Genomic DNA, 55,610 nt, shown 5'->3' on the forward strand with positions numbered 1-55,610 from the left:
ACAACCGAATCCCGACTTCCGGACGCCACAAATCGGGGGCCGTTTGAGAAGGGAATGGTATGGCCCCCTTGCTGAACGTTTGCCAGCAGACTGGTTTGGGCATCGAAGTAGAACGTAACGGTCGGCGTTACCACCTTTAAGAATCGGCCTTCTTTTCTTACATGAGGCATTTGTCCGCCCGTATGAAAAACGCGGGCCACCACCTTAGCAGCAGGTGTCCATTTCCAGGACCAGGTGTTCAGCAGGCGACTGTTGGCATCAAACGCCCGGAGCAGCAGTCCATCAGCCTGACGCCAATGAGCCGGCAGGGGAATGTGCACCCTGCCTTTTTCGTGCGGCGGGAGGTCGGGCCCGCTGAAACTCCCGGAGGCCAGCACAAGGTGCCCGGCACTCTGGTCAGGCGGATCGAAAAAGCGCAGCAATTCCCACTCGAATCGGCATCGATTGAGATTCGTAAAATCAAAACGATTTTCAACCGGGAGATCGCCGGTAAAATCGCTCGGCAAGGGGTTTGCCGTTTCGATGAAAACGGGACTCCAGATTTCCCGGATCGTGTAAAAACTGGCCTCTTTTTCGTGGAACGGTCCCAAAATCCCGTCCGGCGCGTGGTTACCGTCCGTATCAATGAAACAATTCTTGTCCGTGCGCACCACCCCTTCGTCCGCAAACACCCAGAGGAACATCCCCCCAAAATGGGGATGGGGATACAAAAGTTTCCAGTAATCGTCCAGTCCGGCCCCAAGTCCTCCATCGTACAAACCGTGCAGAATTTCCGTCGGCAGCACCAGCGTGGAATCCTTCAGTTCCTTCTGTAACCGGGCATAGCTCGGGTAATGATGGGCATCCACCCGGTTAAACAGCGCCCCCGGGTGTAAAACCGTCCGATGCTGCAAGTCGTACCGGGCAAACTCACCATCCAGATTGGGATTCCACCCGCCTTCATTTCCATTGTCCCAGAAAAGAATGCTGGGATGATTGACATCCCGTTTGAGCATTTCTGCCAGCAGTTTTTTCCCGACCGCTGTTGCGTACGGGGGCCGCTGCCACCCACCCAATTCGTCCAGAACGTACAGGCCCAGTTCGTCACACTGATCCAAAAAATAGCTGTCCGGGGGGTAATGAGACATGCGTACGGCATTCATGTTCATCTGTTTGATTGTCAAAATGTCCTTGCGGCACCGATTGCGATTCAAGGCCCGCCCAGTGGTCGGCCAAAAACTGTGGCGGCTGCATCCCTTCAACACGATGCGCTTCCCGTTGAGAAAGAGTCCTTTCCCCGGGCGCACGGTGAAAGTGCGAAATCCAAACCGCTTCCGGACGGTGTGAAGCACTGTTTTTCCGCGCTGCAAGCGAAACTCCACCCAGTAAAGATGAGGTGTTTCAGCGGTCCAGTTTTTTTGCCCGGTGACCTGTGTTTCCAACAGAACGGACGTCTTCCCTGTCCCGAGGAACGTCGCAAAGGATTTTCCCAGAGGGGACCCGTCCATACGGAAGATCAGTGCCGTGACGCGGTCGTGTGGTGCGGCTCCGTTCAGCGTTACCCGGGCGCGAAACAGTCCATCGGCGCGGGCGTCAATGGCCGTCCAGTCAATGAAGGCTTGCGGTACAGCCTCCAGATACACCGGTCGGTAGATGCCTCCAAACACCCAGTAATCAGCGCGGCGCTCCGCCAGTTCAACCGTGGAATCGGCAGACACCTTGCTAACCAAAACCTGCAGAAAGTTTTTCCGATCAAAGTGAACCCAAGGGGTAATTTCGTAGCGGAATCGGTAAAATCCCCCCCGGTGAACGGGCCCGGCCAATTGTCCGTTGATACGCACCTCGGTGTCCGTCATAACTCCTTCAAACACAATGAAAATTCGCTTTTGCTTCCATTGCGCCGACACCGTAAAATAGGTTCGGTAAAATCCTTTCTCACGGGATTTTGGGTGATCGTGACCGTAGTTGTAGGCGCCAAAGCCCTGCAGCTCCCAGTTGGACGGAACCGGAATGGTGGTCCATTCGTTTGCCTGGCGGCCTCCCGTCACTTTGAATTGCCAAAGGACGGTATCGTCACTCCCGCGACCGGAAAGATAGTGAATTTCCGTTTCCGGATTGGAGGCAGCCAAGAGGGATCCGACAAAACAAACGATGATGAAGATAAGACCCAAAACTGATGTACTTTTTCTTTCCATGGAAACCTCTTTCCCGTATTTTTTTCCACAAATTCACAGATTTTTTGTCGATCTAAATCGATCCTCCAAACCAAAAAATTACAAGCGGAACAACGAAACAAAACCACTCCATCGGTAGCAGTCTGTAAGGAGATTGCTTCACTCGCTTCGCTCGTTCGCAATGACAGTCTTTGTAACCTTTTTAGGCTCTACTGAAATTTTTGTAGGTGGTATATTAATAAAATATCTGACCACTCCGATTTTCCCTTTTCCTGTCTTCGCGAGTACGCCGTAGGCGTACGCGGCGATCTCCTTAGAGATTACACGCCTGAGGCACATTTCTAACGTCACCCGCCTGAGATGCACGGCGAAGCAATCCCATTAGCAACAATCTACTTGGAGATTGTTCCATCATTCACTCCTCACCTCTTGCAATTGCGAGGCCTTGTTTTTATCTCGTGCACTTGTAATTTTACTCAATTCGGATTTTTCAGATAATAGAAATGCCCATCTTCAGCGCCCACCAACAGATCCGGCACACCATTTTTGTCCCAATCCACGATGGTGGGACAGGTAGAATGCCCGGCCAGGCGCTGATCGGAAAGCGTTCCGCGATTTTCAAACACAAATTCGCCCGGTTTCTCGGCCACATTTTTGTAGAAATCCACATTGCGGCTGTTGATTAGTAAATCCAGACGCCCGTCCCGGTCCCAATCCACAAGCGTGAATTTACGGCGCCCGCTGTGCCCGGCCTTTCGTGCATTCAAGCGCAGGAGTTTCTTTTTGTCTCCTTCTTTCAGGTAAAAAATCCGCTTTCCCGGCAATAAGACCAAATTTCCGTTCTTCCGGGTTCGTTCGAAAAAGCTTAAGTAGCCTTCGGTGTCCAGCATGACCAGATCAACCAGACCATCGTGGTTTAAATCGACGGCAAACGGGGTGGTACGCCACTGCGTTACCAAATGGTGATCTTTGGGATTCCACCAATTCCAGGCCGGTTTGGGCGGTTTTCCCGTCCAATCACCCACGATGGGACGCGCTGCTTCCAACTTGGGTTTCTGTCGGGTTCCCCGATTCCGGTACCAGACCACTTTTCCCCAGATGGAATTAACCACAATGTCGGGCAGGCCATCTCCGTCCCAATCCGCCACTACGGGAACCGTGTACCCCCATTTGGCCTCTGCCGGTCCCTGAATGGAACCATTTTTTCCCGCTCGAATCCGAATGACGCTCCCATTCGCCCGGAGGTAACGCGGTGCCGCCCATCGGGGTGGATCGCCACCGTCCAGATTTTCAATAAACCCCAGGTAACCCGCTGTATTGCCGCAGATGAGGTCCTCGTCACCGTCACCGTCCCAATCAACGCTGAAGGGGGTGGCCAGTGCACCAAATTTTAAAAAGCGGGCTTTCTGCCGAAAAAACCGGGGCGGCAAGAATTGAGGCTGTCCATCCACCACCTTTCCTGTATTTTCAATGAGCGCCACGCGCCCGTCCTCCTGCCCGACCACCAGGTCTACATCCCCGTCTTTGTCCCAATCGACCGCCACGGGGACAATCATTTCCAGGTCCATGTGAATCGGCTTCCCCTGAAAGGTCAGCAGTTGTCCTTTTGCGTAACGGGGATGCCGACGGTCACCCACGTTCTCAAAATAGGTAAACTGGTCTAAAAATTCTCCACAAATCAGGTCCAGATCGCCGTCGCCATCGAAATCGGCCAGATTGGGAGACGGCATGCCGTACACATCGACGGGTTTTCCGCCGGCAAAAATCTGCTGTGGATCGCCGTATCTGGGTTTTGCGTCCGTGCCTTTGTTCTCAATCCAGAACACAAAACCGTGCAGCGGGCCGTTGCGCCACCGTCCCTGCGCATCGAAGGCGTTATCCCAGCCGTAATCCCCCCAGAAGCCCTCGCCCACGATTAAATCCAGATCGCCATCGCCGTCGTAGTCGGCATATTTCCAGTCTTTCTCCCGTACCCTTCCATCCAACAATTTTGATTTGGGGTAAATTTTTTTTCGCTTTGAGAAAAGCGTTTTCCTGTAATCAACGAGCTCCTCCCCGGGCAGGAGAAGTCGAACCATCCCTTTGACAAAGGACGGTCGAATGTTGCTCAAGCCGTCAGCCAATCGTTTCTCCGATTCAAAAACCGGGAATTTTTTATTCCCCTGTTTATTTTCGAAGAAATAAATACCGTTGTACGGTTTATCCCGGCAGGAGACCAGCAGGTCCATGTCCCCGTCACCGTCGTAATCCATGGGAAGGGGCTGTGCCCAGAGCCCGGCTCCGAGATCCACTACCAGTCCGGGATGGTTGTAGGGAAGACGCTGAAAGGTTTGTTTTTTGGGGTGAGACGCACAGGCCGCAATTAGGGACAAAAATAGCAACACGGGAACTAGACGAATTTTTACCACGAACCCATCCTCCTGTCTTTTTTAAGTGAAACGCTAACGTTTGCGCCTGTTAATTTTTGCCATCCGATTATGGATTTTTCCCCCGGTTGTCTCGATACGTCCCCCAGTCTTCGGCTCCGCTCAGGCAGCAACCGGCCACCCGACGACTGGTTTTCGCTTCGCAACGTAGCTAAGAAGCCTCACCCACCTGCCAGGTGCCTGAGCCTGTCGAAGGCACCGGGACGAGAGCCAAAACAACGCCTCTTCAAATGCGAGCGACTGTCCCCTCGCTAAATCTCCTCCCTCTCCGCTCCGTCGGCCGTGAGGAAAATGCCCGGCGTACCTTCCACGGGACATTTCGTGACGCAAATGCCGCAGCCAATGCACAAATCCTCTTTAACGTACGGGAATTTGACCCGCTTGAGCGTTCCCTCTGCCGTGACAAAATTGCCTTCCCGAAATACAATCGCTTTCTCCGGTGTGGGACAATGTTCCTGGCACACCATGCAGTTGTCACCCGAATTCCAGGGGATACACCGATCGTGGTCAAAGAAGGCTGTTCCGATCCGGGTTTTCTGTTTGGTTGCCAGATCCAGTAGTTGAATCGCATGGGTCGGACACACCTCGCCGCAGAGATTGCAGGTAAACTCACAGTACCCTTCTCGTGGGTTGCCAATGGGCGACCAGATTCCCTCCAGCCCCATTTCCAGCCAGGCCGGCTGCAGCAATCCGCCTGTGGTGGAACAAATGCGAACGCACGCCTGGCACCGAATGCACTGTTCCAGAAAAACGTCTTCCGGCAAGGCCCCCGGCGGACGGACGTGATCTCCCCGGACGTCCCGGTTCACCAGATCAATCTTAAAAAGTCCCGCCGCCAGAACCCCGCTTCCCAGCGACTGCAAGAACCGCCGTCGCGAAAAATCGATTTTGGACGGCTTGGGATCTTTGAGATTAAACCGGTACGTGACGGCCTGAGTGGGACAGGTGGAAACACACTCCAGGGAATCAATGCATTCCACCTTGGAAAAATCCACAAAATTGTCCTCGATGGCATTCATTCGGCAGTCCGCCGGACAAATTTTACACGAGACGCAACCTTCTTCATCCACCGTTCGTTCCAGAATGCGAAATTTGGAAAAGAGTCCCAAGAGCGCCCCGAGCGGACACACATTTCGGCACCAGAAGCGTTTGGAGATCAAATTTAAAAGGAGAATCCCTAAAAAGAAAAGAAAAATGGGAATGCCTTGAGCAACAAAATGAAGGTTTACCGGCAAGAGCCAACTTTCCAAAAATTCATGAATGCTCATCAGGGCCGGTTGAAGGAAGGCAATCGGCCAAAGCCAGCCGAAAACCGATTCCGTTAAAACCGCCAGCATGGGATAAAGGGTTGTGGCAAAGGTGCGATTGGTTAACGCCAGGGGATCAAAAAACCAGGCAAACTGGACGGAAAAGAGGGCCATAACCACAAGCAACGCCAGAATCCCAAATTTAAGCCAGCGAAACGTCGTGGCATCGCGCCGGAGTTTTCGTTTCCGTTTGATAAAAAGATCGGCAAAATCAATTAAAGCTCCCAGCGGGCAAATCCAGCCGCAGAAGAAACGACCCAGAAAAATCGTTAAAAAAAGCAAAACCCCGGCCGGAATCATTCCGGCGTAGAGTCGATGGGAAGAGAGAAATGTAAGCAGCGCCGTAAGAGGACTCCACTGAAGAAAAAATTCAGAAGGCACGACCGGTTTATACGGAAAAACGGCCTGAAAAAAAAGAAACAGGAAAAAGAGAAAGAAGAGAATCTGAAAAAGAATTCGAATCCTATATAGAAATTTCATTTAGGGCGCCCGTTCCGATTTGCTCTAAACCCGGTGGATAGTGATTTTTTTAAGATCCATCTCGCCCAACCCTCTCTTGTGAGCATCCACCAGAAAACCAAGTTTAGTCGGATCGAGCCCGAAGAGGGATGCACCAAAGGCATCCACGGCGACCATATCTGTCCCGCCAACAACGGTATGAATCCATTTGACGTCATTTAAATTCCCGCCCTGAGGGCCGTTCCGGAGCAGCAATCGGGTTGCGTCCAGAATGGTAAGCTGCGGATGAAGAACAGAGGCAATATCCACAATCTTTTGGTCAAAATGGCGGTGAATTTTCCCGCGGTCATTTCCCAAATAGCCCATGAGATTCTTTATCCCAAGCGTAACCTGTGAAAGGCTATGGTGTTTGGCTGTGGGAACGTTGATCAGCACATCAGCATCCAGAACATCCTTGTAGATTTTCCAGGAGTGCAGGCGTTCCCCATTCGGAATTTTCACCGAAACATAGTTGCGCTTGTAGGGGAAATAAACCTCTGCTCCCGCCTTTTTGGCCGCCTCGGCTACCCCGCTGTGTTCGTAGCTCCGCTTGGCCTCGTTACAGGTCCGGTCAAAAACGCGCACCTTTTTGGCACCCGCTTTGAAACAAAGTTTAACCACCTCAGCCACCACCTCAGGATTTGTATTGGCTCCCTGAGCCGGTGTTCGATCCCAGCTCATATTGGGTTTGACCACCACCACATCACCCTTGTGAACAAACCGGCTCATTCCGCCCAGTCCGGTCACGACCCGGTCAACCAAATCGGCCGCTGTCCCATTGCGGGCTACGAACAAATCCGGTGTCGGCTGGTAGGGCCGTTCAGACAAACGATAACGGGATCGAGACGGCAAAACAGGCGGAATAAAAACAAGCAGTCCCAATTGGCTGCTAAGTGACAGAAAATCTCTGCGCGATACTTTCTTCATTGGATCATCCCTAAAGTTGAAAGAAAAGTTGAAAGGATTTTTTTATTGAATAATTTACGCAAAAAAGGATCAAAATAGCAAGATGTTTTTTGGGCCTTAAGCGGGAGTTTGACACGACGTTTTATCGGGCATGCAGATGAAAGATTCTCTGGAGTCCATCTCCCAACAGATTAATACTGACCACAAGGGAGACAATGGCCAGACCGGGGAAAAATGACATCCACCAGCCGTCCAGGAGAAAATCTTTGCCCTCAGCAATCATGTTTCCCCAACTGGGTGTTGGGGGCTGTACCCCCAGCCCGATAAAACTCAAAGTACTTTCAACCAGGACAATAATACCCACTTTCATGGTGGCCGCCACCAGAACGGGGGTCAGGCTATTAAATAAAACATGCCGAAAAAATATCTTCCATCTGGGGATATTCAGCAAAAAAGCAGCCTCAACAAAAGGCGCTTTTTTAATCGAAAGCACCTCTGCCCGAACCAGGCGGGAGATTCCCATCCAGCTGGTTCCGCTCAGCAATAAAATGAGCAAAACCAAATTATTCCCCCAAAAGGACGCCACAAAAATGTACAGAAAAATAATTGGGATGGACAGCATAAAATCAACGATGCGCATAAGAACAAAATCGATTTGGTGTCCGAAGAATCCTGCCACCCCTCCATAGAATGTTCCCCAAACGGTAGCCAGGAATACGACAATCAGTGCAATGGTTACAGAAATTCGACTCCCGTACAACACCCGGGTCAAGATATCGCGCCCAAACTGGTCGGTGCCCATGGGATGCTGCCAGGAAGGTGCCTGAAGCTGCACCTGCGGGCGCATGTCGATTTCATTCGGGCGATAGGGCGTTAAAACAGGGGCAAACACGGTCACCAGTAGAAAGATACCAACCAGTGTACCTCCAATTCGAACTTCCCAATTCTTGAGGAGCCGTTTCATCGATCATAATTTCCTGTGTATCGTATTCTGGGATCAACCAGTGGATACAGCACATCGGAGAATAAATTACCCAGAATCACGAGAATGGCAACCAACGTCGTATTAGCGAGAATAACCGGATAGTCCCGGGTGAGAACCGCGTGAAACGTGAGCCAGCCCATACCCGGCCATGAAAAAAGGTATTCCACCACCAGAGAACCGCCCAGTAAAAATGGAAATCCAAGACCAATAAGTGTAACAACAGGAAGAAGGGTGTTTTTCAAAGCGTACTTAAAGAAAATCTTTCGGGATGGAATGCCCAACAGGCGGCTCTGCGAAATGAAATCCTTTTGTAAGATTCCAAGCATATTTCCGCGGACAAAACGGGTGGTGTATGCGGCAGACCCCAAGGCAAGAACAAGCACGGGCAACACCAAATGGTGGAGCAAATCAAGCAAATAGGAGAGAAACGGGGCATGATGCATTCCCACAGTTGCTGTTTGACCGGTAGGGAATAAATGCCATTTTATGGAGAACAGAAGAATGGCCATTAAACCGAGCCAGAATTCTGGAATACCGAAAAGCGTCAGAGACACAAGATTAATGAAATGCCCTAACCTTTGGTGATAGTTGATCGCCGCCAGAACACCAAAGAATATCCCCAACATCAGCTCCAGTAAAAAGGCCGATACGGTCAATACCAGTGTTGCCGGAATAGCATCTTTTAAAACATCTGTCACGGGTCGCTGCTGGGAAAAAGAATAACCAAAATCTCCCGTCAGAAAATTTTTTAGCCAGTGAACATATTGGATGGGGAGGGAGTCATCCGCGCCAATATTCTTTTGAATGGTTGCGATGGTTTCAGGAGACAGGCGAGGGTCCGTTAAATAATCCACGGGCGAACCCGGCACCAGATGGATGATCAAGAACGTAAATGTCAGAACAGCCAGAAGAAGAACAATAGAATGAGCGATTCGCTTCAATATAATAGAAATTAACATGTTACCTGAATGTTTTCTTTAAACATGCATCTATTACGCATTAATTGTGTGAGAGTTCAAATCGCAATAAATAAAATTCTTTTGCCGTTTCTGCATTTGGCAAAATGTAAACTGCGAATCCCGGCGGCAATTTTCAGGATTGCTTGTTTGAATGCGCCAAAGAGAATAAAAAAGCCCACTGACAATGTTCAGTGGGCTACAGATTTATTTCAGGGGATTAGCTGCGTTTTTTGAGCTTGCGTTTAATCTCATCAATCTGATAATTTGCAAACTTTCTCCATCGAACATCGTGAGCGGCAATTTTGTATTCCTTTATCGCCTCATTGTATCGACCCAGATTTTCCAGGGCCCGGGCAGCCTCTACGTGTGCCGGAGCAAATGATCGTCTTAAAGCAATTGACTTTTTGGCCGCGTGCAGTCCTTTTTTGTATTCCTTTAAATCGTTGTAGGCTTTTGCCAGCCGGTAAAAGGCCCGATAGTCTCGTTGATTAAAGCTGACCGCATTTTCATAGGCCTGGATGGCTTCTTTCGTTTTTCCCAGGTTTGTATAAGAAACACCCAGAGCAACATAAGCCTTTGCATATTTTGGATTTGCGTTAATGGCCTTCTGAAAAGATTCAATTGCTTTTTTGTAGTCCTTCTTTTTACTGTAAATCACCCCCATCTCATAGTAGGCTTTGTAATTATTCGGATTATTCGTAACGGCCGTTTCATAGGTTTCCAACGCCTTGTCATATTTTCGTTCATCCCGATAGAGCGTTCCCAAAGCAAAATAATAATTGGCATTGTTGGGATTAAAGTGCAAGGCTTTTTCGTAATATTTTTCGGCTTCGGCGTATTTTCTCATTTTTTTATAGGCCAGCCCCATTCCAAAATAGGCATTTGCGAACGTGCTATCAATCGATAATGCCTTTTGATATCCGTTAATTGCTTGTTGGTATTGCCCTAATTTGAGATACTTATTGGCCGTGTTAAATGCATTCGCTTTGGCTTTTTCGCGTCTCATTAATTCCTTTGAAGACGCGATAATTTTTTTCGATTCGGCAATAAGACTATCATATTGTTTTTTATACTTATTATATTCATCCAATTTCTTGGCTTTGGATGCCTCATCCATTTTTTGCCGAACAACACTTATTTTCTTTTGAAGTTCCTGAAGCTGTTTTGCCTGATTTTCCTGTGCAAAAACGGCCTGTGTTCCAAGTTGAGAAAGAACAAAAATTCCCAGCAGGATGATGATGACTACTTGAATTCTACCCTTCATGTGATCCGCCTCCTTAATGAACTTTTTTTTTCAAATCTTAAAAAAAGTAGTGCCGAAGAGGGGACTCGAACCCCTACGCCCATTCTGGGCACTACCCCCTCAAAGTAGCGTGTCTACCAGTTCCACCACTTCGGCACAAAATCTTTATTCCCTGCAAACAATCCAAACTTACTTTTGGGGATTTTTCTTGGCCGTGCTCGAACCAACGGCATTTGGATTTGTTGTTTGGCCCTGATTTGGCTGCGCGGGTGTTGCAGCAGGTTTCTTCTCCCCCTCGATTGGAGGCAGTAAATCGGCCGCAGACTGTTTGACCTTACCCTCTTTTTCCATTTCCTTCCGCACCAGACTCTTGCGAGTCGGTTGTTGCTTAATAATGAGGCCTTGTGTGATATTGCTTAAGAAAAACAGGGTTGCCAAAACAACGGTTGCTTTTGACAAGAAGGTTGCGGCACCGCGCCCTCCAAAAACGGTACCCATTCCAGCGCCCGCTCCACCAAAGGCACCCGACAAACCGCCCCCTTTGCTGGACTGAAGCAAAATAACGACCATCAGCAAAATAGACAAAATCACGTGAAATGCAATAATAACAGCGATCACTCGTTATCCTTCCATTTTTTGGTTTTATTACGTCTTTCTATGAAAAAAGTTCCCCGGCACGCACGATGGCTTCAAATGAATCTGCCTTTAAGCTGGCTCCTCCAACCAGGGCTCCGTCAATATCAGGCTGCCCCAGAAGCGATTCCGCATTATCGGGCTTGACGCTTCCTCCGTATTGAATCCGAACCTGTTCGGCTGTTTCGGAACCAAACTTTTTTGCAACAATCGAACGGATCAGCCGGTGAACGTCAACCGCCTGTTCCGGAGAAGCCGTCCGTCCGGTACCAATTGCCCAGATGGGTTCATAGGCAATAATCATTTTTTTTACATCGGCTGCCAGCAATTCAAATAAGCCCTCAATGACCTGCGAGGTAATAATCGATTCCGTTTCACCCTTTTCCCGCTGTTCCAGGGTTTCCCCCACACACATGATCGGTGTTAATTTGGATACAATGGCCTTTTTAACCTTTTTATTGACGATTTCACTTGTCTCGCCGAAGTATTTGCGCCGTTCGGAGTGTCCGATAATGACATAGCGCGTTCCCGTGGACAGGAGCATTGGGGCCGATACCTCTCCTGTATAGGCTCCCTTTTCCTCAAAATACATATTTTGAGCACCAAGGCCGATCCGTGTTCCCTTCAGCATATCGGCAACAGGCGCCAAAAATGGAAAGGGAGGGCAAACCACCACGTCTGATTTTTGAATATCGGAGAGACTGGATTTGAGTGCGCTGACCAGCGCAAGCCCCTCCTGCAGCGTAAGGTTCATCTTCCAGTTACCGGCCACTATCTTTTTTCGCATATTCAATTTATTCCTTATCCGTTAATGCTTCAAGTCCGGGCAGTTTGTACCCGCTTAAAAGCTCCAATGATGCTCCGCCGCCTGTAGAAATGTGCGTGATTTTCTCTTCCAATCCGGCTTTGCTTACGGCTGCAACCGAGTCTCCGCCCCCCACAATGGTAACGGCTCCTCTCTCGGTGGCCTTTGCCAGTGCTTCCGCAACGGCATCCGTTCCCTTCGCAAAGGCGTCAATTTCAAAGATGCCCATCGGCCCGTTCCAGACCACGGTTTTGGCAGAGACAATTTTCTCTTCAAATTGGGCGATTGTTTCCGGGCCGATGTCAACCCCTGCCATATCGGAGGGAATGTTGTCAACCGGCACGATCTTCGTCTGCGCAGCAGGATCAATCTTGTCGGCAACAACAACATCTACCGGCAACAAAAAATTGAGTTTTCTTGAGCGGACGTCAGAGAGAATTTCCTTCGCCAATTCCAGTTTGTCGGCTTCCAGGATGGATTTTCCGATCTCCAATCCCTGGGCCTTGTAAAAAGTAAAGGCCATTCCGCCCCCGATCAGCAGGGCGTCAACCTTATTGAGCAAATTTTGGATTACATCGATTTTGCCGGAAATTTTTGCCCCGCCGATAATTGCCACAAAGGGCCGTACCGGCGCTTCAATGGCTTTGGCCAGATATTCAATTTCCTTTTCCATCAAAAATCCCGCTACACAGGGAGAAATAAAATGGGTCACCCCTTCGGTTGAAGCGTGTGCCCGATGCGCCGTTCCAAACGCATCATTGACGTACACATCACCCAGAGCCGCCAATTTTTTGGCGAATTCGGGATCATTTTTCTCCTCTTCCGCGTGAAAACGGAGGTTTTCCAAAAGAATGATTTCTCCCGGTTTAAGGGAAGCAACGGCTCGTTCAACCGTTTCCCCGATACAATCGTTTACAAACCGAACCGGTTTATTTAACAAATGACTCAGATGATCGGCAACCGGTTGAAGGCTCATCGAAGGAATCACCTTTCCCTTGGGCCGCCCCAAATGTGACATCAGAATGAGTTTTGCCCCGCGTTCCAGAGCATACCGAATTGTTGGCAGGGCCTTTTGAATTCGGGTATCATTTGTAATGTGCCCCTGGTCATCCAGAGGCACATTAAAATCAACCCGCATCAGAACCCGTTTATCTTTTAAATCCACATCACGAATGGACATTTTATTCATGATTTTCTCCCATCGGATTAAGATTTATTTTCCGATCAGACGAATGAGATCAACCACCCGGTTCGAAAATCCCCACTCATTATCGTACCAGGCCAAAACCTTCAGCATATTTCCTTCGATAACCATGGTTGACAGGGCATCGACCGTGGATGACACACTGGTGTGGTTGTAATCGTGAGAAACCAGAGGGGTTTCTTCATACGCCAGGATACCCTTTAATTCATTTTCGGCTGCTTCTTTGAGGGCAGCATTTACTTCTTCCGCCGTCACGGTCTTTTTCACCTCGTAAACGGCATCAACCAGGGCCACATTTGGAACCGGAACGCGGATGGAGATGGCATTGAGTTTTCCCTTTAATTCAGGAAGAACCTCCCCCACGGCTTTTGCTGCACCGGTTGTGGTGGGAATCATAGAAACGGCCGCCGCGCGCGCCCGCCGCAAATCTTTATGCGGCAAATCCAGAATCCGCTGGTCATTTGTGTAGGCATGAATGGTGGTCATTAAACCCTTCACAATGCCGAATTTTTCCATGATGACCTTTGTCACGGGGGCGTAGCAGTTGGTTGTGCAAGATGCATTGGAAATGATGTGATGTTTATCCGGATCATATTTCTGGTGATTGACGCCCATCACAATGGTGATGTCGGGTCCCGTTGCAGGGGCAGAAATGATGACTTTTCTGGCACCGGCATCCAGATGCAACGCGGCCTGATCTCTTTTGCGAAACAGCCCCGTGGATTCGATTACAACGTCCACACCCAATTCCTTCCAGGGCAATTTGGCCGGATCTCTTTCCGCAAAAGAAAGCACCTTTTTCCCGTCCACAACAATTGCATCATCCGTTGCTTCAACGTCTTTTTCGTAGATACCGTGGTTGGTATCATATTTCAATAAGTGCGCCAGTGTTGCCGAATTGGTAATATCGTTTACGGCGACAAATTCAATGTTTGGATCATCAAAACCCGCACGAAAAACCAACCGTCCGATTCGTCCAAACCCATTAATTCCAACTTTTATTGCCATTTCAAATCCTCCTCATTGCATGTGATTCCTCAACTGCTTAAATCCGCTGCCAAATCCAATAACCGCTGATTAATTTTCTTTTTCTTCAAAACAACATCATTAAGGGATACAAAGGTGTACTGGCCGTTTTGCAGAGCGGCCATTTTGCCTGATTGTCCGTCAAGCAGGGCATCGATGGCATTTTGCCCGAACTTACTGGCCAGCAAGCGGTCGAAAACGGTTGTTACCCCTCCCCGCTGAATATGTCCCAGAACCGAAATTCGGGTTTCATATCCGATTTTATTCTTCAATTTTCGTTCGATGGTATATGCACTGGAAGCCCCTTCAGCCACAATCACAATGCTGTTCGTTTTGCCCGCTTTGTATCGGTCAAACAGATGCCCGGCAATGGCATCCAGATCAAACGGAATTTCGGGAATGATGGCCGCTTCTGCCCCGCTGGCAATGGCAGAAACCAGAGCCAAATAGCCGGAGTCCCTTCCCATCACCTCAATGATAAAGGCGCGATCGTGAGAGGATGCGGTATCCCGAATAATATCGATAAGGGAAACAATCGTGTTCAAAGCCGTATCGGTTCCAACGCTGGTGTCCGTTCCATAAAGATCATTATCGATGCTTCCGGGAATGCCAATTACGGGGATACCCTTAGTGTGAAGCGCAAGGGCCCCCGCCATGGAGCCGTTTCCACCGATGACAACCAATCCCTCAATTCCGGCTTCTTGAAGATTTTCAATCGCCTGTTCCTGTCCCCGATCATATTTGAATTCTTCGCAGCGCGCCGTTTGCAGAATGGTGCCGGCTCTTTGGATAATTCCACTGACTGAGCGCGAATCCATCGGTTCAAACAGCTTATCCAAAAGACCGATAAACCCCTGGCGGATTCCGACAACCTCTATTTTTTTTGACAGAGCGGTCCGAACAACTGACCGGATGGCCGCATTCATACCTGAACAATCACCGCCGCTGGTGAGGACACCAATTCGCTTCATGGAAATAAAGCCTTTCTAAAGAAAATAGATTTAAACCTAATTATAATGAATTTTATCCTAAATGTCAAGATATATTTGGAACAAAACCAAAATTTCATCCCTTTTCGGGCATTTGCTAACAGGTAAATATTTCACGGGTTAAGCAGATTTCTTACTCCCCCGATTCCAGATATTTCTCAAGAATTTGATTAATAATTTTCGTGGATGATTTTCCATGCACCAGAGGAATTGGCACCACTTTGCCGCCATATCCCAGAACAATATCATATCCCACAATCTGCTCCACGGAATAGTCTGCGCCTTTCGCAAGAACGTCCGGCTTTAACCGGCCAATGAGCTCGTAGGGTGTGTCCTCTTCAAAAATAATCACGTAATCCACGGGGGACAAATTAGCTAACATAAAGGCCCGATCTTCTTCCGGGATAATGGGCCGTTTGGGGCCCTTATTTCGCCGGGCCGACGCATCCGAATTAATTCCCACAACCAGCACATCTCCCAGGGTCTTCGCCTTGTTCAACAATTCAAGGTGTCCCCGGTGAACCAGATCAAAAATGCCGTTGGTAAAAACCAGGGTTTTACCGCTCTCCCGCAAACGTTCACGCAGAGACAAAAGTTCATCCAACAAAACGATTTTACCCATGTTCGGGCCCCCTAACCAAATACGTCTCAAGGAGCCGTTCGCGATCGATGGGAACAATTCCCACTTCTTCGCACACCAGACCTGCGGCACGGTTGGCCAATGAAGCCGCCTCCGGAAAGCTGGCGCCCGATACCAGGGCCATTGTCAATGTACTGATGACCGTATCCCCTGCTCCGGAAACATCCCGCACCTTACGGGCGCGCGTCGGCACATAGGACACGCGATCAGAAGCCTCAAAAACAGCCATCCCTTCTTCTCCAAGGGTAATCATCAGACAATCCGGATTTAGTTTTTCGAACAGGAGATGCCCGGCTTTTTCAATCTGCTGCCGCGTATTCAAGCGCATTCCCAAAGCTTCTTCGGCTTCTTTCCGATTGGGTTTAAAAACGGCCACATCTCGATAGGTAAAAAAGTTGTCGAATTTGGGATCAACCATAACCGGCTTTTGAAATTGTTTGGCCGTCTGAATCGCAAACAAGATGAGCTCTTCAACAATCAGTCCTTTGTTGTAATCTTCAATAATGATCGCATCGACACGGGGGATGAGTTTGAGCAGGGTTTGTTTGAGATGCTCCAAGACCTGGCCAGTAATGGGCTTGCGGCTTTCCCGGTCCGTCCGGACCACGTGTTGACCATGAGCAATGACCCGGGTTTTCACCGTAGTCGGACGTTCAGGATCCCGGACAATACCCTCAACCGGTAATTTGTTCTCGGACAGAATGGAAAGAATTTCTTCCCCCGACCGGTCTTCTCCGATAACGCCAACCAGATAGGGGACTCCCCCCAGCGATTTAATATTGTTCCCCACATTTGCAGCACCCCCCAGACGGGCAAATTCCCGTTCGATTTCCACCACGGGAACCGGCGCTTCCGGAGAAATTCTGCGAACCACACCCCAGAGATACCGATCGAGCATGACATCGCCAAGGACAAGGATTTTCTTCTCACGAAAACGATCAAACAAGCGAACGATTTTTTCCTTCGAAATGGGAACCATTTTTCCTCACATATAAAATGTGCCACGCCCTTTTCAGTACGTGGCACGATAAATCAGATTCGATTTTCCCCGGCTAATTTTATGACAGGGCCGTTTCAAGCACCTGTCCCACACGAAGCACCATAGCCTCATCAAAGGCCTTTCCCAAAATTTGAACGCCAATGGGTAACCCCTTTTCATCTTTTCCACAGGGGAGAGAAAGTCCCGGAATCCCCGCCAGATTGGCTGAAATGGTGTAAATATCCGACAAATACATTTGCAGCGGATCATCCATTTTTTCGCCCAGTTTAAAAGCGGTTGTCGGTGAGGTAGGCGTGAGAATCACATCGTATTTTTCAAAAGCCTTTTCAAAGTCTTGTTTAATCAACGTCCGAACCTTCTGCGCTCTCCGGTAATAGGCCTCGTAGTAACCCGCGGAAAGCACGTAGGTTCCCAGCATAATGCGCCGTTTCACCTCATCACCAAATCCCTCGCTTCGCGATTGGGTATACATTTCTTCCAGATTGGCGATATCCCGGCTCCGGTAACCGTACCGGGCCCCATCGTAACGGGCCAGGTTGGACGAGGCTTCTGCCGTTGCCAGAATGTAGTAGGTGGCCACCGCATATTCTGTGTGGGGCAGTGACATTTCCTCAACCACGGCCCCCTCTTTTTCCAGGATGCGTAAACTCTCCTCCACCGTCGTCCGAACCGCCGGATCCAGCCCCTCACCAAAATACTCCCGGGGGTAGCCAATTTTCAATCCGCCCGCACCTTTTTCAAGACCTTTTGTATAATCAGGAACCGGCCGATTCACGGAGGTGGAATCGCTGGAATCGTAGCCCGAAATCACATTCAATAAAAGGGCAGAATCCCGTACGCTTTTTGAAATCGGGCCAATTTGGTCCAGAGAAGACGCAAATGCGACCAGTCCAAACCGGGACACGCGCCCGTAGGTGGGCTTAAGACCCACCACACCGCACAATGCCGCCGGCTGCCGGATGGAGCCACCGGTATCCGAACCCAGTGCCGCCATAGCCAGATTAGCCGCTACGGCTGTGGCGGACCCTCCGGAAGAACCGCCGGGAATTCTTTCGGGATCGTGAGGATTCCGCACGGGGCCGAAATAGGATGTTTCGTTGGAGGATCCCATGGCAAATTCGTCCATGTTCGTTTTACCGATGAGAATGGCATCTTCATCAAGTAATTTCTGAACCACCGTTGCGCTGTAAGGCGAAACAAAATTCTCCAGAATGTGCGAACCGCAGGTTGTGGCCTGACCCTTTACATTCAAATTGTCCTTAATGGCCATCACCATTCCGGCCAGTTTGCCGGCGGTTCCATTCTCGATTCTTTTCTGAACGGACTTCGCCCGCGAAACGGCCTCTTCAGACCACACGGAAATAAACGCGTTTAAATCCTTTTTTGAGGCTATATTATCCAAAAAGGCTTTTGTTGCTTCAACCAGTGAAATATCGCCGGACACTATTTTCTTTCGGAGATCAGAATAATCAGACTCTACAATCACACCATCCTCACTTCAAATTTATTAGAATGCCTGAAAAAACGGCTGCTATTTTTTGTCTTCCGGAACCTCTTTATGCGGGACATCTTCATCCTCGCCGCGGACCGCTTTTTTGAATTCGCGAAGTCCTTGTCCCAGACCCTTTGCAAGCCCCGGTATTTTAGAACCGCCAAAAATAAGCAGTACAATTAAAAAAATAATCAGCCATTCTGTGGGTCCAATTGTACCCATGTTACACCTCCCAATTTACCCTGCAAGTTTCGAGGGGCCGCTTTCCTCTCCTGAAACAGAGGAATGCTCCTCGTGATGGTTGCTCTTTTTTTCGAGCCGTTCTTGTGTTTCTGTTTCTGCCTTCGTTTCACCCCGGACATTCTCCGGATACTCATTTTCAATGATGTGTTTCGCAGAATCCGCTTCCTCTTCAAGCTCACGTTTCAGATCAGAAAGGACGTCGCCTTCCGGCCCGATAAGTTCATTTTTTACTTCGTCAGCCGCTCGCCTGAATTCCCGTATTCCCTTGCCCAATCCTCTGGCCAATTCAGGCAGCCGATCAGCACCGAAAATCAACAAAACCACCAGAAAGATCACAAGTAACTCGGCCGGCCCGATGGATCCAAACATATCCTCACCTTCTTTCGGTTGTTTTATCCATTAATACCAGCGCACAATGTACGCGGCAATGGCCACTCCAATAATTCCAATCACATTCAGTTTAAAAGAAAAACCGAGTGTTATGGTAAACAGCGATGCATTTAATGTGGCCGGAGCAATTCCGCCAACGGCTGATCGGAGAAAAAACTCCCGAACCACACCCGGCGGTAAGATCAAGCCAATTACTTCCCCTAAAGCCGAACCAATCAGGGCCCCCAAAAAGAGAATAAGAAATAAATACCCAATAGATTTCCTTCGAGTTGAAGCAACTGGCACTCTCGTCTCCTTTTTGCTTTTTTTAGACGTGATACTCCTGCTTTTTTAACACAAATGTTTGACTTAATGATCCCCACATTTGAAATTCAGGATCAAAGGTCCTTTGGAACAAACGCGCGTACAAAACAGGGGGATATCTCTTTTGTGCTTTTTTCCAAAGACCAGATAGAAAAATATACTACGGTTATTGAACCATCGATCGAATCATTGACTGGAATATTTTCTTTCCGTCTTCTGACCCCAACAACGCCTCGGAGGCCCGTTCGGGATGAGGCATTAACCCCATAACATTTCCCCGTTTATTTATGATTCCGGCAATATTGTTGAGGGACCCGTTGGGATTGGCCGCCAGACTCACATCGCCCTCCGGGGACGCATATCGCAACACCACCTGCTGATTCGTCTCCAGCGTCTTCAAACCGTCAGGATCAATATAATAATTCCCTTCATTGTGGGCAATGGGAATTTTCAACACCTCGCCTGTCTGACAAGTCGATGTAAAATATGTATTTGCATTTTCTACACGGACATTGACAAATTTGCAAATAAAATGCAGCGATTGATTTTTGAGCATCGCTCCCGGGAGAAGTCCAATTTCCAGCAGGATCTGGAAGCCGTTGCAAATTCCCAGGAGTCTGCCCCCTTTTTCCGCGTAGTCAGCCAATTCTTCCATGATCGGGGAGAACCGCGCAATGGCACCGGTGCGCAGATAATCGCCATAAGAAAACCCCCCCGGAAGTATAACCGCATCGCAGCGATCTATATCGTGTTGTTTGTGCCACAGAAATGTGGCTTCCTGCCCCATAATGCGAGTGAGCACATCATAAACATCGTAATCGCAGTTGGATCCGGGAAAAACAACTATTCCAAATTTCATTTTGCGTGGCATGTGGAAATCTGTTCCTTATCCCCTGTCAAATTATTTCCAATTCAAAGTGATAATCCTCAATCACGGGATTGGCCAGAATTTTTTTGCATATTTCTTCCGTTTGAGAAGCGGCCTCGTCTTCGGAAACCGAATCATCGAATGTGAGAACCGTATATTTCCCCACGCGCACATTTTGAATATGGCTAAATCCCATATTCTCAAGAATGTGCAAAACCGCTTTCCCCTGAGGGTCCAAAATATCCTTTTTCAAATACACGTAAACCTTGGCTCGGATCATTTTCCACCTTCACCTAATAATCAGTCATATCCAGAATCTCTTCAGAATGCTTCAGCGACCGCACAATGGACCGTCCCACACCAAAAAGGATAAAGAAAATGGAGATAGGGAAAATAGCCTCGCTCGGGAAAAACATCGCCAGCACAGAAAACAGAATAAAAAAGAACAGTTTGACATCATTCTTGCGGCCCTTTCTCAGGGTGAATTTTGGAAGCGTGTCGTACTCAACATTGCTCACCATGAGAACCCCCAAAAAAATAACCATCGGGGCCAGTAGTTTTGTAAAATGGAGTTCGCCCCAAAAATGATAGTTGAAAACAATAAAAGATGCATTCGCGACGGCCTGTGACGGAATAGGCAAACCAACATACTCCTTTTTCTCAAAAGAATCCAGATTGGCATTAAAACGTGCCAGCCGAATGGCTCCGAAAAATAGGGGAATAAAACTGACCAGAACCCCAATGTTATTGATCCGATTAAAATAGACCGAATACAATAGAATTGAAGGGGCAGCTCCAAATGAGACCACATCCGAAAGAGAATCCAGCTCAATTCCAAATTGGCTGTAACTCTTGGTCAGGCGCGCCACCGTCCCGTCCAGGGCATCCATAATGGCCGCCAGAACAATTAACCAGGAAGCTGTTACAAAATTTCCTTCCATGGAATACACAATTGACAGAAACCCGAGATAAATATTTGCAATTGTGATCGTACCTGGAATAAATGCTCGGTTAATTTTCAGATTTAATTTTCCCAATGATTGTTTCGCCTCCTTTAACCTTCTGATTTAATGTGACATTTACATCCACGTTTTCAGGTAAGAATATATCGGCACGAGACCCAAATTTTATCATGCCAAAGCGTTCTCCCTTTTGAACGTGAAACCCCTCGCGTATGTGACATACGACGCGCCGTGCAATAATACCCGCAATTTGTTTGAACAAAATTTTCGCTCGATCATTCTCGATTCCAATAACAGTCTGCTCATTGTCTGTCGATGCTTTTTCACGATAGGCTGGCAAGAATTTTCCCGGATAATACGTAAAATAGCCGACCGTGCCGCTCATGGGAATCCGGTTAACATGCACATTGAAAACAGACATAAAAATACTCACCTGGGTGGCCGGGCCTTTTAGATAAACAGTTTCATTCACCTTTTTTATGATAATCACCTTTCCGTCCGCCGGCGACACAATGGCATCCGGATCTGCTGGAATCGCTCGTTCCGGATCGCGAAAAAAATACAGAGAGAAGAGAACAAAAATCCAGACAACAACCACGAATCCCTTCATCACCAGGGACCGGTTGAGAAATAATCCAGCGGTGAAAAGAATGGCGATAAATAAAATAGCCAGAAGCGTTCCAATTCCGTCCCGTGCAAATGACATCGGTTATATCCCCGAATGCAGAATACGATTGAGCATTTCCTGGTACGCTTCTTCGACCCTTCCCAGGTCCTGCCGAAAACGATCCTTATCCAGTTTTTCACCCGTTTCCAGATCCCAAAAACGACAGGTATCCGGCGAGATTTCATCGCCCAAAAGAATCCGATCTTTGAAGCGACCGAACTCGAGTTTGAAATCAATAAGGCGAATCTTGCGCCGAATAAAAAATGATTTCAAAATGGCATTGATTTTGGTGGCGTAGCGGGAAATCGTTTCCATCTCATCAGGGGTGGCCAGCCCAAACGCAACGGCGTGGTGTTCATTGATCATCGGATCGTTTAACTCATCGTCTTTCAGGTAAAACTCAAGCACCGGATAATCCAGCTCTTTACCTTCTTCCAGGCCGTACCGCTTGACCAGGCTGCCCGTTGCAATGTTTCGCATCACGACTTCGACCGGAATAATATCCAGCTTTTTCACCAGCATTTCCCGGTCCGAAAGAACCTTTTCAAAATGAGTGGGAACATGGTAGCTTTCGAGAAATTCGAAAATAAAGGCCGATATTTTGTTGTTGACCACACCCTTGTCCTTAATGGTTCCTTTTTTCTTTCCATTAAACGCTGTGGCATCATCCTTAAATTCTTGAATCACCATATCGGGATTATCCGTGGCGTAGAGTTTTTTCGCTTTTCCTTCGTACAATAATTCGCCCTTTTTCAATTTTGTCCTCCCTCATTGTCCTGAATCAGGCCGATTCTCTTAAAAATGTACCCTACATTTCTCAGGTTGTTTTTCAAATCAAATATCGTCTCAATCTCAGCTGTCGAAAGATATCGCCGGATTTCAGGATCATTTAAGACAACTTCCCTGAATTCCCTGTTTTCCGCCCAGGCCTCTCGCGCACGCTGCTGAACCATCCGGTAGGCGTCTTCACGGGACAATCCCTTCTCGGCCAGTTCCAGCAAAAGCGGCTGCGAAAAAATGATGCCACGCGTTAAATTCAGATTTTTCAACATTTGATCCGGATAGACCTGCAGTTTTTCAATGACATAAACCATTTTATCCAGCATATAGTCTAAACCAATTGTACTGTCCGGCAAAATGATTCGTTCCACCGATGAGTGGCTGATATCTCTTTCGTGCCAGAGTGTAATATTTTCGAAACCGGCAAGGGCGTTTCCGCGCAGGACTCGCGCCATCCCCGCAATTCGCTCACACGTGATCGGATTTCGCTTGTGAGGCATGGCAGATGAGCCTTTTTGACCCTTTGAAAAATACTCTTCCACCTCCAGAACCTCGGTCTTCTGCAGGGCCCGAATCTCCGTGGCAAATTTTTCGAGCGAAGAAGCAATGATGGCCAGGGTAGATAAAAATTGGGCATAGCGGTCTCTTTGGATAATCTGGTTTGAAACCGGGGCGGGTTCCAGCCCAAGTTTCTGGCAGACCAGCTCTTCCACCCGCGGATCAAGGTGGGCATACGTCCCCACAGCTCCCGAAATTTTTCCCACCGAAACCGACCGAACCGCTTCTTTCAGGCGATGAATATTTCGATTGGTTTCTTCGTACCAAAGCGCCAGTTTGAGCCCAAACGTGATCGGCTCGGCATGCACCCCGTGGGTTCGTCCGATACAGGGTGTATCTTTGAATTCAACGGCTCTTCGAGCCAAAACCGTCCGCAATTTTTGTAAATCGTCTAAAAGCAAGTTGCCCGCTTCTTTTAAAAGAAGCCCGTTGGCCGTATCCAGAACATCGGAAGAGGTCATCCCCAGGTGAATAAATCGGGAATCCGGCCCCACGTGCTCGGCCACGTTGGTCAAAAATGCGATCACATCGTGGTTAACCTCACGTTCAATCTCCTGAATCCGATCCACCTCAAATGCTGCACGTGTACGAATGGTCTGTACGGCTTCTTTGGGAATCCGCCCTAACTCCGCCTGCGCCTCACAAACAGCAATTTCAACATCCAGCCATTTCCGGAATTTATTCTCTTCCGTCCAGATCCGCCCCATTTCGGGGCGTGTGTAACGTAAAATCATAGAGTTAAGTTCTTCAAAAGATTTTTATGATCCACCGTAAATTATCATTAAAAATAACCATTTTTTAGACCATTATCAACTTATTTTTGCATCCCGGGATTTTTATCCCTGGATGGGCGCCAGTTTCAACCGGACACTTTTTTTCTGCCCCTTGCGAAAAAGGGTCAGCGTTAAAACATCACCCGGCTTGGCATCCATATTGGCCAGAATGGTCCAAATATCTTCTGTTCCCTGGATTTCCTTTCCATTAATTGCCAGAATAATATCGCCTACCCGTATTCCTGCTTTTGCAGCCGGACTGTTGGGCTTTACACTGGTCACGATAACACCCTTTGTGGACGAGAGACCAAAATATTTTGCAATTAAGTAATTGATATTGTCCACTTCCAGGCCCGTCCAGAACTGCCGGTTGACTTTGCCGTATTTTTTGAGATCCTTAATCACACGCTTAACGCGGTTCACGGGGATCGAAAAGCCCAGACCAATAGACCCCTCGCTGTTTGCCCCGCCTGTAAAAATGAACGTATTCACGCCAATTACATTTCCCAGGGCATCAACCATCGGGCCGCCGCTGTTGCCCGGATTGATGGAGGCGTCTGTTTGAATCATGTCCTGATACACCCGATCACCTCCCTGTCGCCCAAAATTCAAGTGGGTCGCACTCACCACACCCACCGTTACCGAGGGATGCCGGCTCAGTTCAAAGAGCCCAAACGGGTTCCCCAGAGCAATGGCCCATTCCCCCACGATAATGTTGTCCGAATTTCCCAACTCGCAAATGGGGAGGTTTTTCCCGTCAATTTTAAGAAGCGCCAGATCGGTTGTGTAATCCGAACCCACCAACTTGGCCGGATAATTTTTCCCGGCCACCATGGTTACAATGATTTTAACGGCGTTGTGAACCACATGCTCGTTGGTCACAATGTACCCATCCGGTGAAATGAGAAATCCCGACCCCAGGCTTTTAACCTCCTGGCGATAACGCATCCCCGGGAAAAAAAACTGAAAAAAGGGGTCGTTCCCAAACGGGGTGGCCACATACTCCTGAATTTGTGTTACATTTACCCCCACCACAGCGGACGCCACTTTTCGGACCGCTCGGGTAATGGCATTTTGCCGAACGTCTCCGATGTGGGTATTTGCTTTTTGGACATCCTCCGACGAGGTTTGGCTTTCTTTGTAGATCTGCAGGCTATCCTTTGACGAAACCGATTGTTCTGTTTTTTCACGGGCCGAACACCCCGTCGCAAAAAACATCAAAACAAACAGAACAATCCACGTTCGATAAAAAAGTTTTCGCATTTTTGATTCCTTTCAGTTTCTTACTATTTTGACGGGATTTACAGGATTTTATATTTCAAATTATGAGCCTGTTTCAAAAAGCGCTTTCCCGCGAATTTCCCGAATCTTCTCGAAGACAACCCGCAGGAATCGGCTCATTTGACTGATACGGCCACGAAAATATCCTGCAAATCCTGTCAAATGAATTTCCAGCGAAGCACTTGTTTCCGCCGAGGAATCAGGACGACACCCCCAGAGATGCCTTCGCTTTTTCCCAGTCATCCAAAAAACGTTTAATGCCAATATCGGTCAGGGGATGTTTTACCAATTGATTAATCACCTTAAAGGGGATGGTGGCGATGTGGGCGCCCATCTGGGCAGCTTCCACCACATGTAAGGGATTTCGAATGCTGGCGACAATAATTTCGGTCTTAAAATCATAATTGAGGAAAATCTCCACCAGCTGCCCCACCAATTCCATTCCAAAATGGCTGATATCATCCAGTCGTCCCACAAAAGGGCTGACAAAAGACGCCCCGGCTTTTGCCGCCAATAGCGCCTGACTGGGAGAAAAAATGAGGGTAACATTCGTGCGAATCCCCTCTTCCTCCAGGGTTTTTACCGCCTTAAGACCATCCATAATGACGGGAACTTTTACGACAATATTTTTATGAATTTTGGAGAGCTCGCGTCCCTCCCGCACAATGCCTTCATAATCCAGACTAACCGCCTCCGCGCTGATGGGGCCGTCCACGATTTCGCAGATTTCTTCCAGGATTTGCCGAAATGTTTTTCCCTTTCCGGCTTCCTTTGCCATAAGTGAAGGATTGGTCGTAACACCGTCCAACACGCCCAGACTGGCCGCTTCCCGAATTTCATCCACATTCGCTGTGTCAATAAAAAACTTCATAGGTCAAACCTCCTGTTTTAAGTCGAAATCCACTCTTTCTCACGCAACATAAATTTCTGAAGTCTCTTTCCGATTCGCGCATTCGCGGCATTCTTTTTCCGTCATTCTTTTGGACTACAGTAATTACGCTATCAGCAACTGTAATCAACGCGAACCAGCAGCAGCCCGCGCGCAGGCGCCGTGAGTCCGGCCGCTTTTCGATCTCTCGCACGAAACATCTTCTCAAAATCAGCAACAGAAAACCGCCCTCTGGCCACCTCCAGCATGGTTCCTACCAGAATGCGAACCATATTGTGTAAAAAACGATTGGCGGAAATATGATACACAAAATTCGGGCCGTCCTGTTCCCACCGCGATTCTTCCACCGCGCACAAAAAGTGCCTAACCTCTGCACCCGTCTTCGTAAACGATTCAAAATTCTCATTTGCTTTTACGATTTCCGCACATTGCCGGAGAATCTTCCCATCCGGAACAAAGGAAATCGCCCAGACAAATCTGCGAAACAGCGCCGTGGGCTCAGTGATCAGCCGATACTCGTACGATCGGCGGCAGGCTGAAAATCGGGCGTGAAAATCCGGGGCCACTATTTCCGCCTGTTTGACTACAATATCACCCGGAAGATTGGCATTCAGCGCTTTTTGAAGTGTTTCGGGCGCAAACGCTTTTTCTGCCCGGATATTTACCACCTGTCCCAGTGCATGTACTCCGGCATCCGTTCTCCCGGCGGCGGCCAGGCAATACCCTTCCGGAAACAGACGATCCAGAGCACGCTGCATTTCTCCCTGAACGGTTCGCTGCCGGGGTTGAATCTGAAACCCGGAGAAATCCGTCCCATCGTACTCCAGAATTAATTTGTAATTCACCATGGGCTCACACAAGTACACATCCGGCAGAGATAACCAGCGTTCCGGCGATCACAAAATAATCGGCCGCGACCCATTTCAGTTCCTTAAAACTGGTGCGTTCTTCTCCGATGCGGTAACAACGGGCCTCCATGGCCAGTGCCAGATCATCCGCCTTTCGAAATGCCGACAAAAAAAGTGGAAGAATAATCGGAATCAGGCCCTTGATTCTCTGCACAAGATTCCCTTCAATTTGAGCGCCCCGGGCCAGTTGGGCCTTTCGAATTCGATCGGCTTCATTTAAGAGCAACGGGATAAACCGAATCGCAATGGTTGTCATCATTGAAAATTCGGCAACGGGCACCCCGACTTTTTTCAGAGGCGCCAGCAACCGGGATAAGCCATCGGTAATTTCGATAGGGGCGGTTACCAGGGTAAAAATACCCGCGTACAAAATCAACAAAACAATCCGGGCTGTATAAATTATGGCCCGGCTTAAACCGGTATCTGTAATGGAAACGTGGATTACAGGAATTTGAAAAAGGATTTTTCCGTAACCGTAACCCAAATTTAAAAGAAATGTGAGAATAAAAAGCCACAAAAAAGGACGCAGATTCTTACTCACCAGCTGAAAGGGCAGGTGCGCCATAAAAACAACAACACCCAAAAGTGCAGTCAAAAATCCAAATGCCCAAAAATTATGGGTTGCAACCATCGCCGTCATGAGAATCAACAGCGAAATGAGTTTCGTCCGTGGATCAAGGCGATGGAGAACGGAATCCGCAGGGAAATATTGACCTAATGTTATATCTTGCAGTGGAGACATCTTAGTGAATTTTTATTTTTCAATATACGAAAAAAATGAAGGAAATCAAATAAAAATATTCCGTGAAAGGAGAAAAAACACTTGACATTTTTCGGATTTTCTGTTATTTTAAAAGCGCTTCTTCCTCGCAACCAACTGCTTTATTAATAAATGAGTCACCTTTAGAAAGCTCTTAGCCGCGAAATTCACGCACCCACATGAACTGATTGCACTGGAATAAACGGGGTGCACTTTGTGCCATTTGCGGCGAATCACGTGAACTCACAAACCCTTTCAACCAATGCCGTATTTCCATGAAAAAGAACACAAAAACAGGTCCTTCACAGCGAAAATTTTTACGAGCGGCTAACCTATTTTTCAAATCCAATCTTGCCCTAAAAAAAAACGAATCTTTCCTTATTGTGACGGATGAATATTCCTGGGATTTAAGCCGCAAACTCTGGCAGACAGCCATTGAGAGCTACCCCCAGACCTACGTCATGGCCTTTTCGGCCGCTGAATTGCGAGCGAGTTCTCTGAGCAAGTTGCTTTCCTTTATTTTGGACGCTGACGTCTCTCTGTTTGTAGCACGCGAATTTTCATTTTTATGGGAGGAATTTTCCCTTTCAAAAAATTTAAATACGCGCTGGGCAGGGCTTATCGGAATCCGGCCGGATCAATTTACACGAATGGTTGATGTGGACAGTGAGTCGCTAAGGCACAACACCCAAAAACTGCATGATGTGCTCCGATTGGGCAAAAGGCTGACCATCGAAACCGATTCAGACCACTCTCTTTCTTTTGAAATAGACCATTCCGCTTGTTTTGCAGACAGCGGTCTGGTTCAGAATTCCGGCGACATTGGCTGTATCCCCGGCGGAAGGGTTCTGATAAAACCCCGCGAGCAAACCGCCTCCGGCGATTTGCTGATTAACGGATCCTTGTCGTCGGTTGGAATTCTGCAGGAGCCGGTTCGATTCTTAATTAGGAGCGGAAGACTCAAAAAGATTTATGCCAAAAGCGATATTTCAGATTTTCGGGCCTCCCTGCGCTCGCGAAACAAAAACCGGCGGATCCTGGTCCGTGTGGGAATAGGCCTTAATCCTCACGGAAAAATCACCGGAAATTGCTTTGTGGACGAACGAACCCACGGGGTGATTCATCTGGCATTTGGTGATGAAATCGATTTTCGTTCACACATTCTCAACCCGACGCTTTCCGTTGCCACCCTTAAAAGGGCTTCTGTAAAGATCGATAATAAAGTTATCCTCAGGCGGGGAAAACTCGTCGTTTAAAAACAGGCGCCAAACCCCTCTTCTTACATTTGATTTTTTAATGCGTCCGCCTCAAGACAGGGCTGAGGCGATGCTCCTTGGAATGCAGACCATGAGCGGATAAGCGTCTTTCGGAGCACGCTCAAAACTAATTGAGCAAAAAGGCAAAACCGATTGCGGGGGTAACCACGCCGGAAAGGGATGGTTGAACGCCCAGAACAGGGCCGGCATGTGCAAACAGGCGCCAGCCTGCAGCCGCTCCCACTCCCTTCTTCCCCAAAAAAATCGACAGGAAAAACCGCCGGTAATTCGCTGTGGACAGGCCCACCGCCCAATTTGCGTCTTGTTTCCCGTTAAAAAACGATCCCGCCATGAGCAGGGCAGTGGCCTGAAATCGCCAAAAACTGCGACGGTACACAACCGGCACGTGTAATCGGCGAATGATGAGGGTGTAGAGGGTGTCCCGTTTCGGCGACAGAAAAATGATTTTTCCGCTTAAAGTCAGCGAGGGAGTCCCCCAGAAATTCTCCGAAACGGTTGCTTTCCGGGACCTCTGAAAAAGGAGCGTTGAATCCTTGGTTGAGGCACGAAGAATAAAATCCAGTTTTTCCAATTTTGCGAGGTTCCGTTTCCAGAGGGCGCGCGGCACAATTAAACAAGAGTCCGTTAAAGGCGGGTACAGTGAACATTCCGAAACCAGGGAATCCGGCCGGTAAAGCCTAATAAGGGACCGAATCGTGTGTGTTAGCTCCCGGAGCCTCTCTGCCCGAAAGGCCTGATAACGCAGCAGGTTTGAGATCACATCCGGGTAAGCCGCATTAAACTGCTTTTTGGAGATGAGCAGGGTGGTGGTATCGGGCAGGGGGGCTCGCTGCATGATGTGAGAAAGGGAGTCCCACTCGGCCAGGTCCTGCTGAATAGCGTAAAAAAGTGCACGGGAAATCCGAATGGAATCCGGGGAGGTTTGTGCCAGAGCGGCAGACGATCCGCCGACCTGCCACAAAAACAGGATCAGTCCGGCTATTTTTCCAAGGCGCCGAAACCGATCAGCCGCTCTTTTTATTGGCAACCAGGGCATCCCATTCCTTTTTTGCCTGGGTGGGCCGAACCTGCGGACGCACCAAAACAACAATCTTATTGTTTTTCTCGCCTCTTACGACGGCCAAAATGTCCTGGTAGCGGACCCACATGGGCAGAGTAAAGTTTTCCCCGAGATCGGGGATGAAAATCCCGTGATAGACGTAGGTGCCGGGGACCTTTTTATAGTCATACGTAATTTTGCCGTGCAGTTCCTCCTTGAGGTCTTTCAGGGACACCTCCTTCACCGGAGCTACAGGAGGAATAAGGAGGCGTTTTCCTTCTTTAATGATTTTTTTAATCTCCTCCTTATCCGAGGCGTGTCCGTGCGCCTCAAACTCCGTTTTCTCCGAGCCGCTTTTTACAGGGATGCCCAACCCTTTCAGGAACCGGATGAAGAATTCAGACAGCTTCGGGCTTCTAAGAAATACGAGGATTACAACAAACAGGATCAGCAACGGTGACTGAAGAATCAGGCGAAAAAGGGAGACAAAGAATTCCCGGAATCCGTAAAGAACTTTCCCACCTATCCCACCGGCGGAATCCTTTTTTGTTTTTGCAGACCTGAATGATAAAATCAGCAGGGCGATCACAACAACCAAAATAAGTGTTTGTAACCAATAAACAGCCAATGCATTCCAGATTGTTTTAAGAAGCATGTAAAATCCTTCTAAAAACGAGGTTGAGGTTTGTAAAGAATTCACACGATTTCCTTCCAAGTAAATAGAGTTGTTAAAAATGGCTAATTTTGATTAAACTACAAATTTAGTGATGGGAAGCCTCGGCCGCTTCCAACGATTTTTTATCCTTTTTGGCTTCAATAATTCGAAAGATTGCATGAATCGGCTCCGTTCCCGAAGCCACCAGCATTCCGGTTAATAAAAAGTCCCAGAAGGTAGGATGGGCCGTGATTTTCAGAGTAAACAGCATCCCCAAATCCAGAACCGCACACAGCCAGACCCCAATCACCGAACCAATGAGAAACACGGTTCCCTGAATTAAAAGGATTCGTACCTTTTCTTTTAGGGGATCGGTCAATTTTGGATCGTTGAACCGGGGGTCAATGGCCTGCAGCTTTTTCAAAATGGATTCCCAGACGGCTTCCCACATATCCTGAAGCAGTGCCGACTTTTCATAAACAAGTTTTAGAATGGTAATCAGGAGTTCAAACAACCGATTCAAAATAGTTGCCAGGGTTAAAATTATGAAAAAGAAAGCGACGACTTGAGCGCTCTCTCCCCAGGAAGACATTCCGGAAAGACCATTTCCCTGTGCCAGAGCGGCCTTTGGTCCCATCATCAGCAGCAGGACAAGGAGAAAACTCCCCAATCTGAATGGGATAAATGGAGACCGGTGCAGCTGAACTTTCTGTTTTCCGGGCCCTTTCACAGGTGCCACCATACAAAGGTTGGGAAATCGTCTCATGCTACACCTCCATCACTCTCGGGAATCAACACAAATTTCTTTTTCCGGAAAGAGGCCACAAATGAATCAAATTCCGGATTTTGTTCCCATTGTTGAAGTGTATTTTTCACCCGCGTGATCAGAGCGTCAAACGGGAAATTGTTTCCGGGACAATCCGTATGACCGCGCTTCACATCTCTGTGACGAACAATATTCGTCACGGGGATGCCGTAGATTTTCGTCCACAGGGCAATCTGCCGGGCGCCCTGTTCCATTTGCGCATCGGAGGGTACGGGCGGACCAAATTTCCCGGAGGCATTGTTACCGGGTGCAGAGGGGTCTGTGGAAAAATTGCCCACAAAACAAATCCCAAGTGAATTTCCATTACTGATTTTATTCCCGCGTTTCACATGGTACCCCACACTGTCCCACCGGCAGTAATTGTGAAGGGATCCGTCACGGGTCACCACACAATGATAACTGGGGTCCAGGCGGCGGTCGCGCTCGATGTCAACAATCTCTTCAAAACTCAAATTATTGTGAGTGGCTGAATGGTGAATAACGATGTACTGGGGATTTTTCTTCCGGAGGCCGTGACCCGGGCGATTGGGGTAAATTCCGCCATCGTAATGAATCGCCTCAAATTCTTTTTGACTGCCCCCTAAAACCGGTTCTTTCTGCGGCGTTTCCGACAACGGCAGCGCCTGGTTTTTTGCGTTTTCCCGGGCTTTTTGCAAGAAATTAATCAGGTCATGAATAGGCTGGCTGCCCCCGCTTATCAACATTCCCGAAAGCAAAATGTCCACCCAGGGCGCGATTTGTCCCTGAGTAAACCCCATCATCTCCAAAATACGCAAGTTTCCTTTCCAGCAGAGCAGAACCCCCAAAACAATTCCAATGCTTTGTAAAATGAGCCGTTTTTGAAGTTTAAGCTTTTTTTCCAGCTCCGGCAAATTTTGTTGTGAAAAACCGCTCAGGCGGTATCCCAACGGTACATTTCCCCTAAAGAGACCGGTGGTCTCAAAGGTAATGGCAACAAATTCAAGAATCCGCTCCAGCACGGTGGCTGGCGCCAGAAACTTCAAAATAACGGCCAGAAGGTGGTCTAATGACGGCATATTTTGACTCTTTCGATTGGAATGAGGGTCCTGTTCCTCATGCGTTGAAAAAAACGTTGAAGACGGGGCCACCGGTAAAATGGGCTTCAATTGAATGGGAGAAAAGCAAAAAGGCACAAACAAAACCTTGTTGTGCCCTTTTGCAAAAATAGCTCCTATTCCCGATCATCCGGCATTATTGATATATCAGAATAAACTTCGATTATTGAAGAGGCTTTTTTAACTCTTCTTTTAACAGTTTACCCGGTTTAAAATGTGTCTTTCTGCGGGGGGGCACGTAAACGATTTCCCCGGTTTTGGGATTTCGTGCTTTTGGTTTGGCTTTGGTTGTTTTCACCTCAAATACACCAAAATCTCGAATTTCAATACGAACTTCAGGATTTGCTTCTGCCATAATTTGACGGAGCGTCGTGAAGAGAGTTGAAACAATTTTTTCAGTCAAAGGAAGTTTTTCTCCTACCTCTTTGGCTACCCGCTTGGCAATATCCCGTTTCGTAACCGTTTTCTTCATAAACCCTACCTCCTTGTTTAGATTTCAATAATTTATCTAAAAATAAAAATTTAATTCTTAAAAAGCAAGAGAAAATTTTCCTGAAATTCAAGAAAATTTAAAACGCGGGAAAGAGTACTTCACCAAATTCAGGGGGACAGCCGGGAACGGCAAAAAACACAAAATGATCCAATCGGATTTTGTATGATTGGCCCCGGTTAAACTGCGGGGACAACTAAGGAGGCGCCGCAAATGGCGCCTCTCCAAATTGTGCAATCGTTCACCGGAAATAAGATCTTCTTTGCCTTCTCAGCCGAAGGCCTCCGGTTGAAAACCCGCTGGCTGCAAAATCTACTTCTCTGATTTTTCCACGAGTGAATAAATGGTTGGAATGAACACCAGCGTCAGAAAGGTGGCCATAATCAGCCCCCCGATGACGGTAATGGCCATCGGCGACCGCACCTCAGAACCCTCCCCCAGGCCAAGTGCCAGGGGCAGCAGGCCCAGAACCGTTGTTGTAGCGGTCATTAAGATTGGGCGAAGCCGCACTTTTCCGGCTTCAACAATGGCCTCAAATTTGGGCATTTTTTCAACCCGCCGCAAATGGTTAATATAATCAACCAGCACAATGGCATTGTTCACCACAATTCCGGCCAGCATGATCACACCAATCAGAACCACCACGCTGATGGTTTCCTGAAAAATAAAAAGCGTAAAAAAGACACCAACCAATCCAAAGGGAATCGTAAACATGATTACAAAGGGGTGCAGGAGTGATTCAAACTGAGAGGCCATGACGAGATAAACCAGAAAAATTGCCAGAAAAATGGCAAATTTCATGCTTTCGAAAGAAACGGACATTTCGGCATTCTGTCCGCCGATTCTCACGCGCGTTTCCGGTGGAAGCTCAATTTTTGAAAGGGCTTTCCGGATATCGCGGGCGGCACTTCCGAGATCCCTGCCCTCCACATTGGCCGAAATAACCGCCACGCGCTCCTGATCGATTCGGCGAATCTCGCTGGGTCCCCGCTCAATCGAAATACTGGCTACCGAAAACAGGGGCACCGGCACCGAACTCCCCGGATTGACAATAATGCGTTTCAGAGCCTCAATGGTGCGCCGGTCCTGTTTTTTGGCCCGAACACGGACATCGATCTTTCGGTCCCGCCGGTTCAACTGTGTGGCCACATCCCCCTGAATTTCATTGCGAATAAGACTGGCAATTGAGCCGATGTCGGTGCCAAGCTGAGCCACACGATTTCGATTAAATTGAATTTGAATTTCCGGATTTCCCCCTTCCATGGTCGATTTCACATCCACGAGGCCCGGGATTTCTCGCATCGTCGAAGCGATATGTTTGCTCAGAGCATCCAGCACATCCAGATTGTACCCCTGTACTTCCACTTCAATTGGCGTTTTAAAGCTGAAATAGCTGGGGCGGGAAAACTCGACACCCACGCCCGGCAGGCTTTCCCACTTCTTTCGCAAGTCCTCCATGACCCGCGTTTCCTTTTCTTTCAAAATTCCGGGTTTTAATTTGACCAGAAGCTGCCCCAGATTTTCCTGTTCCTCAGAAGCCGAAACCCCCGTTTGTGTAATTGACCCCGCGACGGCATAAATCCTCAAAATCCGGGCATCCTGTGACCCCATTGCCATCATGGTCTGAATGGTTCGATCCGTTTCTTCAAGGGGTGTCCCCACCGGAAGTTTGACATCCACGATGAACTCTCCCTGACTCATTTCCGGAATCAGCTCGGTACCCAGGCTGAGGTAAGCCAGATACGACAATCCGAAAAGAGCCAGGGCAATGACCACGGTCTGTAACCGGTGGGTCAATGCCCATCTGATCGTGGGCGGGTACACGCGAACCGTCCACTTGTAGAATTTATCGAAAACCCATTGAAAGGGCCAGAGTAAAATGAGCAATCCCTTGCCAAACCAGAGAGCCGCCTGCTTCAATCCCCTGAGGACCCCCAGAAAAAATATCTCCACGGCCCGGGAGAGCTTGTTTGGTTTTTCGGGAGGAACGGGCGGCACCGGAGCTTGCCCGGAGCCGTTTCCGCCCAGCGCCGACAACATGGGGATGAGTGTAATCGCCACCAGCAGGGACATCAACAGGGAATACGTTACGGTGAGGGCTTCGTCCGTGAAAAGCTGCCCGGCGATTCCTTTCACAAAAATAATCGGTACAAATACAAAAACGGTGGTCAGGGTGGATGCCACGACCGCCATTCCCACCTCGGACGTGCCCTTATTGGCCGCATCCATCAAAGAGAGACCCTTTTTACGGTAGCGGTCGATGGACTCCAGCACCACAATCGCGCTGTCCACCATCATGCCCACTCCCAGAGCCAACCCCCCGAGTGACATCACGTTTAGCGAAACATGCGACACGTACATTAAGAAAAATGTTGAGACGATCGAAATCGGAATTGCCAGGCTGATAATAAGGGTACTCCGAAGATTTCTCAGAAAAAAGAAAAGAATAATCATGGCCAGAATTCCGCCAATAACGGCTGACGAAAGCACGTCGTTGACGGAATTGCGAATGAATTGTGACTGATCGGCCACAATGGCCAGATGTGTGTTCCCGGAAACGGCCTGAAGCTCCTTTTGAATACCCGCCAGTTTTTTCTTCACCCGGTCGGCAACAGCCACCGTATTGGTACTGGCCTCTTTGTAAATGGCAATTTCCACACTTTCGTGCCCGTTCACCCGGGTAATGACTTTTCGATCCTTGTAACTTTTGTAAGCATGGCCGATGTCCCGCAGGCGCACCACCGCATTCCCCCGCCGGGCGATAACGACATCGTTAATTTCATCGGCGGTCAGAAATTGGTTCAGCGTCCGGACAATGTACTGCGTATCCCCTTCGTCAAGGGTTCCACCGGTCAAATTGATGTTTTCCTGATTTAGGCGATTGGTCACAAGTGTAATAGGAATTTTTAGCACGGCCATTTTGGCCTCATTTACATCCACGTGGATTTCTTCCTCCAGACCGCCACTCACTTGTGCCGCAGCCACACCGTCCAGGCTTTCCAGTTCCTGCTTGATTTTTTCTTCGGCCAGCAGACGCAGAGCAATGAGATTTTGATCCCCGTACAGGGCAATTCGCAAAATGGGTTCCAGTGCGGGATCGTAACGCAGTAAAATGGGCTGGGTGGCATCCTTCGGCAGTTTGACACGATCCAATTTTTCCCGCACGTTGAGGGAAGCAAAGTCCATATTTGTGTCCCAGTTGAACTCAACCACCACATCCGACACGCCGGAGCGGGAGATGGAACTCACCTGCATCACTCCGTTCACCACGCCAACCGCTTCCTCGATTGGTTTTGAGATCAGATTTTCCACCTCGGCCGGAGCGGTTCCCGGATATTCCGTGCGAATGGTGAGCGTGGGATACGTGATATTGGGCAAAAGATCAATGCTCAGGCGATTAAAGGCAATCCAGCCAAAAATGATGGTGGCCAGAAAAAACATCGTAACGGTTACTCGTCGATGAATTGAAAATTCAACCAGTTTCATGGAGTGATGTGTCCTCTTTGATTGTTTTCTTCAGTATTATATTTTGAATGACCTTGCTACTTTCGATCTGTTAACCTTTCGTACCTACGGTACATAAACTCATGTGGCTACATATTCATTACAAACATGTCGCACCTAACGGCGCTCTTGCTGCAGAGATTGTTTAATCCTCAATTAACACTATAAGAAATGCAGTCCCGTAGGGACGATAGATTCATAACATTTTTAATTAACACCCATTGCAAGTTGCCAGACGATTTTGCAAGCCCTTTTTAGGATTATCACGTAACTTTGAAATAACACCCAGACTTGTGGTATTTTTCATCCCTCACCCGGACAATTGAGTTACACCTTCTTGCGTTTCCATTTTCCCCTCCAAAAAAAGTATGCCATCAGGATTCCCTGAAGGCTGTATGCACAGGCGATCGCCAGCCAGATGCCATTTGTCCCCAGACTCAGAAACCGGGGAAGCAGCAGGGCCAGTGGAATTTGTACGGCGAAAATCCCGGTGGTAATCACCAACATCGGTGTTGTGGTGTCGCCGGCACCGCTCTGGGCCATTCCTGTAATCAGGCCAATCGCCAGAAAAGGATACGCCAATGTAGTAATTCTCAAGTACTCGGCACCAATCCTCAACACATCGGGATCCGAATTGAAGATGCGAATCACCCATTCCGGGAAGGCAAAGAACAAAATTCCCATGGGAATCACAAAGAGCAAGTAATAGGCCGTCGTGTAACGGGTGCTTTTCTCGGCCCGATCGGGCTTTTTGGCCCCCAAATTCAAACCGACCAATGTGGCTGCGGTGGAACCCAGTGCCCATCCGGGCAGCATAATTATCATCAGCACCCGTAGTCCCACACCGTAGGCGGCCACGGCCACCGTTCCGTAAACGGCCACAATTCTCATAATGAACAGATCTCCCAGACTTCTCACACCTCCCTGCACAGAGCCGGGAATGGCGATTTTAATAATCCGCCAGATAATATCCAGATTTAACCGAAATTCCCTGAGGTGAATCTGAATGAAAGAGACTCCCCGAAACAAAATCCACAGTCCGATGAGCATTCCGATACCCTGCCCGGTGACGGTGGCAATTGCCGCTCCCCGAACCCCCAGTTTAGGCGCGGGTCCCAGACCGAAAATCAGAATCGGATCAAGCACAATATTCAGCACGGTGGCAAACGCCCAGACCTTCATCGGCGTCAGGGCATCTCCGATTCCCCGCAGAACGGAACTGATCAGGAAAAAAATAATCAGGGCAAACGAACCCAGAAACACAATTTTTAAATAGGGTGTTCCCAGCCGGACAACATCCGGGGCCCCTCCCAGGGCCTTAAGCGCCGGTGCCGCAAAAAAGTGACCCAAAACAGCCAAAAGAACGGATAAGACAACACCGAGAATCAGCGACTGGTACACGACAATTTTGGTCTGTTCGGTATCTCCGGCGCCGAAAAACCGAGAGACCATCGCCCGCGTCCCCATCGAAACCCCGGCCAGAAAGGTCCAGACGACAGACATCAGAATCCCGCTCATGGCCACCGCGCCGATGGCATTGGGACCCAGCCGGCCCACAAAAATCATATCCACAATATTGAACAGATTCTGCAGCAAATTGCCGAGAACCATCGGCCATGCCAGAATCCAGATACTCTTCGGAATGCGCCCTTCCGTGAGATTGTATTTCTGTCGTGAGTTTCCGTTCATGCAGGCAGTCTCTACACCTTTCGAAAAAGATTCCGCAGCCAGATACTGAAATCATCCGTCACCTGATAAATTGCCGGAAGTACAATCAACGTAAGCACTGTAGATACCGTTAATCCCCCGAAAATGGCCAATCCCACGGGGGCCCACATACCGGCTCGCCCCTCCGTGGGGCCGAAAATAGACGGGAAGAAAATGGGCAAAATCAGGGGAAGCAACCCCAGATCCGTGGTAGCGGCCGTCATTAAAATGGGGCGAAGCCGGTCGCGGCCGCCTTTCAAAATGGCCTCCCGCCGGGTCAATCCCTTTCGCCGCATCGTGTTGATATGATCCACCAAGATAATCCCGTTGTTAACCACCAGTCCGAATACGATAATCACACCGAGCATGCCCACTTCGCTCAAGTTGGTATTGGTCAGCCAGAAGGAGAGCAGAATTCCGATAATCGCAAACGGGACGGAAAACATAATCACAAAGGGATGAACCACCGACTCAAACAGCGCTGCCATCACCATTAAAATCAACAGGGCTGAAAACCACAGGACAAAGCGCGATTCTGATTCCGACCGGCGCCACCGGCGATAGTTGCGTCCGAATTCCCAACTGTAGCCCGGAGGAAATTTCATCACCGAAATTGCCTGGGTAATGGCGCGGCCTGCCGTAAACAAACCCCGCCGATCCAGATTGGCATACACCGTGATAATGTGCTTTCGTTTCTCCCGCACCAGTTGCTGCGGGCCTTTGGTTATGCTGAATTTTGCAACCGTGTAAAGCGGCACCAAGGTCTTTTTTTCACTTCCCACGGTGAGATTTTTCAGTTTTTCCAGATTGGCCCGGTCTTCCTCACGGAGTTGAATTTGAATGTCGATTTCCCGGTCTTTTGCCTTGTATTTGGTGCTGGCCCGGCTGGTAAGGGCCGAAAAAATGGTCCGGGCCACGCGCTGAGAGGACAACCCATATTGATTCGACCGCGTCCGATCCACCGAAACCCGTACCTCCTCTTCTCCGGTTTCCAGGCTGGTTTCCACGTCTTTCACGCCCCGGATGTGCGCAATCTGCTTTTGAACCTCTTCCGCAATCATTGAAAGCACATCCAGATCGTCCCCCTTCAGCGTGACACTGATTCCCATTTCTCCTCCGGACATGCCATGCATCCGGCGGATTCGGTACGCGACGCCCGGCAGACGAGGCAGGGCCTTTTGAATTTTCCGAAGGGCCTCCATCGTTGTCAGATGACTTTCCTCCGGATCCTTCAAAAAGAAGGTGATGCGCCCCCGGCCTCCCTGATTGGAGCGGCCTTTGCCAAATTCCGTGGAAATGGCCTGGATTCCAAATTCGTCCCGCTGACTGAGGAATTTGCTCTCGATGCCGTCAAACAACTCCCGGATTTCCTTCATCTGGTAGCTGGGGGGAATATCCACGCGAAAGTCAATCTGCCGGGAGGGTGTCGGCGGCATAAACTCACGGTCAATCTTGGTGTACAGGAAAAGACTCATTCCAAGAACAATCAGGGCCGAACCGATCGTCAGCCAGGGACGGGACAGCGTCCAGCTCATTAGGGACTGGTATTTTTCCGTCAGCCAGACGATTTCTCTGGACTTCGGTTTTTCTTTTCCGGTAAAAATGAGCGACGCCAGCAAGGGAACGAACGTAACGGCAATCAGAAGCGAGGAAAAAAGAATCACGCAAATGACCAACCCGAATTCAAACATGAATCGTCCCATGCCTCCCGACGACATCACCACGCGGGGAAGAAAGACAATCATTGTGGTCAGGGTGGCGGCCATGACGGCCGTGCCCACTTCCCGGCTGCCGACAATCGCGGCGCGTTTGGCATCCAGGCCTTCTTCCTGCTTGTGGCGAAAAATATTTTCCAGAACCACAATGGAGGGGTCTACCACCATCCCGATGGCGTAAATCATGGCCATCATCGAGAGCAGATTCAGTGTAATTCCGGAATGGATGGGACTGAGCCGGGAGAGGTACATGATGAGAAACGTAAACAGAATGGAGATCGGAATGGCCAGTGAAATAATGAGCGTGCTTCGCCATTTTCGGAGAAAAACAAACAGAACCAAAATGGCCAGAATGGCTCCGAATAGCCCCGACCACTTCAGGGAATTAATGCTTTTCAGGATTTCCTGCGATTGGTCCCGGAAAACCTGAATATTTAAATGTCCGTACTGCGGGTCCGTTTGAATGCTTCTCAGGAGCTGCTTGATGCGTTTGGCCACATCGACCACATTGGCCGTGGAGGCCTTGTAAATGGAAAGCACAACAGCGTCTTTTCCGTTCAGGCGGCGGTAGCGTTTTTTCTCCGGGTAGTCATACGTCACTTTGGCCACATCCCGAAGATGAATGGTTGAGCCTCGAATGGGAACGTCGGCAATCTGGCTGATCTCTTTAAATTCCCCGATTGCCCGGACGGTAAATTTTCGGCCGCCGTCGTAAACAAATCCCCCGGAAATATTTACATTATTCGCCCGAATACTCTGAATGAGCTGATACACGTCAATGTGATGGGCACGCAAAAGAGCCTGATTCAGTTGTACCAGAATTTGTCGGCGGTCCACGCCCCAAACATCCACATTGGCCACCCCGTCAATGCGCTCAATGCGCGGCTGCAGGACATTGTTTACAAAATCGATGAGATCCGTTTTACTGCGATCCCAGGAAATGCTGAAATTAAAAATGGGCATGTCGGAGCTTTGCCAGTGCTGGATGCGGATTTGCTCCACATCGTCCGGCAAATACTGCCATGCCCGGTCCATGCGATCCCGGATCTCCATGGCCGCAATGTCCATGTCCGTACCGTCTTCGAACTCCACCGTAACATTTGACCCATTGGCTGAAGACGTGGAGGAGATATTATCCAGATTACTGACCGTACTGACCAGGTCCTCGATGGGCTGGGTAATGAGCCGTTCCACTTCCTCGGGCGAGGAGGATTTGTACGGGACGAAAATTCTGAGCCGGGCGGAGGATATTTCCGGCATGAAGGCCAACGGCAGTCTGTTTAAGGAAATCCATCCCAGGACCACAATCAGCAGCATGATCATGAACATGGTAACGGGACGTTTGACTGCATATTCGGAAATAGTCATAAAAAACCGGGTTCCAGTTGTTTTATTAAAATGTAACCGCACCCTTTACGGGTGCGTCGGCCTATCCTCATTCCGCAGGCGTAAAGCCTGCGGCTACAGGTTCTCGCAGAATTTTTTTCTCACCGCGGGCGCATTCTCAATTTATCCGCGTATTTTTCCCGCATGGCCCGAAAAAAGTCCGCCTGCTTTTTAATATCCTTTTCAAAAGACGGATCTCTTTTGACACGCGCCTCGTACTCTTTTTTAATTTCAGGCACACGCAGCAAAAACTTCTTAAACCGCTTTAGGCGTCTGGCATCCAACGGCGGCCGTGGCGGGTTCTTCTGAATTTCGGATGAATGGGACGCGGCAGGTTTAATTCCGGCCCGGGGAGACTCCGCCGGCACAGCGGTACCCGTTTCGGTCACCATCCGAACGTAAGCTCCGTTCTGAAGCCCTTCCTGCCCCACAACGACCACCCAATCCCCCTCATTTAGGCCGCTCAACACTTCGACCCGATCCCCATCGGCAAAACCCAGTTTCACATCCCGCTGGCGGGCAACGCTGTCCTGTACAACAAACACCCGATCGGTTTCGCTCTCCAGCAGAAGGGCCCGCTTGGGAATCACCAGAGCGTGTGGGTGGGTTTCCGTAATGATTTTCACCGTGGCAAACATTCCGGGGCGCAGGGGCGTCCCCTTCTTCAGCAGCATCACGGTCACCTTCACGGTGCCGCTCTCGGGATCCACAATGGGATTAATCATCTTTACGTGACCCCAAAATTCTCTTCCGGGATAGGCCTCCACCGTAACCAGTGCCCTTTGCCCCACATGGATTTTTTGAATGTCCTTTTCGGGAATAAACACGCGGGCATAAAGCGTGTCGAAATTAACCATCACAAAAACCTTTTGATTCACCCCCACATTATTCCCTAACTCAATCAGACGCTGGGTAATCACACCGGAAATTGGCGCCCGAATTTTGGCATACGTGAGCTTTAGTTGAGCTGCTTCCAACTGGGATTTGGCCGTTTCATACTGATATTTGACATCGTCAAAATTCTCTTTGCTAATGAGATTTTGGGAATACATTTCCTTTGAACGCTGGAAAAGCCGGGCATTGTTTTCCGCCTTTGCCAGGGCCTGTTTAACCTCCAGGCGCAGTTCCCGGTCATCCAATTCGGCCAGAATCCTATTTTTCGGGGCGTAATCGCCCTCTTCTACCGTGATTTTTTGCACCAATCCGGAAACCCGCGACACAACATCCACTTTCCGCAGAGCCTCAATATTGGCATTGCTCAGCAAATAGATGGAAATGGGTTCCCGCTTCACCTTCTCTACCTTTACGGGAATCGCACCCATATTCATGGCAGGACGTCCTCTGCTCATTCCCCGCGAACGTTTGGGAGAAGAATCATTTTTCCCGCAGGAATAGACAAACGCAACCGCTACTGCAAGCAGAACAAAAATTTTAAATCGTGCGCGCATTACCGACGCCCTCCTTTTCGACCCAAATAGTGTACCATCATTACCAGAGCCACAACTAACAGGCCCACAAAAAGAATAAGATTTCGAGAAGATTTTGCGTTTAGGCGTTGTTGGTTAAAAGAATGAAGGATTTTTTCAAGCGCTTCCTGTGACAGGTCACCAAACAGAACTACCGTTGTTCGGCCCAGATTTCGACGCATTTCCCAGACGCCCATGTGAGAGGAAACGGCGGGATACTTCCTTTTGGCCAGGCGAACCCGGGCCTTTTTCTCGAACAGAGAAAGCGTACTCAGGCCGTCGGAGAAAATGAGCTGGGCAAATTCTCTTTTCCGAAATCGCAGCAGCCGGAAGGCCTGTGGCTGAAAGCCTTCCGGAAGCCATTCGGGTAAAAGAACCGGAAACGGGAGAACCTTTTGCAGGGAATCCGCGCTTGCAAAGGTTCTGGAAAACCCGGCCTGTACGGAATCAATCTCATCGGGTAAAATCGTAAACAGCACCGGATCCAGGACGGGATTGAGCAGAAGGTTTTTAAAATAAGAGTACTGAATGAGTTTGCCGTCCGGAGCGATTTTTTTGAGTTTTAAAAGGAAAAAGGTGTTTCGATCAAGCCGAAGGTACAGACTCGGGCGGTCGCCTATTTTGGGGATCAGGGAAAGACGCACGGTCTTCCGGCCCAGAAAAACCCCGGATGGCTCTACGCTTACATTGTAATTTTTAAGAATCAACGCCATTTGAGATTTGGAAATGGCATGCGAAAATAATTTCCGGTGAAAGAGCAGTGTGCGTTTCCGAAATTTTTGTCCCTTCTTTTTCCGAATAAAAACGGACGGCGGAATTTCTATGATTTCTTTTCCCATAAAGGAAAGAGGTAAAATAAATTGAATGTGCCGTTTTCCGGATGTATCCTGGTAAATTTTCTGCCAGATACGCACGGTGTCCACCTGAGTAATCCAGTCGCCCTCGTAGGCCGTGGTCTGATTTGCATGAACCATTTTCCGAAGGATCTCTGCCGTTCCGGTCGGCCGAGAAAAAGCTGGCGTCGTAAAGATCAAAAATCCTGTAAACCAGAAGAGTACTTTAGATGTACGTTTCACTCTTTTTAACAAGCACCTTGTTCGTTGATTAATTTGATAACTTCATTACTAACAAACCCCTAAATCATCTCTTGATGGAGGGGATTTCCCTGCACTTTGTCCGGATTCAATTCCAGCAAAAACAGGCATTACGCGTTCGCGTACCTGCAACCGCTTTTAATATTTAACCTTTCAACTTTTGTACCGACAGAGATTTTATTTTCAAACCGATTTATGAACATTCGGGAAACTCACGGGCCAATCTTTTCTTTCAAGCAGCTACGGTTCGTCCAGCGCCACAACCGCCAGAGAAGCCTGCTGCCCCACCGGGCTAAATTGAGTGGACAACACGTATTCTTCCAGAAAGAACTCATTTTCCTGCTTTTGCTGCGCGCTTGATGCAGCCGGGAATCTTTTGTTTTCTTTTATGCGATAATTCCAGATCATAAACAGAACGACCACGCCCGTCATAATCACCCAGGCCAATTTTCGCCGTTTCCTGTAAATTCTTCCGGAAGAGTTTCCCCTGTTCACTTCCCGGCGAATTTTCTGGAATAAAAATTCCTTTTGAAGAGCAGGCGGTTCGGTCGGGCGAAGTTTTTTCAAAGCCCTGACCGTTTCCCCGTACGCTTGAAATGCTGCACGGCATCGGGCGCACGATTCAAGGTGGGACTCAACATCCTGAATTTCTTCAGGCGGCAACGCATTTTCCAGATAGGCTGTAAATTTGTTCTGAACCTCTTTACAGGTCATCTGTTATCCTTAAAATAGGGTTCCAGCAATTCTTTCAATTTCAACCGCCCGTAATGAAGGCGGGACATCACCGTTCCCACAGGGACGGACAAAATCTCAGCGATCTCCTTCTGAGGCAATTCTTCCAGATCGTAGAGCGTAATGACCAGACGTTGTTCCGGCGGCAGTTTTTCAATGCCTTTCAGCAGGATTTCTTTTTCTTCTTTTCGTGTCAGGGCCAATTCCGGAGAATCCCCGGAATCCGCAAAACTATCGGGATCGACAGGCGTTTTAGAGAAAAACGGAAAAACCCGCGACAAGAGCCGGCGCTTGCGCTGAAGCTTCTGAAATCGATGGACAACAATCTGAAAGAACCAGGTTGAAAAAGTGCGGCTTGCATCGTAGCGGTGCAAACTGCGAAACAGCTCCACAAACGCCTCCTGGACCAGCTCTTCCGCATCACGGGAATTCTGCGTCAGATTTAATGCAAAATGGTAAATCCGATCCAGATACAATCGGGATAACTGATCCATGGCCTGTTTTTGGCCGGCCTTTGCGAGTTGAATCAGCCGTTTTTCGTCAATGGGATCCTGTGTTTCTATTGTATTATTCCCTTACGTCAAAAAAATCTTCAGATCATTTTAATAAATACGAAGAAGCCTTAAAAATAGTTCAAACTGCAGATTGCTCATTTGGCCCCAAAAATAAAATATTTTCCCGGTTGGGAAAAAACCTCACTTTTATCTTGACAATTTCAGAAATTTCTCTAACTTATTTGTGTTTAATCCAATAGAAGAATAGATGCCACACGCCGTGCTCTTATAAATTAGTGAATTTTATGAAATCAATCAAACTAAAATTTGGCCGCTGGCGCGAGAGCTGTTGGCGCCTCTGTTACGGGTGGATTTCCACCCACTACAAAGGACCCTTTACACGCAAACACTTTTTTACCTCCCTATTTTACACAACTCATCGTTTCATTCAACCTTCTCCATTTCATTGCCTTCATATTCAAATGCTGCAACCCGTCAAAACGTTTTTTCGTTCAGATTATCTCTGCTGCTATGTATTTGATCGACCGTTTCTCACCTCAAGCATTTTTGGCAAAAATCATTCATTTAAAACAAGGAGGCATTATGTCTTTTAGATTTGAGACGGATGTTGTCCACGGGGGACAGCATCCCGACACGTTAACCGGGGCTTTAACCCCTCCCATTTATCAAACGTCCACATTCGCTTTTGAAAATGTGGAACAGGGGTCGGCACGGTTTAGCGGGAAAGAAAAAGGGTACATGTACACACGACTGGGAAATCCAAATACAGACCTTCTGGCCAGCAAGGTGGCCAGACTGGAAGGCTTCCCGGCCGGAATTGCGACCAGTTCGGGGATGGCGGCGGTGGCCAATGTGATCCTCGCTTCAGCCAAAGCAGGAGACAGTATTGTTGTAGACGACACCGTTTACGGCGGCACGCATTATCTGGTGGAGCAGGACATTCCCAAATTGGGTATCGAGGTTATTCGGGTTGATGCAGCCGATCTTCAGGCGCTGGAAGCCGCCGTTCGGCCGAATACCCGCCTTATTTTAATTGAAACACCGGCCAACCCGACCCTGAAGATTATTGATATCGAGGCCGCGGCCCGAATCGCTCATGAAAAAGGAGCCCTGCTGGCAGTGGACAACACCTTCTCTTCCCCTTACCTGCAGCGTCCCGGAGAATTCGGGGCGGACATTGTCTTTCACTCGGCCACTAAATATATCAGCGGGCACGGCGACGTGGTGGCCGGTGTCCTTTGTGGTGAAAAGGAGTTTATTGCATCAGCTTTCAAAGTTGCCACGCATTACGGATGGACGATGAGTCCGTTCAATGCCTGGCTGCTCTTAAGAGGATTAAAAACACTGGTTGTGCGCATGGAACGCCACTGCAGTAACGCCATGACTCTTGCGCAGTGGCTCGAAAAACATCCCAAAATTGATCATGTCCTTTACCCCGGACTGGATTCGTTTCCTCAGCATGAACTGGCCAAAAAGCAGATGAAAGGCTTCGGCGGGATTATTTCGTTTGAAATGAAAGGCGGGTTCAACGCCGGAAAAGCCCTTATGGATCATGTTACTCTGGCCAGTCTGGCCGTTAGCCTGGGCGATTGTGATACCCTCATTCAGCATCCGGCTTCGATGACACATGCCGGGATGCGTGAAGAGGAAATGGAAGAAGCCCACATTACTCCCGGGTTGGTCCGTATTTCCGTCGGAATTGAACATGTGGACGATTTGATTGAGGATTTGGAGCAGGCTCTGGAAAAAATCGATTAGAGGAATCTAAAAAAAGCCGCGCATCCACAAATAAAAAATTTTTGGGCGGATTCGCGGCTAATTTTTTTCCGTTTCTATTTCAACACGCGCCTTTAGCCATTTGTTGTAGCCCAGCACCACCAGCCAACCGATTAGGAATCCCAGAACAGCGCCCGTCATGACGTCGAATGGATAATGAACCCCTACGTACACGCGGGAATAGGCAATGATCCCGGCCAGTGTGTAAAGATACCACCGGTATTTGGGATAGAACCCGCCAAAAAGAGCGGCTGCTGCCATGCTGTTGGTGGCGTGTGCGATGACGGAAAAGAAAAGCTCCCGGAACACCCCACCAGCAAGCGAACCGTTTCAACCACATGGCAGGGTCGTATGCGATGAACAAGCGGCTTTATTACAAAACTGCTCATCTGGTCACTGAGGGTAATGGTCAAAATCAACAAAAGGGCGGCTGCCCGCCCTTTTTTCCCTCCCCAAACCATCAACGCAATCCAGATGAGCAGGATAGGTAACTTCCAATTGTTTAAATTGGTCAGACGAGGCATTAACCAATCCAGAACCGGATTGGTCAATGTTTGGTTAAAAAGATTAAAAAGAAGTGTATCCAAATGAACCAGAAATTCAAGCACGATTTTTTCGCCTGCAAAAGTTTAAAGTCCGTTTATTCCACCTTATTCAGACGGGATATTGAGTTCCTTGCGATAATAAGCAATCACATTTTCAAGGATTTCATCCAGCGAATGGTGAGGTTCGTATCCGATGTAAGACTTAATTTTGGACAAATCCGGAATCCGGATTTTCATGTCTTCAAATCCCTCCTCATAGGCCTTGTCGTAGGGAATAATCTCAATCGGAGAGTCGCTGTGGGTCAGCTTTTTAATCCGCTTCGCCAATTCCATGATCGTCACCGGTTCATTCCCTCCCACATTAAAAATCTGACCTTCTGCCCGCGGATTTTTCATTAATTTGATCAACGCGTCCACGACATCAGCCACGTAGGTAAAACAACGAACCTGCTCACCATCTCCATACACCAGAATGGGTTCATTTTTCAGGGCGCGCGTAACCATTCTCGGAATCACCATTCCGTATTGACCCATTTGCCGCGGGCCGACCGTATTGAACAATCGTACGACGACTGTGGGCAGTCCTTTTTCTTTATGATAGGCCAACGCCAGATATTCGTCAATGGCTTTCGATGACGAATAGCACCAGCGGCTCCTTGTGGTCGGTCCAAGCAGACGGTCATCATCTTCACTGAACGGAACCTTTTCACTCTTTCCGTAAACCTCCGATGTGGACACGATGAGCACCTTCTTCAGGTACCGATTGGCCAATTTCAGCACCATCTCAGAACCCATAATATTGGTTTCGATCGTCTTCACGGGGTGCTCTACGATCAGCTCCACACCCACGGCGGCTGCCAGATGATAGATCATATCATTCTCGCTGACCAGCCGGTCCATGACTGTTTCATTTTGGATGGTGTCAATCGCAATCTTAAAATTCGGATTCCCCATGAGGTGTTTCACATTTTCCAACCGCCCCGTCGAAAGATCGTCAATTACCCAGACTTTATGTCCCTGTTTGAGCAGTTCTTCTGCCAGATGCGACCCAATAAAACCGGCTCCGCCGGTAATCAAAACATTCATTCGTATTAACCTCCTTGTTGATTAATATGCATTAAAAACGTAACCAAACTCAAAATTAAAACAGCCTGAGCCAATAGAACCCAGCTTTCCCACGCTTTTGCGCCGGGGAGTAAAACCGCTACCATTCCAACCGTTAGCGTAACCACATAAATAAAAAATACGGCCTGTGTTTGTCGCATCCCCAGCGCCACCAACCGGTGAGAAAAATGTTTTTTATCCCCCACAAACAAAGGCCGGTGTTCGCGCCAGCGAATGACCATTACTGAAAAGGTGTCATAAATTGGAACACTTAAAACCAGCAAAGGGATAATAACCGGAATGGCTGTTTGACTTTCAGGCGTGATGTAAGAACTGATCACGGTCAGCGTTCCTAACATGTAGCCGATAAAGAGACTTCCGGCATCTCCCATAAAAATTTTTGACGGATACCAATTAAAGAGTAAAAATCCCAATAAGCTGCCAGCCAGGGCCACAAAGATAAACGCCGTGAACAACTGTCCCTGAAGAAAAACAATTACCGCAAAAAGCAGGGAGGCAATGGCGGCCACACCGGCCGACAGGCCATCCATATTGTCCATTAAATTAAAGGCATTAGCGATACCCACAATCCACACAGCCGTGACCACAAAATCCAATATCTGCCCCGGCATGAATTGGGTCCGTACCCCCCCTGCAAACAGAATCCCCACCGACAAAAATTGAACCAGAAATTTCACCTGGTACGGGAATGTCTCCCCCCGAACATCGTCAATTAAACCCAGAATAACAATGACCAGACTTCCTGCGGCAATGCAAGAGAGTTCCAAAAACCGTGCCTGAATTTTTGAGACTAAATTCAGATAGGGTGCAACCACGTGCGACACGAACGAAACGTTTTTGAACAGAAATAAGCCAGAGAGGTTCAAAACGATGGTTAAATAAAATGCACCTGCGATGGCCAAACCACCCAACAGGGGTTTGGGTTGATCGTGGATCTTCCGCTGGCCGGGCCGATCCGTTATCCCCAGGCGAAAGGCCACTCTTCTAAAAATGGGAACCAGTAAAGCAGAGAAAAAAAGTCCCATTCCCAGAAGATAAAGTAAGGTAAAAATACGTAACATTTATTCACCGCTGTCTTAAATTGGTAAGCAGACTCACCGCAGCGTTTTACGGAGAGCATTTAATGAAATCACCACAAGGTATTTCAGTCCCCTCTGACAAGAGGGGTGTGTGTCCTGGCGGACAGGGACAGGGTGTGTCTCCCGGTTTCTTTCACAACATTCGTGTAAACAGGAAAAGACTCAAAAAACACACCCCTAAATCCCCTCTTTTTAGAGGGGACTTCCGGCTAAAACACTCGATAGCAAAAAAAACCATTTCCCCTCTTTTCTACAGGTCAGTCAAAATTTTAATTACTGCAATTTTTAACAAACATCCCACCCCACAAACGTCCCCTCTGACAAGAGGGGTGTCTCCGCCGGCTGGCGGGGACAGGGTGTGTGCCGGTTTTTTTTCACAATATTTGTGCGAATAAATAAAGAGTGGAAAAACACACCCAATTCAACACCTCCTATTTTTCCCCGATTTTGACCCCTGTCATAATGTGCTTTTGGGAATCCAGCAGCCGCGCACCAAAGGCCCAGCCACCGCCGGCCTGCGTAATTTTCGCGAGAAGCACATTCTTCCCCTCTTTCAATCGAATCGGAACCACGTCCTGATTCTTCTCGTAACCGCGCAGAATTTCATGTTTGAAAACGGGTTCACCGTTGAGCCAAACGGCCACGGCATCGTCGCTGCCCAGGGAAAGATACCCCTTTTGCGGGCGGTCGGACTGAATAAACGTTAGCGCATAGGCAGCCAGGTTTGGCTGATCACCGCTTTTCCACAATTTTCTGAAATCGATGGAAAAATCGTCCAGCAACTTGGGTGTTACACGGGTGGGCACAATCTTTTGCCAGGAAAGAACTCTGCCTCCGGGAAGTGTGACCGATTTTTCAAGATCAATTTCCCGATTCGTCTCATCTAACACACCCGTTTTTAGATCTTTCGGATTTTTAATCGGAAAGGGACCCAACACCCACCAGGTGTTAATGGCCGGGAAAATCGGTTCCCGCTTCGTAAATGCAATGGGAACGCCGTTGAGGTTTACCCGGACAGATGTTTCCAGCTCACCCGGCTGAAAGTCGCCATTGGCTTTCAGCTCAATTTTCCTTTCCTGAACGGGATTTTCATTCAACGGTTTTAATTGAACATGCTGCTGACTCGGGGTCGTCCACGGTTCCTTAACCGAAAGAGACAGTTCGCCCTTGAAATCTCCCAGCTTTTTTAACGCCAACCAATCCACGTCTCCCATTCCAACGGAAAGAGTTGCTAAAACTCTTCGGGAAGTCGCCGTAGGCAATTGGAGAGAAATCTTCTGGTACAATCCCAGCAAATGGGCCAGACAGCTTTTTAGGAGCGAAGAATCTGTTTCCGCTGTCTGAATGTCGTGCACCACCTCGGGAAATTCGCTTTCAAATGTTTCCAGTTCGGATTTTGCCGTCTCGGGTTTCAGGCCGATTCGATTGCCCGTTTGTACCGCCCGGATCAGGCGTTCGGGCCAGTTGCCCCGCAGCATCTTTTTCACCTGCTTGAGCCGCGCCAGTCGATTGGGAAATCCCCGAAGAAGAGAGGACTCCGGATCCAACTGGGCCAACTTCACCTGCACAATCTGCTCTTTGTGTACATCGACTTCGGGCAGATTCACCACAGCGGTTACGTGATCCCCATCGTAGAACCAACCCGGTGTTCCTTCATCCAAATCAAAAGGAATCCGTTTTCCATTCCACACAATCTCACGAGGGGGCCAAATGCCCAAAAGTTTCAGGGTGACCGCGCGCTTTTTCGGCATTCCGGGATACGATCCTTCAACCGGCTTAATGCGAATGGTTTGCGTATTTTCGGAGAGGTGGTTTTCGAGGGTCGTCCAGGCACAGATGTTCTTTTCGTAATTCTGTGTATTCCCTTCGTCTTCGTACAAACGAAATTCTCCGCTTGCGCCGGGGAAAACAGCCAGCACCAGATCGGCAGATGCCGAAACCGTGTTTGGCGCATCTTTCATCATGGGAATAACCGCCCCCGCCTTCACGTACACGGGAATCTGATCCAGCGAAAAGGTGTGCAACACCACCGCCGGACCGCGAATCAGCCGTCCCGTGAACCACTCGTACCACTCCCCTTCAGGCAGCCAAACTTTCTCCACGGCGAGCTGACTGAGCGTATCCAGCGGAGCCGTCACGGGCGCCACAATCATGTCATCGCCAAAATAATATTGATTTTTAAAGCGGTACGCTTCATCCGATTCCGGAGACTCGTAATACATTGGCCGCAAAATGGAAATCCCTGTGTCGTAGGTTTTGCGGGATTCCGTGTAAATGTAGGGAATCAGACGGTATCGCAGCAGAAACGCCTTCCGCATAATGGTGTAATAATCCACGGGGAACGCCCAAATACGCCGCTCGTAATCGTATTTTTGCGTGGTGTGCGTGCGCAGAACCGGGCTGAACGCTCCCCACTGAATCCAGCGGGTGTAGAGTTCCGGCGGCTCCACATTTCCGAAATGCCCGCCGATGTCGTGGCTCCAGTACCCGTAACCCACGTTTGCTGCGGTGGCGGTAAAATAGGGCTGAAAAGCCAGTGAAGGCCAATCCACATGCGTATCCCCCGAAAATCCAATCTGATAGCGGTGATTTCCAAGTCCTCCCCAGCGGCTAAAAATAAGAGGACGCCGGTCTTTCCGATGGTGTTCCATATCCGTAAAATGCAAGTAGTTGAGCCACCAGAGCGGATCCAGTCCCGGTATTTTGGATGTGGTGCCCTGCTGCCAATCGATCCACCAAAAATCCACGCCTTCGTCTTCCAGGGGATGATGGAGATATTTAAAATAGGCATCCATGTATTTCGGATCGGTGCAATCAAAGGGAATCGGCTGTTTTGTGGCGGGATCAATGCCCATGGCCCGGGCAAATTCGGGGTAGGCCTTTTCATGGGGTTTCACGCCTGAAGCCGGGTGCAGATTGAGGGTCACCTTGATTCCCTGGCGATGCACCCATTTCATAAAATAGGCCGGATCCGGAAAGAAGTCCGGGTTGAAGGTGTAGCCTGTCCAGCCCTTCAAGTGCCAGCCCATGTCGATTACCAGAACGTCCAGGGGAACGGTGTGTGTCTGGAATTCCCGCACCAGGCCTTCCAGCTCTCGGTCCGTGTACGACCAGTAGCGGGACCACCAGGTTCCAAACGTAAACTTCGGCGGCATGGGAATTTTCCCGGCAATTTTGATGAAATCATTCAGCGTTTTTTTATAGTGGTGCCCGTAACCGAAAAAATACCAATCCAGCCGGTCCCCTTCCGGACGGGCCGTGACCCACGGGGGGTTAGTGGCTGTGAACAGATCGCGTTTGGAATCGTCTACCAGCACCCAGCCATCCCGGGAAAGCAGGCCCGGTTCCAGGGCAATGCTTCCTGAAATACTGTCCAGGGTGCGGGTAGTTCCGCGCAAATTACCGGGATTTTTCATTCCCGGTTTCCAAACGTTCCGGGTGCCGTTGACGTGAAACTCCACATAAAGGTTTTGAGAGCTAAATTTTCCACTGCCTTCTTTGTAATGAAGCGCCAGGGCCTCCGTTTGAATCACCAGCCAGCCCTCCTTGTGGGACACCGTGAACGACGGAACGGGCAAATTTCGATTAATAAATGCAAGGGAGGCCCGGTCCTCAAAAACTCCGTCGCCGGCCCACTCCATTCGAATGAGCTGGGGCGTTAAAACGGTAAAACGGGCGTTTCCCGAAACGACCATGGCTCTGGCGTTGGCCACCGGATTCCACCCGCTGGGGAGCGCCGGAGCCGGTCTGGCAAAAAATGCACTCAATGTGAAAAATAGGACAGGAAGCAGCGTTTCCAAACCAATTCTCAACAGTTTGTAAACATGTACCGGTTCACTAAACGAAAAAACTGGCATTTTTTTACCCTCTGCGTTTGTGTGATTTTGTGACGGCTGACAGTCATTTAGAATTAAAGATAGAAATTTTTTTAAAAAATAAAAGCATTTATTTTCTTCAAAACTGATTCATAATCCGAACGTGGATTTTGCCCTGGCTGATGGCATCCCCTTCGCCGAGTCCATAATCAATTCCCACAATGCCGACGGCCGTTTGAGTGCGGATGCCCAGTCCGTAGCCCAGTTTCCACACATTCTGCCACTGACGGGTGGTCTGATTCTTTGCGGAAATCCAGCCGGTATCCAGAAACAAAAACAGACGGGACCGGCGGCCCATTACATACCGGTACTCCAGATTGCTCCAGGCGATTCGGCTTCCCCGGAATTGATCCTCCCGATACCCGCGCAGCGTCCGGCTGCCGCCCAGATAGAATTGTTCTTCGACGGGAACAAAATTCCCCGGAAACCGCACTTCCCTCCCGTGAAGCCCGAGTGCCCACACCTGCCGCCCGAACCAATTCCAGTACCCTTCAAAATCAAGAGTGGTTCGGCGAATATCCTGCGCGGCTGCACCCTCGCCGAATGTTTTTCGCCGCAAAAAATCAACAGACGTGGCGTAAAAAAGTCCGTGTCTGGGATTGAGCCAGTCATCCCGGGTATCGAAGCTCAACCCGCCGCTGAACCGCCAGGCCTGACTTCTGGGAATCCGGAACAAAACCTCTCCAATGGAATCCGGCAAAACGGATTCCCGCCCCATTCGGACGTGAAGCTGAAGGCTTTCCAGCCACATCCACTCGGATCCGATCTCCCAAACCCGCCGAATAAACGTGGTGTCTTGCAGGCGCTGCTGAAAACGAAGGGTCACCGAAACGGGGCGGTTCAACACCCAGGGTTCCTTGTAAAAGAGCTTCATTTCCTGCGAGCGGCTGTTTTTTTTCTGCCAGAACGCCGAAAATTCCCGGCCTGTCCCGAAAAGGTTTTGGAGATTTACATCAATCAATCCGGTAAAATACGCCTTTTTTTGCAGAGTTGGCGGATTGTATCCCATCGTTCCGTCAAATTGGGCCATATTCCCTTCGCGGATGGGAATTTGCAGGCGGCCGTTCCCGGTGGAATCCCACGAAATGCGCACGCTGTCCGCCAGACGGAGGTACGGGAATTTTCGCAAACGACGTGACATTTTGTCCAGATCGCTCTTGCGAAAGGCCTTTCCCGGCCAGATCCGTAATTCGCGCAAAAGGGTCTTTTTTCGGGTAATTTTATTCCCCGAAATACGAATCTCGGCAATCTTTCCCGGCGGGCCCTCCCGTACAACCAGAGAGATCCACACCTTCTTTTGATTCGGAAGCAGCTCCAGTTTTTCAAGGCGGACCCTGCACAAAGGGTACCCGCGGTCAGCGTAGCGGGTGACCAGATGGTCCAAATCGTTTCTGAGCTGTTCAGGGCGAAAAACCTGCCCGGGACGCGTATCCATTTCATTCAGAATACGTCGCGTCGAAATCACGTGATTGCCCGAAATACGGATTCCCCCCACCCGAACCCGGGAACCCTCGCTAATAAACAGCGTGATCCTTTTGTGCTTTTCCTTACCCCGATAAAGAATGGAATCAATTCTGGCAAAAAAGTACCCCTTCTTTTGGTACAATTCAAGGATTCGTTTCCCGTAGGATTCCAACTCCGAATGGCTCAACGAATCCGTCGAAAATGCAGCCACTTTCCTCAACTCGGGCGCGCTGATGTGCCGATTGCCGATAAATTTAATTTCGGGCCTGTGGTCCCCGGAAAAACCCGCACCGGCGGAAATCAGAATTCCGAAAAGGCTCATTCCGAAAAAAATTGCCGGAGCCCGCAGAACACGCGAAAAAACACAAAAAAGATTTTTCACGGTGCTTTTATCCGTTTTTCGTTTTTTGATTTTTTCGGCCATCTGTTAGTTGCATTTCCTGTTTAAGTCCACTTTAAAAAGCGTTTGCCCGCGAATTTCACGATTTTCACAAGTTGATTTTACCGAAATTAAATCAGTGTAATTCACGTCGTCCGTGGTTTTAAAGTCAACCCTTATTCCACAAAGGAAGCTTCTCTTCCTTTCGTGTAAATTCGTGGGTAATTTTTTCCCTGA

47 protein-coding genes and 1 tRNA gene are annotated in these 55,610 nt (G+C 48.9%); 2 read left to right on the forward strand and 46 right to left on the reverse strand.

The genetic code is table 11. From position 1 onward, the window contains the following. From GXO76_13495 to GXO76_13635, 29 genes are all read right to left on the reverse strand, one after another. The coding region (locus GXO76_13495) for a glycoside hydrolase family 2 (protein ID NOY78872.1) at nt 1-2,174 on the reverse strand (2,174 nt) is incomplete at its 3' end. A 455-nt stretch (nt 2,175-2,629) separates the two neighbouring features. After that, nucleotides 2,630-4,405: a VCBS repeat-containing protein gene (locus GXO76_13500; protein NOY78873.1), complete on the reverse strand. Its 1,776-nt coding sequence runs from the start codon at nt 4,403-4,405 to the stop codon at nt 2,630-2,632. Nucleotides 4,406-4,830: 425 nt separating this feature from the next. After that, a complete protein-coding gene (locus tag GXO76_13505) occupies nt 4,831-6,366 on the reverse strand; it encodes a 4Fe-4S binding protein (protein NOY78874.1) in 1,536 nt (511 codons plus the stop codon). Between the two features lie 24 nt (nt 6,367-6,390). Continuing rightward, the gene (locus GXO76_13510; GenBank protein ID NOY78875.1) at nt 6,391-7,311 is read right to left on the reverse strand and encodes a DUF362 domain-containing protein; all 921 of its coding nucleotides are present in this window, start codon (nt 7,309-7,311) and stop codon (nt 6,391-6,393) included. Nucleotides 7,312-7,432: 121 nt separating this feature from the next. Continuing rightward, nucleotides 7,433-8,254, reverse strand: coding sequence for an ABC transporter permease (locus GXO76_13515; protein ID NOY78876.1), 822 nt, complete (start codon nt 8,252-8,254; stop codon nt 7,433-7,435). Continuing rightward, the gene (locus GXO76_13520) at nt 8,251-9,234 is read right to left on the reverse strand and encodes an ABC transporter permease (GenBank protein ID NOY78877.1); all 984 of its coding nucleotides are present in this window, start codon (nt 9,232-9,234) and stop codon (nt 8,251-8,253) included. The genes GXO76_13515 and GXO76_13520 overlap by 4 nt, the downstream gene beginning before the upstream one ends. Before the next feature lie 217 nt (nt 9,235-9,451). Beyond that, nucleotides 9,452-10,498, reverse strand: coding sequence for a tetratricopeptide repeat protein (locus GXO76_13525; GenBank protein NOY78878.1), 1,047 nt, complete (start codon nt 10,496-10,498; stop codon nt 9,452-9,454). A gap of 50 nt (nt 10,499-10,548) precedes the next feature. After that, nucleotides 10,549-10,633, reverse strand: a tRNA-Leu gene (locus tag GXO76_13530). A gap of 33 nt (nt 10,634-10,666) precedes the next feature. Beyond that, complete coding sequence (gene secG, locus GXO76_13535) at nt 10,667-11,095, reverse strand: preprotein translocase subunit SecG (GenBank protein ID NOY78879.1); 429 nt, start codon at nt 11,093-11,095, stop codon at nt 10,667-10,669. A 37-nt stretch (nt 11,096-11,132) separates the two neighbouring features. Then, nucleotides 11,133-11,897 (reverse strand): triose-phosphate isomerase, encoded by a 765-nt coding sequence (locus GXO76_13540; protein NOY78880.1) that lies wholly within the window; start codon nt 11,895-11,897, stop codon nt 11,133-11,135. A 7-nt stretch (nt 11,898-11,904) separates the two neighbouring features. Then, entirely contained in the window at nt 11,905-13,104 is a 1,200-nt protein-coding gene (locus GXO76_13545) for a phosphoglycerate kinase (protein NOY78881.1), read from the reverse strand. A 24-nt stretch (nt 13,105-13,128) separates the two neighbouring features. Continuing rightward, entirely contained in the window at nt 13,129-14,127 is a 999-nt protein-coding gene (gene gap / locus GXO76_13550) for a type I glyceraldehyde-3-phosphate dehydrogenase (GenBank protein NOY78882.1), read from the reverse strand. A 29-nt stretch (nt 14,128-14,156) separates the two neighbouring features. Further along, nucleotides 14,157-15,116, reverse strand: coding sequence for a 6-phosphofructokinase (pfkA, locus tag GXO76_13555; protein ID NOY78883.1), 960 nt, complete (start codon nt 15,114-15,116; stop codon nt 14,157-14,159). Nucleotides 15,117-15,267: 151 nt separating this feature from the next. Further along, nucleotides 15,268-15,756 carry a D-glycero-beta-D-manno-heptose 1-phosphate adenylyltransferase gene (gene rfaE2, locus GXO76_13560; GenBank protein ID NOY78884.1) on the reverse strand — a complete coding sequence of 163 codons (489 nt, stop codon included), beginning with the start codon at nt 15,754-15,756 and terminating at the stop codon, nt 15,268-15,270. Beyond that, nucleotides 15,749-16,753: a D-glycero-beta-D-manno-heptose-7-phosphate kinase gene (rfaE1, locus tag GXO76_13565; GenBank protein NOY78885.1), complete on the reverse strand. Its 1,005-nt coding sequence runs from the start codon at nt 16,751-16,753 to the stop codon at nt 15,749-15,751. The genes rfaE2 and rfaE1 overlap by 8 nt, the downstream gene beginning before the upstream one ends. Nucleotides 16,754-16,832: 79 nt before the next feature. Further along, nucleotides 16,833-18,260 carry an Asp-tRNA(Asn)/Glu-tRNA(Gln) amidotransferase subunit GatA gene (gene gatA, locus GXO76_13570; protein NOY78886.1) on the reverse strand — a complete coding sequence of 476 codons (1,428 nt, stop codon included), beginning with the start codon at nt 18,258-18,260 and terminating at the stop codon, nt 16,833-16,835. A 45-nt stretch (nt 18,261-18,305) separates the two neighbouring features. Then, complete coding sequence (gene tatA, locus GXO76_13575; GenBank protein NOY78887.1) at nt 18,306-18,488, reverse strand: twin-arginine translocase TatA/TatE family subunit; 183 nt, start codon at nt 18,486-18,488, stop codon at nt 18,306-18,308. Between the two features lie 15 nt (nt 18,489-18,503). Then, the gene (locus tag GXO76_13580; GenBank protein NOY78888.1) at nt 18,504-18,878 is read right to left on the reverse strand and encodes a twin-arginine translocase TatA/TatE family subunit; all 375 of its coding nucleotides are present in this window, start codon (nt 18,876-18,878) and stop codon (nt 18,504-18,506) included. A 30-nt stretch (nt 18,879-18,908) separates the two neighbouring features. Next, nucleotides 18,909-19,184, reverse strand: coding sequence for a DUF4321 domain-containing protein (locus tag GXO76_13585; GenBank protein NOY78889.1), 276 nt, complete (start codon nt 19,182-19,184; stop codon nt 18,909-18,911). 184 nt (nt 19,185-19,368) lie between these two features. Beyond that, on the reverse strand, nt 19,369-20,061 hold the full coding sequence (purQ, locus tag GXO76_13590) for a phosphoribosylformylglycinamidine synthase subunit PurQ (protein ID NOY78890.1): 693 nt from the start codon (nt 20,059-20,061) through the stop codon (nt 19,369-19,371). A 37-nt stretch (nt 20,062-20,098) separates the two neighbouring features. Continuing rightward, nucleotides 20,099-20,350: a phosphoribosylformylglycinamidine synthase subunit PurS gene (purS, locus tag GXO76_13595; protein NOY78891.1), complete on the reverse strand. Its 252-nt coding sequence runs from the start codon at nt 20,348-20,350 to the stop codon at nt 20,099-20,101. A 13-nt stretch (nt 20,351-20,363) separates the two neighbouring features. Then, nucleotides 20,364-21,107 (reverse strand): CDP-diacylglycerol--serine O-phosphatidyltransferase, encoded by a 744-nt coding sequence (gene pssA / locus GXO76_13600; GenBank protein NOY78892.1) that lies wholly within the window; start codon nt 21,105-21,107, stop codon nt 20,364-20,366. Next, a complete protein-coding gene (locus tag GXO76_13605) occupies nt 21,082-21,738 on the reverse strand; it encodes a phosphatidylserine decarboxylase family protein (GenBank protein NOY78893.1) in 657 nt (218 codons plus the stop codon). Before GXO76_13605 ends, pssA begins: the two co-directional genes overlap by 26 nt. A 3-nt stretch (nt 21,739-21,741) precedes the next feature. Continuing rightward, on the reverse strand, nt 21,742-22,455 hold the full coding sequence (locus GXO76_13610) for a phosphoribosylaminoimidazolesuccinocarboxamide synthase (protein ID NOY78894.1): 714 nt from the start codon (nt 22,453-22,455) through the stop codon (nt 21,742-21,744). Further along, complete coding sequence (locus GXO76_13615) at nt 22,452-23,771, reverse strand: adenylosuccinate lyase (protein NOY78895.1); 1,320 nt, start codon at nt 23,769-23,771, stop codon at nt 22,452-22,454. The genes GXO76_13610 and GXO76_13615 overlap by 4 nt, the downstream gene beginning before the upstream one ends. A gap of 102 nt (nt 23,772-23,873) precedes the next feature. Then, on the reverse strand, nt 23,874-25,073 hold the full coding sequence (locus GXO76_13620; GenBank protein NOY78896.1) for a PDZ domain-containing protein: 1,200 nt from the start codon (nt 25,071-25,073) through the stop codon (nt 23,874-23,876). A gap of 217 nt (nt 25,074-25,290) precedes the next feature. Further along, nucleotides 25,291-25,962, reverse strand: coding sequence for a fructose-6-phosphate aldolase (gene fsa / locus GXO76_13625; protein NOY78897.1), 672 nt, complete (start codon nt 25,960-25,962; stop codon nt 25,291-25,293). 131 nt (nt 25,963-26,093) lie between these two features. Continuing rightward, entirely contained in the window at nt 26,094-26,825 is a 732-nt protein-coding gene (truA, locus tag GXO76_13630) for a tRNA pseudouridine(38-40) synthase TruA (GenBank protein NOY78898.1), read from the reverse strand. Between the two features lie 7 nt (nt 26,826-26,832). Continuing rightward, nucleotides 26,833-27,630, reverse strand: a complete 798-nt coding sequence (locus GXO76_13635) for an energy-coupling factor transporter transmembrane protein EcfT (GenBank protein NOY78899.1) — start codon at nt 27,628-27,630, stop codon at nt 26,833-26,835. A gap of 401 nt (nt 27,631-28,031) precedes the next feature. On the opposite strand from GXO76_13635, the gene GXO76_13640 reads away from it, so the two are divergent. After that, the gene (locus tag GXO76_13640) at nt 28,032-28,904 is read left to right on the forward strand and encodes a hypothetical protein (GenBank protein ID NOY78900.1); all 873 of its coding nucleotides are present in this window, start codon (nt 28,032-28,034) and stop codon (nt 28,902-28,904) included. Nucleotides 28,905-29,031: 127 nt separating this feature from the next. Here the strand turns inward: GXO76_13640 and GXO76_13645 are convergent, their stop codons facing one another. The 12 genes from GXO76_13645 to GXO76_13700 all read right to left on the reverse strand — a co-directional run bounded on the left by GXO76_13645 (nt 29,032) and on the right by GXO76_13700 (nt 45,109). Beyond that, a complete protein-coding gene (locus GXO76_13645; protein NOY78901.1) occupies nt 29,032-29,952 on the reverse strand; it encodes a hypothetical protein in 921 nt (306 codons plus the stop codon). Continuing rightward, nucleotides 29,930-30,619 carry a hypothetical protein gene (locus tag GXO76_13650; protein NOY78902.1) on the reverse strand — a complete coding sequence of 230 codons (690 nt, stop codon included), beginning with the start codon at nt 30,617-30,619 and terminating at the stop codon, nt 29,930-29,932. The genes GXO76_13645 and GXO76_13650 overlap by 23 nt, the downstream gene beginning before the upstream one ends. A 106-nt stretch (nt 30,620-30,725) precedes the next feature. Next, a complete protein-coding gene (locus GXO76_13655) occupies nt 30,726-31,385 on the reverse strand; it encodes a hypothetical protein (protein ID NOY78903.1) in 660 nt (219 codons plus the stop codon). After that, nucleotides 31,382-32,482 carry an N-acetylmuramoyl-L-alanine amidase gene (locus GXO76_13660; GenBank protein NOY78904.1) on the reverse strand — a complete coding sequence of 367 codons (1,101 nt, stop codon included), beginning with the start codon at nt 32,480-32,482 and terminating at the stop codon, nt 31,382-31,384. Before GXO76_13660 ends, GXO76_13655 begins: the two co-directional genes overlap by 4 nt. 202 nt (nt 32,483-32,684) lie before the next feature. Continuing rightward, entirely contained in the window at nt 32,685-32,993 is a 309-nt protein-coding gene (locus GXO76_13665) for an integration host factor subunit beta (protein NOY78905.1), read from the reverse strand. Nucleotides 32,994-33,323: 330 nt separating this feature from the next. Then, entirely contained in the window at nt 33,324-36,497 is a 3,174-nt protein-coding gene (locus GXO76_13670; GenBank protein NOY78906.1) for an efflux RND transporter permease subunit, read from the reverse strand. 345 nt (nt 36,498-36,842) lie between these two features. Then, entirely contained in the window at nt 36,843-38,204 is a 1,362-nt protein-coding gene (locus GXO76_13675) for an MATE family efflux transporter (protein NOY78907.1), read from the reverse strand. An 11-nt stretch (nt 38,205-38,215) separates the two neighbouring features. Beyond that, on the reverse strand, nt 38,216-41,305 hold the full coding sequence (locus GXO76_13680) for an efflux RND transporter permease subunit (protein NOY78908.1): 3,090 nt from the start codon (nt 41,303-41,305) through the stop codon (nt 38,216-38,218). A gap of 119 nt (nt 41,306-41,424) precedes the next feature. Then, nucleotides 41,425-42,771 carry an efflux RND transporter periplasmic adaptor subunit gene (locus GXO76_13685; protein NOY78909.1) on the reverse strand — a complete coding sequence of 449 codons (1,347 nt, stop codon included), beginning with the start codon at nt 42,769-42,771 and terminating at the stop codon, nt 41,425-41,427. Continuing rightward, nucleotides 42,771-43,865 carry a hypothetical protein gene (locus tag GXO76_13690; protein NOY78910.1) on the reverse strand — a complete coding sequence of 365 codons (1,095 nt, stop codon included), beginning with the start codon at nt 43,863-43,865 and terminating at the stop codon, nt 42,771-42,773. The genes GXO76_13685 and GXO76_13690 overlap by 1 nt, the downstream gene beginning before the upstream one ends. Before the next feature lie 258 nt (nt 43,866-44,123). Next, entirely contained in the window at nt 44,124-44,597 is a 474-nt protein-coding gene (locus GXO76_13695) for a hypothetical protein (protein NOY78911.1), read from the reverse strand. Then, complete coding sequence (locus GXO76_13700; protein ID NOY78912.1) at nt 44,594-45,109, reverse strand: sigma-70 family RNA polymerase sigma factor; 516 nt, start codon at nt 45,107-45,109, stop codon at nt 44,594-44,596. Before GXO76_13700 ends, GXO76_13695 begins: the two co-directional genes overlap by 4 nt. A 603-nt stretch (nt 45,110-45,712) precedes the next feature. On the opposite strand from GXO76_13700, the gene GXO76_13705 reads away from it, so the two are divergent. Further along, nucleotides 45,713-46,888 (forward strand): PLP-dependent transferase, encoded by a 1,176-nt coding sequence (locus GXO76_13705; protein ID NOY78913.1) that lies wholly within the window; start codon nt 45,713-45,715, stop codon nt 46,886-46,888. A 57-nt stretch (nt 46,889-46,945) separates the two neighbouring features. Here the strand turns inward: GXO76_13705 and GXO76_13710 are convergent, their stop codons facing one another. The 5 genes from GXO76_13710 to GXO76_13730 all read right to left on the reverse strand — a co-directional run bounded on the left by GXO76_13710 (nt 46,946) and on the right by GXO76_13730 (nt 55,376). Further along, the gene (locus GXO76_13710; GenBank protein ID NOY78914.1) at nt 46,946-47,215 is read right to left on the reverse strand and encodes a phosphatase PAP2 family protein; all 270 of its coding nucleotides are present in this window, start codon (nt 47,213-47,215) and stop codon (nt 46,946-46,948) included. Nucleotides 47,216-47,556: 341 nt separating this feature from the next. Then, nucleotides 47,557-48,537 carry an NAD-dependent epimerase/dehydratase family protein gene (locus tag GXO76_13715; protein NOY78915.1) on the reverse strand — a complete coding sequence of 327 codons (981 nt, stop codon included), beginning with the start codon at nt 48,535-48,537 and terminating at the stop codon, nt 47,557-47,559. Between the two features lie 5 nt (nt 48,538-48,542). Then, complete coding sequence (locus GXO76_13720) at nt 48,543-49,637, reverse strand: undecaprenyl/decaprenyl-phosphate alpha-N-acetylglucosaminyl 1-phosphate transferase (GenBank protein ID NOY78916.1); 1,095 nt, start codon at nt 49,635-49,637, stop codon at nt 48,543-48,545. Nucleotides 49,638-50,086: 449 nt separating this feature from the next. After that, nucleotides 50,087-53,512 (reverse strand): DUF5110 domain-containing protein, encoded by a 3,426-nt coding sequence (locus tag GXO76_13725; protein NOY78917.1) that lies wholly within the window; start codon nt 53,510-53,512, stop codon nt 50,087-50,089. 97 nt (nt 53,513-53,609) lie between these two features. Beyond that, nucleotides 53,610-55,376, reverse strand: a complete 1,767-nt coding sequence (locus GXO76_13730) for a BamA/TamA family outer membrane protein (GenBank protein NOY78918.1) — start codon at nt 55,374-55,376, stop codon at nt 53,610-53,612. Nucleotides 55,377-55,610: the final 234 nt, after the last annotated feature.

It is taken from the genome of Calditrichota bacterium (assembly GCA_013151735.1).
Lineage (GTDB): Bacteria > Zhuqueibacterota > JdFR-76 > JdFR-76 > BMS3Abin05 > BMS3Abin05.

Excerpts from the sequence above, each read along its gene's own strand:
- rfaE2 (NOY78884.1), bottom strand. The coding sequence starts at position 15,756 with ATGGGTAAAATCGTTTTGTTGGATGAACTTTTGTCTCTGCGTGAACGT.
- pfkA (NOY78883.1), bottom strand. The coding sequence starts at position 15,116 with ATGAAGCGAATTGGTGTCCTCACCAGCGGCGGTGATTGTTCAGGTATG.
- GXO76_13650 (NOY78902.1), bottom strand. The coding sequence starts at position 30,619 with ATGCTTCTTAAAACAATCTGGAATGCATTGGCTGTTTATTGGTTACAA.
- GXO76_13660 (NOY78904.1), bottom strand. The coding sequence starts at position 32,482 with ATGCCGTCATTAGACCACCTTCTGGCCGTTATTTTGAAGTTTCTGGCG.
- GXO76_13520 (NOY78877.1), bottom strand. The coding sequence starts at position 9,234 with ATGTTAATTTCTATTATATTGAAGCGAATCGCTCATTCTATTGTTCTT.
- GXO76_13675 (NOY78907.1), bottom strand. The coding sequence starts at position 38,204 with ATGAACGGAAACTCACGACAGAAATACAATCTCACGGAAGGGCGCATT.
- GXO76_13505 (NOY78874.1), bottom strand. The coding sequence starts at position 6,366 with ATGAAATTTCTATATAGGATTCGAATTCTTTTTCAGATTCTCTTCTTT.
- GXO76_13665 (NOY78905.1), bottom strand. The coding sequence starts at position 32,993 with ATGAAGAAAACGGTTACGAAACGGGATATTGCCAAGCGGGTAGCCAAA.
- tatA (NOY78887.1), bottom strand. The coding sequence starts at position 18,488 with ATGGGTACAATTGGACCCACAGAATGGCTGATTATTTTTTTAATTGTA.
- GXO76_13500 (NOY78873.1), bottom strand. The coding sequence starts at position 4,405 with ATGGATTACGACGGTGACGGGGACATGGACCTGCTGGTCTCCTGCCGG.
- GXO76_13635 (NOY78899.1), bottom strand. The coding sequence starts at position 27,630 with ATGTCTCCACTGCAAGATATAACATTAGGTCAATATTTCCCTGCGGAT.
- GXO76_13715 (NOY78915.1), bottom strand. The coding sequence starts at position 48,537 with ATGAATGTTTTGATTACCGGCGGAGCCGGTTTTATTGGGTCGCATCTG.
- GXO76_13540 (NOY78880.1), bottom strand. The coding sequence starts at position 11,897 with ATGCGAAAAAAGATAGTGGCCGGTAACTGGAAGATGAACCTTACGCTG.
- purS (NOY78891.1), bottom strand. The coding sequence starts at position 20,350 with ATGATCCGAGCCAAGGTTTACGTGTATTTGAAAAAGGATATTTTGGAC.
- GXO76_13615 (NOY78895.1), bottom strand. The coding sequence starts at position 23,771 with ATGATTTTACGTTACACACGCCCCGAAATGGGGCGGATCTGGACGGAA.
- GXO76_13670 (NOY78906.1), bottom strand. The coding sequence starts at position 36,497 with ATGAAACTGGTTGAATTTTCAATTCATCGACGAGTAACCGTTACGATG.
- GXO76_13680 (NOY78908.1), bottom strand. The coding sequence starts at position 41,305 with ATGACTATTTCCGAATATGCAGTCAAACGTCCCGTTACCATGTTCATG.
- GXO76_13580 (NOY78888.1), bottom strand. The coding sequence starts at position 18,878 with ATGTTTGGATCCATCGGGCCGGCCGAGTTACTTGTGATCTTTCTGGTG.
- GXO76_13605 (NOY78893.1), bottom strand. The coding sequence starts at position 21,738 with ATGTCATTTGCACGGGACGGAATTGGAACGCTTCTGGCTATTTTATTT.
- fsa (NOY78897.1), bottom strand. The coding sequence starts at position 25,962 with ATGAAGTTTTTTATTGACACAGCGAATGTGGATGAAATTCGGGAAGCG.
- GXO76_13620 (NOY78896.1), bottom strand. The coding sequence starts at position 25,073 with ATGCGAAAACTTTTTTATCGAACGTGGATTGTTCTGTTTGTTTTGATG.
- rfaE1 (NOY78885.1), bottom strand. The coding sequence starts at position 16,753 with ATGGTTCCCATTTCGAAGGAAAAAATCGTTCGCTTGTTTGATCGTTTT.
- GXO76_13655 (NOY78903.1), bottom strand. The coding sequence starts at position 31,385 with ATGAGACGATTTCCCAACCTTTGTATGGTGGCACCTGTGAAAGGGCCC.
- GXO76_13725 (NOY78917.1), bottom strand. The coding sequence starts at position 53,512 with ATGCCAGTTTTTTCGTTTAGTGAACCGGTACATGTTTACAAACTGTTG.
- GXO76_13700 (NOY78912.1), bottom strand. The coding sequence starts at position 45,109 with ATGGATCAGTTATCCCGATTGTATCTGGATCGGATTTACCATTTTGCA.
- GXO76_13525 (NOY78878.1), bottom strand. The coding sequence starts at position 10,498 with ATGAAGGGTAGAATTCAAGTAGTCATCATCATCCTGCTGGGAATTTTT.
- gap (NOY78882.1), bottom strand. The coding sequence starts at position 14,127 with ATGGCAATAAAAGTTGGAATTAATGGGTTTGGACGAATCGGACGGTTG.
- GXO76_13720 (NOY78916.1), bottom strand. The coding sequence starts at position 49,637 with ATGTTACGTATTTTTACCTTACTTTATCTTCTGGGAATGGGACTTTTT.
- GXO76_13515 (NOY78876.1), bottom strand. The coding sequence starts at position 8,254 with ATGAAACGGCTCCTCAAGAATTGGGAAGTTCGAATTGGAGGTACACTG.
- purQ (NOY78890.1), bottom strand. The coding sequence starts at position 20,061 with ATGAAATTTGGAATAGTTGTTTTTCCCGGATCCAACTGCGATTACGAT.
- GXO76_13545 (NOY78881.1), bottom strand. The coding sequence starts at position 13,104 with ATGAATAAAATGTCCATTCGTGATGTGGATTTAAAAGATAAACGGGTT.
- GXO76_13510 (NOY78875.1), bottom strand. The coding sequence starts at position 7,311 with ATGAAGAAAGTATCGCGCAGAGATTTTCTGTCACTTAGCAGCCAATTG.
- GXO76_13705 (NOY78913.1), top strand. The coding sequence starts at position 45,713 with ATGTCTTTTAGATTTGAGACGGATGTTGTCCACGGGGGACAGCATCCC.
- GXO76_13695 (NOY78911.1), bottom strand. The coding sequence starts at position 44,597 with ATGACCTGTAAAGAGGTTCAGAACAAATTTACAGCCTATCTGGAAAAT.
- GXO76_13685 (NOY78909.1), bottom strand. The coding sequence starts at position 42,771 with ATGCGCGCACGATTTAAAATTTTTGTTCTGCTTGCAGTAGCGGTTGCG.